Source organism: Rhizobium sp. WYCCWR 11152 (assembly GCF_013087615.1).
Taxonomy (GTDB): Bacteria; Pseudomonadota; Alphaproteobacteria; order Rhizobiales; family Rhizobiaceae; genus Rhizobium; species Rhizobium indicum.
In genome coordinates, this window is the sequence record NZ_JABFCP010000013.1 from 1 (window position 1) to 41,555 (window position 41,555).

54 protein-coding genes and 2 pseudogenes are annotated in these 41,555 nt (G+C 60.7%); 40 read left to right on the top strand and 16 right to left on the bottom strand.

Annotated elements, in window-relative coordinates; genetic code table 11:
- The 29 genes and pseudogenes from tuf to G9X67_RS26930 form a co-directional block, all read left to right on the top strand.
- Positions 1–333, top strand: a pseudogene (tuf, locus tag G9X67_RS26790) (elongation factor Tu); the annotation flags it as partial.
- A 154-nt stretch (positions 334–487) separates the two neighbouring features.
- Positions 488–796, top strand: coding sequence for a 30S ribosomal protein S10 (rpsJ, locus tag G9X67_RS26795; protein ID WP_003547547.1), 309 nt, complete (start codon positions 488–490; stop codon positions 794–796).
- A 39-nt stretch (positions 797–835) separates the two neighbouring features.
- On the top strand, positions 836–1,477 hold the full coding sequence (gene rplC / locus G9X67_RS26800; RefSeq protein ID WP_003547548.1) for a 50S ribosomal protein L3: 642 nt from the start codon (positions 836–838) through the stop codon (positions 1,475–1,477).
- A gap of 13 nt (positions 1,478–1,490) precedes the next feature.
- Positions 1,491–2,111 carry a 50S ribosomal protein L4 gene (gene rplD, locus G9X67_RS26805; RefSeq protein ID WP_003547549.1) on the top strand — a complete coding sequence of 207 codons (621 nt, stop codon included), beginning with the start codon at positions 1,491–1,493 and terminating at the stop codon, positions 2,109–2,111.
- Positions 2,108–2,401, top strand: a complete 294-nt coding sequence (locus G9X67_RS26810) for a 50S ribosomal protein L23 (RefSeq protein WP_003547550.1) — start codon at positions 2,108–2,110, stop codon at positions 2,399–2,401. Before rplD ends, G9X67_RS26810 begins: the two co-directional genes overlap by 4 nt.
- Positions 2,402–2,412: 11 nt before the next feature.
- Positions 2,413–3,249, top strand: coding sequence for a 50S ribosomal protein L2 (gene rplB, locus G9X67_RS26815; RefSeq protein ID WP_003547551.1), 837 nt, complete (start codon positions 2,413–2,415; stop codon positions 3,247–3,249).
- 15 nt (positions 3,250–3,264) lie between these two features.
- The gene (rpsS, locus tag G9X67_RS26820) at positions 3,265–3,543 is read left to right on the top strand and encodes a 30S ribosomal protein S19 (protein WP_003547552.1); all 279 of its coding nucleotides are present in this window, start codon (positions 3,265–3,267) and stop codon (positions 3,541–3,543) included.
- A 2-nt stretch (positions 3,544–3,545) separates the two neighbouring features.
- A complete protein-coding gene (gene rplV, locus G9X67_RS26825) occupies positions 3,546–3,935 on the top strand; it encodes a 50S ribosomal protein L22 (RefSeq protein ID WP_003547553.1) in 390 nt (129 codons plus the stop codon).
- Positions 3,935–4,666 carry a 30S ribosomal protein S3 gene (rpsC, locus tag G9X67_RS26830; protein WP_003547554.1) on the top strand — a complete coding sequence of 244 codons (732 nt, stop codon included), beginning with the start codon at positions 3,935–3,937 and terminating at the stop codon, positions 4,664–4,666. Before rplV ends, rpsC begins: the two co-directional genes overlap by 1 nt.
- A 36-nt stretch (positions 4,667–4,702) precedes the next feature.
- Positions 4,703–5,116, top strand: coding sequence for a 50S ribosomal protein L16 (gene rplP / locus G9X67_RS26835; protein ID WP_003547555.1), 414 nt, complete (start codon positions 4,703–4,705; stop codon positions 5,114–5,116).
- Between the two features lie 12 nt (positions 5,117–5,128).
- The gene (rpmC, locus tag G9X67_RS26840) at positions 5,129–5,329 is read left to right on the top strand and encodes a 50S ribosomal protein L29 (protein ID WP_003547556.1); all 201 of its coding nucleotides are present in this window, start codon (positions 5,129–5,131) and stop codon (positions 5,327–5,329) included.
- Positions 5,330–5,341: 12 nt separating this feature from the next.
- Complete coding sequence (gene rpsQ / locus G9X67_RS26845) at positions 5,342–5,581, top strand: 30S ribosomal protein S17 (RefSeq protein WP_003547557.1); 240 nt, start codon at positions 5,342–5,344, stop codon at positions 5,579–5,581.
- Positions 5,582–5,840: 259 nt separating this feature from the next.
- Positions 5,841–6,209 carry a 50S ribosomal protein L14 gene (rplN, locus tag G9X67_RS26850; RefSeq protein ID WP_003573790.1) on the top strand — a complete coding sequence of 123 codons (369 nt, stop codon included), beginning with the start codon at positions 5,841–5,843 and terminating at the stop codon, positions 6,207–6,209.
- A gap of 11 nt (positions 6,210–6,220) precedes the next feature.
- On the top strand, positions 6,221–6,529 hold the full coding sequence (gene rplX / locus G9X67_RS26855; RefSeq protein ID WP_003547559.1) for a 50S ribosomal protein L24: 309 nt from the start codon (positions 6,221–6,223) through the stop codon (positions 6,527–6,529).
- Entirely contained in the window at positions 6,522–7,079 is a 558-nt protein-coding gene (gene rplE, locus G9X67_RS26860; RefSeq protein WP_018067987.1) for a 50S ribosomal protein L5, read from the top strand. Before rplX ends, rplE begins: the two co-directional genes overlap by 8 nt.
- A 32-nt stretch (positions 7,080–7,111) precedes the next feature.
- Positions 7,112–7,417, top strand: coding sequence for a 30S ribosomal protein S14 (rpsN, locus tag G9X67_RS26865; protein WP_003547561.1), 306 nt, complete (start codon positions 7,112–7,114; stop codon positions 7,415–7,417).
- Positions 7,418–7,429: 12 nt separating this feature from the next.
- A complete protein-coding gene (gene rpsH, locus G9X67_RS26870) occupies positions 7,430–7,828 on the top strand; it encodes a 30S ribosomal protein S8 (protein WP_003547562.1) in 399 nt (132 codons plus the stop codon).
- 42 nt (positions 7,829–7,870) lie between these two features.
- Positions 7,871–8,404 (top strand): 50S ribosomal protein L6, encoded by a 534-nt coding sequence (rplF, locus tag G9X67_RS26875; RefSeq protein WP_003547563.1) that lies wholly within the window; start codon positions 7,871–7,873, stop codon positions 8,402–8,404.
- 12 nt (positions 8,405–8,416) lie between these two features.
- Positions 8,417–8,779: a 50S ribosomal protein L18 gene (rplR, locus tag G9X67_RS26880; protein ID WP_003547564.1), complete on the top strand. Its 363-nt coding sequence runs from the start codon at positions 8,417–8,419 to the stop codon at positions 8,777–8,779.
- A 131-nt stretch (positions 8,780–8,910) separates the two neighbouring features.
- On the top strand, positions 8,911–9,480 hold the full coding sequence (gene rpsE / locus G9X67_RS26885) for a 30S ribosomal protein S5 (RefSeq protein WP_017963908.1): 570 nt from the start codon (positions 8,911–8,913) through the stop codon (positions 9,478–9,480).
- A gap of 14 nt (positions 9,481–9,494) precedes the next feature.
- Positions 9,495–9,704 carry a 50S ribosomal protein L30 gene (rpmD, locus tag G9X67_RS26890; RefSeq protein ID WP_003547566.1) on the top strand — a complete coding sequence of 70 codons (210 nt, stop codon included), beginning with the start codon at positions 9,495–9,497 and terminating at the stop codon, positions 9,702–9,704.
- A gap of 16 nt (positions 9,705–9,720) precedes the next feature.
- Positions 9,721–10,197, top strand: a complete 477-nt coding sequence (gene rplO, locus G9X67_RS26895; protein ID WP_003547567.1) for a 50S ribosomal protein L15 — start codon at positions 9,721–9,723, stop codon at positions 10,195–10,197.
- A 234-nt stretch (positions 10,198–10,431) separates the two neighbouring features.
- Positions 10,432–11,772 carry a preprotein translocase subunit SecY gene (gene secY, locus G9X67_RS26900; protein ID WP_171600098.1) on the top strand — a complete coding sequence of 447 codons (1,341 nt, stop codon included), beginning with the start codon at positions 10,432–10,434 and terminating at the stop codon, positions 11,770–11,772.
- On the top strand, positions 11,769–12,419 hold the full coding sequence (locus G9X67_RS26905) for an adenylate kinase (protein ID WP_011651424.1): 651 nt from the start codon (positions 11,769–11,771) through the stop codon (positions 12,417–12,419). Before secY ends, G9X67_RS26905 begins: the two co-directional genes overlap by 4 nt.
- A gap of 222 nt (positions 12,420–12,641) precedes the next feature.
- On the top strand, positions 12,642–13,010 hold the full coding sequence (rpsM, locus tag G9X67_RS26910; RefSeq protein WP_003573772.1) for a 30S ribosomal protein S13: 369 nt from the start codon (positions 12,642–12,644) through the stop codon (positions 13,008–13,010).
- Positions 13,011–13,143: 133 nt separating this feature from the next.
- Positions 13,144–13,533 carry a 30S ribosomal protein S11 gene (gene rpsK / locus G9X67_RS26915; protein WP_003547577.1) on the top strand — a complete coding sequence of 130 codons (390 nt, stop codon included), beginning with the start codon at positions 13,144–13,146 and terminating at the stop codon, positions 13,531–13,533.
- A gap of 97 nt (positions 13,534–13,630) precedes the next feature.
- The gene (locus G9X67_RS26920; protein ID WP_003547579.1) at positions 13,631–14,641 is read left to right on the top strand and encodes a DNA-directed RNA polymerase subunit alpha; all 1,011 of its coding nucleotides are present in this window, start codon (positions 13,631–13,633) and stop codon (positions 14,639–14,641) included.
- Between the two features lie 123 nt (positions 14,642–14,764).
- Positions 14,765–15,187, top strand: a complete 423-nt coding sequence (gene rplQ, locus G9X67_RS26925) for a 50S ribosomal protein L17 (protein ID WP_003547581.1) — start codon at positions 14,765–14,767, stop codon at positions 15,185–15,187.
- Between the two features lie 83 nt (positions 15,188–15,270).
- Positions 15,271–15,690 (top strand): DUF2809 domain-containing protein, encoded by a 420-nt coding sequence (locus G9X67_RS26930; RefSeq protein WP_171600099.1) that lies wholly within the window; start codon positions 15,271–15,273, stop codon positions 15,688–15,690.
- A 10-nt stretch (positions 15,691–15,700) separates the two neighbouring features.
- Here G9X67_RS26930 and msrQ read toward each other — a convergent pair whose 3' ends face one another.
- Positions 15,701–16,357 carry a protein-methionine-sulfoxide reductase heme-binding subunit MsrQ gene (gene msrQ, locus G9X67_RS26935; protein ID WP_171600100.1) on the bottom strand — a complete coding sequence of 219 codons (657 nt, stop codon included), beginning with the start codon at positions 16,355–16,357 and terminating at the stop codon, positions 15,701–15,703.
- Positions 16,357–17,304, bottom strand: coding sequence for a protein-methionine-sulfoxide reductase catalytic subunit MsrP (gene msrP / locus G9X67_RS26940; protein WP_171600101.1), 948 nt, complete (start codon positions 17,302–17,304; stop codon positions 16,357–16,359). Before msrP ends, msrQ begins: the two co-directional genes overlap by 1 nt.
- A 335-nt stretch (positions 17,305–17,639) precedes the next feature.
- Between msrP and ilvD the strand changes: the two genes are divergently transcribed.
- Positions 17,640–19,478, top strand: coding sequence for a dihydroxy-acid dehydratase (ilvD, locus tag G9X67_RS26945; RefSeq protein WP_164045907.1), 1,839 nt, complete (start codon positions 17,640–17,642; stop codon positions 19,476–19,478).
- Between the two features lie 57 nt (positions 19,479–19,535).
- Here ilvD and G9X67_RS26950 read toward each other — a convergent pair whose 3' ends face one another.
- Entirely contained in the window at positions 19,536–19,889 is a 354-nt protein-coding gene (locus G9X67_RS26950) for a hypothetical protein (protein WP_138328190.1), read from the bottom strand.
- Between the two features lie 23 nt (positions 19,890–19,912).
- A complete protein-coding gene (locus tag G9X67_RS26955) occupies positions 19,913–20,293 on the bottom strand; it encodes a DUF1232 domain-containing protein (RefSeq protein ID WP_171600102.1) in 381 nt (126 codons plus the stop codon).
- Positions 20,294–20,550: 257 nt separating this feature from the next.
- Between G9X67_RS26955 and G9X67_RS26960 the strand changes: the two genes are divergently transcribed.
- A complete protein-coding gene (locus G9X67_RS26960; protein WP_171600103.1) occupies positions 20,551–21,954 on the top strand; it encodes a DegQ family serine endoprotease in 1,404 nt (467 codons plus the stop codon).
- A complete protein-coding gene (locus G9X67_RS26965; RefSeq protein WP_029872801.1) occupies positions 21,951–23,267 on the top strand; it encodes a replication-associated recombination protein A in 1,317 nt (438 codons plus the stop codon). Before G9X67_RS26960 ends, G9X67_RS26965 begins: the two co-directional genes overlap by 4 nt.
- A gap of 13 nt (positions 23,268–23,280) precedes the next feature.
- Here G9X67_RS26965 and G9X67_RS26970 read toward each other — a convergent pair whose 3' ends face one another.
- From G9X67_RS26970 to G9X67_RS26990, 5 genes and pseudogenes are all read right to left on the bottom strand, one after another.
- The gene (locus G9X67_RS26970) at positions 23,281–23,592 is read right to left on the bottom strand and encodes a DUF1883 domain-containing protein (RefSeq protein ID WP_003547605.1); all 312 of its coding nucleotides are present in this window, start codon (positions 23,590–23,592) and stop codon (positions 23,281–23,283) included.
- 132 nt (positions 23,593–23,724) lie between these two features.
- Entirely contained in the window at positions 23,725–23,988 is a 264-nt protein-coding gene (locus tag G9X67_RS26975) for a hypothetical protein (RefSeq protein WP_138328185.1), read from the bottom strand.
- A gap of 27 nt (positions 23,989–24,015) precedes the next feature.
- Complete coding sequence (locus G9X67_RS26980; protein ID WP_171600104.1) at positions 24,016–24,198, bottom strand: hypothetical protein; 183 nt, start codon at positions 24,196–24,198, stop codon at positions 24,016–24,018.
- Between the two features lie 121 nt (positions 24,199–24,319).
- Positions 24,320–25,239 (bottom strand): annotated as a pseudogene (gene dapA / locus G9X67_RS26985) (4-hydroxy-tetrahydrodipicolinate synthase).
- A 9-nt stretch (positions 25,240–25,248) separates the two neighbouring features.
- Positions 25,249–25,395 (bottom strand): hypothetical protein, encoded by a 147-nt coding sequence (locus G9X67_RS26990; RefSeq protein ID WP_171600105.1) that lies wholly within the window; start codon positions 25,393–25,395, stop codon positions 25,249–25,251.
- Between the two features lie 196 nt (positions 25,396–25,591).
- Between G9X67_RS26990 and G9X67_RS26995 the strand changes: the two genes are divergently transcribed.
- Positions 25,592–26,539 carry an alpha/beta fold hydrolase gene (locus G9X67_RS26995; protein WP_171600106.1) on the top strand — a complete coding sequence of 316 codons (948 nt, stop codon included), beginning with the start codon at positions 25,592–25,594 and terminating at the stop codon, positions 26,537–26,539.
- Positions 26,540–26,580: 41 nt separating this feature from the next.
- Here G9X67_RS26995 and G9X67_RS27000 read toward each other — a convergent pair whose 3' ends face one another.
- The gene (locus G9X67_RS27000; protein ID WP_171600107.1) at positions 26,581–27,585 is read right to left on the bottom strand and encodes a 2-dehydropantoate 2-reductase; all 1,005 of its coding nucleotides are present in this window, start codon (positions 27,583–27,585) and stop codon (positions 26,581–26,583) included.
- A gap of 105 nt (positions 27,586–27,690) precedes the next feature.
- Positions 27,691–28,539: an oxidoreductase gene (locus G9X67_RS27005; protein ID WP_138391173.1), complete on the bottom strand. Its 849-nt coding sequence runs from the start codon at positions 28,537–28,539 to the stop codon at positions 27,691–27,693.
- Positions 28,540–28,660: 121 nt separating this feature from the next.
- Between G9X67_RS27005 and G9X67_RS27010 the strand changes: the two genes are divergently transcribed.
- A complete protein-coding gene (locus G9X67_RS27010; RefSeq protein ID WP_171600108.1) occupies positions 28,661–29,548 on the top strand; it encodes a LysR family transcriptional regulator in 888 nt (295 codons plus the stop codon).
- A gap of 149 nt (positions 29,549–29,697) precedes the next feature.
- On the opposite strand, the gene G9X67_RS27015 is transcribed toward G9X67_RS27010, so the two are convergent.
- The gene (locus tag G9X67_RS27015; RefSeq protein WP_171600109.1) at positions 29,698–30,261 is read right to left on the bottom strand and encodes a nucleoside 2-deoxyribosyltransferase; all 564 of its coding nucleotides are present in this window, start codon (positions 30,259–30,261) and stop codon (positions 29,698–29,700) included.
- 431 nt (positions 30,262–30,692) lie between these two features.
- On the opposite strand from G9X67_RS27015, the gene G9X67_RS27020 reads away from it, so the two are divergent.
- Positions 30,693–31,667, top strand: a complete 975-nt coding sequence (locus G9X67_RS27020) for an alpha/beta hydrolase (protein WP_171600115.1) — start codon at positions 30,693–30,695, stop codon at positions 31,665–31,667.
- 40 nt (positions 31,668–31,707) lie between these two features.
- Here G9X67_RS27020 and G9X67_RS27025 read toward each other — a convergent pair whose 3' ends face one another.
- The 4 genes from G9X67_RS27025 to lepB all read right to left on the bottom strand — a co-directional run bounded on the left by G9X67_RS27025 (position 31,708) and on the right by lepB (position 35,468).
- Positions 31,708–32,331, bottom strand: a complete 624-nt coding sequence (locus G9X67_RS27025; protein ID WP_171600110.1) for a carboxymuconolactone decarboxylase family protein — start codon at positions 32,329–32,331, stop codon at positions 31,708–31,710.
- A 63-nt stretch (positions 32,332–32,394) separates the two neighbouring features.
- Positions 32,395–33,930, bottom strand: a complete 1,536-nt coding sequence (locus G9X67_RS27030) for a PAS-domain containing protein (protein ID WP_171600111.1) — start codon at positions 33,928–33,930, stop codon at positions 32,395–32,397.
- A gap of 369 nt (positions 33,931–34,299) precedes the next feature.
- Positions 34,300–34,476: a hypothetical protein gene (locus G9X67_RS35140; RefSeq protein ID WP_246413080.1), complete on the bottom strand. Its 177-nt coding sequence runs from the start codon at positions 34,474–34,476 to the stop codon at positions 34,300–34,302.
- 50 nt (positions 34,477–34,526) lie between these two features.
- Positions 34,527–35,468: a signal peptidase I gene (lepB, locus tag G9X67_RS27040; protein WP_246697237.1), complete on the bottom strand. Its 942-nt coding sequence runs from the start codon at positions 35,466–35,468 to the stop codon at positions 34,527–34,529.
- A gap of 345 nt (positions 35,469–35,813) precedes the next feature.
- Between lepB and G9X67_RS27045 the strand changes: the two genes are divergently transcribed.
- From G9X67_RS27045 to G9X67_RS27065, 5 genes are all read left to right on the top strand, one after another.
- A complete protein-coding gene (locus tag G9X67_RS27045) occupies positions 35,814–36,860 on the top strand; it encodes a LacI family DNA-binding transcriptional regulator (protein ID WP_171600112.1) in 1,047 nt (348 codons plus the stop codon).
- Positions 36,861–36,869: 9 nt separating this feature from the next.
- Complete coding sequence (locus G9X67_RS27050; RefSeq protein WP_171600113.1) at positions 36,870–38,483, top strand: acyl CoA:acetate/3-ketoacid CoA transferase; 1,614 nt, start codon at positions 36,870–36,872, stop codon at positions 38,481–38,483.
- Complete coding sequence (locus G9X67_RS27055) at positions 38,476–39,255, top strand: enoyl-CoA hydratase/isomerase family protein (RefSeq protein WP_138328173.1); 780 nt, start codon at positions 38,476–38,478, stop codon at positions 39,253–39,255. Before G9X67_RS27050 ends, G9X67_RS27055 begins: the two co-directional genes overlap by 8 nt.
- Complete coding sequence (locus G9X67_RS27060; RefSeq protein WP_138328172.1) at positions 39,255–40,775, top strand: aldehyde dehydrogenase family protein; 1,521 nt, start codon at positions 39,255–39,257, stop codon at positions 40,773–40,775. The genes G9X67_RS27055 and G9X67_RS27060 overlap by 1 nt, the downstream gene beginning before the upstream one ends.
- An 88-nt stretch (positions 40,776–40,863) precedes the next feature.
- A partial coding sequence (locus tag G9X67_RS27065; RefSeq protein ID WP_171600114.1) for an ABC transporter substrate-binding protein occupies positions 40,864–41,555 on the top strand: 692 nt, incomplete at its 3' end.

The window sequence follows — 41,555 nt, forward strand, 5'->3', positions numbered from 1 at the left end:
GACGGCGTTGAGCGTGGCCAGATTCTGTGCAAGCCGGGTTCGGTCAAGCCGCACAAGAAGTTCATGGCAGAAGCCTACATCCTGACGAAGGAAGAGGGTGGCCGTCATACGCCGTTCTTCACCAACTACCGTCCGCAGTTCTACTTCCGCACGACCGACGTGACCGGCATCGTAACGCTGCCTGAGGGCACCGAGATGGTCATGCCGGGCGACAACGTCACGGTATCGGTCGAGCTGATCGTTCCGATCGCGATGGAAGAAAAGCTGCGCTTCGCCATCCGCGAAGGCGGCCGCACCGTCGGCGCCGGTATCGTCGCGTCGATCGTCGAGTAATTAGCGGCTGGGCCACCTGGCCCAAGGAAAGGATAGGGACGCCGATCTCGGTGTCCCTCTCGATCTTTGAAACCGGTGGCCCGCTAACGTAACTGAAGGTAAGCCGTGTCCCTAAGTGGTGACACGCGGATAACAGACACAAGGATAAAGTCGAATGAACGGCCAGAATATCCGCATCCGCCTGAAGGCGTTCGATCACCGGATTCTCGATGCCTCCACGCGCGAGATCGTATCGACGGCTAAGCGCACCGGTGCAAGCGTCCGGGGCCCCGTTCCGCTTCCGACCCGCATCGAGAAGTTTACGGTCAACCGGTCCCCGCACATCGACAAGAAGAGCCGCGAACAGTTCGAGATGCGCACGCATAAGCGCCTTCTCGATATCGTTGACCCGACCCCGCAGACGGTAGACGCGCTGATGAAGCTCGATCTCGCCGCCGGTGTCGATGTTGAGATCAAGCTCTGAGACCTCGGGTCTTCGGGCTGAGTGAGAAGGATTGAACCGATGCGTTCAGGTGTGATTGCACAGAAGGTGGGAATGACCCGCGTCTATAACGACGCCGGCGAGCATGTCCCGGTAACGGTACTGCGTATGGAAGGCTGCCAGGTCGTAGCCACGCGCACTGTCGAAAAGAATGGCTATACCGCAGTTCAGCTCGGTGCCGGCCAGGCGAAGGTGAAGAACACGTCGAAGGCGATGCGCGGCAACTTTGCCATTGCCAATGTCGAGCCGAAGGCCAAGCTGACGGAATTCCGCGTGTCGGAAGATCAGCTGCTTGAGGTCGGCACTGAGATCAAGGCGGGTCACTTTGCAGCCGGTCAGCTCGTCGACGTGACGGGCACCACGATCGGTAAGGGTTTTGCCGGCGCCATGAAGCGCCACGGTTTCGGCGGTCTGCGTGCCACGCACGGTGTGTCGGTGTCTCACCGTTCGCACGGTTCGACCGGCTCGCGCCAGGATCCGGGCAAGGTTTTCAAGAACAAGAAGATGGCTGGTCACATGGGCCAGACGCGCGTCACGACGCAGAACCTGGAAGTGGTTTCGACCGACGAAGATCGTGGTCTGATCCTGATCAAGGGTGCTGTTCCTGGTTCCAAGGGTGCTTGGATCATCGTGCGCGACGCCGTCAAGTCGGCCGCGAAGTAAGGGAGCCAGATCAATGGAATTCAACGTCAAGACCCTCGAGGGAAAAGACGCCGGGAAGGTTTCCCTTTCGGACGCGATTTTCGGCCTCGAGCCCCGTGAAGACATTCTCGCCCGCGTCATTCGCTGGCAGCTTGCCAAGAAGCAGCAGGGCACGCACAAGGCTAAGGGCCGCGCGGAAGTTTCGCGCACCGGCGCCAAGATGTACAAGCAGAAGGGTACGGGCCGCGCCCGCCACCATTCGGCTCGCGCTCCGCAGTTCCGCGGCGGCGGTAAGGCTCACGGCCCGGTCGTCCGCAGCCACGAGCACGATCTTCCGAAGAAGGTTCGTGCACTCGGCCTTCGCCACGCCCTTTCGGCCAAGATCAAGGCCGATGACGTCATCGTCATCGACAACCTGGTTGCCGCTGAAGCCAAGACCAAGTCGCTCGCGTCTGTTTTCGAGACGCTCGGCCTGACCAACGCCCTCTTCATCGGCGGCGCAGAGCTTGACGGCAACTTCAAGCTCGCAGCTCAGAACATCCCGAACATCGATGTTCTGCCGATCCAGGGCATCAACGTTTACGACATCGTGCGCCGCGGCAAGCTCGTGCTTTCCAAGGCTGCGGTTGAAGCGCTAGAGGAGCGATTCAAGTGACCGATCTTCGCCACTACGATGTGATCGTCTCTCCGGCGATCACCGAAAAGTCCACGCTGGTATCCGAAAACAACCAGGTTGTTTTCAATGTCGCCAAGCAGGCGACGAAGCCGGAAATCAAGGCTGCGGTCGAGGCGCTGTTCGGCGTCAAGGTCACGGCTGTCAACACTCTGCTGCGCAAAGGCAAGACCAAGCGGTTCCGCGGTTTCGTCGGCAAGCAGAAGGACGTGAAGAAGGCTGTTGTGACGCTGGCTGAAGGCCAGACGATCGACGTCTCCACCGGTCTCTGAGGTATAAGAAAATGGCATTGAAAACTTTCAATCCGATCACCCCGAGCCAGCGCCAGCTGGTCATCGTCGACCGTTCGGCCCTCTACAAGGGCAAGCCGGTCAAGGCGCTGACGGAAGGTCTGACCAAGAGCGGCGGTCGTAACAACCTCGGCCGCATCACCGCCCGCTTCATCGGCGGCGGTCACAAGCGCACCTATCGTCTGATCGACTTCAAGCGTCGCAAGTTCGACGTCGAAGGCACGGTCGAGCGTATCGAATACGATCCGAACCGCACGGCTTTCATCGCGCTGGTGAACTATGCTGACGGCGAGAAGGCTTATATTCTCGCTCCTCAGCGTCTCGCTGCCGGTGACAAGGTCATCGCTTCCGAGAAGGCTGTCGACGTCAAGCCCGGCAACACCATGCCGCTGCAGTTCATCCCGGTCGGCTCCATCATCCACAATGTGGAAATGAAGCCGGGCAAGGGTGGTCAGATCGCTCGCTCCGCCGGTGGCTACGCACAGCTCGTCGGCCGCGACCAGGGCATGGCGATCCTTCGCTTGAACTCCGGTGAACAGCGTCTCGTTCATGGCTCCTGCCTTGCTTCGATCGGCGCGGTCTCCAACCCTGATCACGCCAACATCAACGACGGCAAGGCCGGTCGTACCGTTTGGCGCGGCAAGCGTCCGCATAACCGCGGTGTCGTCATGAACCCGGTCGACCATCCGCACGGCGGTGGTGAAGGCCGCACCTCCGGTGGTCGCCATCCGGTGACACCGTGGGGCAAGCCGACCAAGGGCAAGCGCACCCGGTCGAACAAGTCGACCGACAAGATGATCATGCGCTCGCGTCATCAGCGTAAGAAATAAGAGAGGAAGTCTCCAATGGCTCGTTCAGTATGGAAAGGTCCGTTCGTTGACGGCTATCTTCTCAAGAAGGCTGAGAAGGTTCGTGAAGGCGGTCGTAGTGAAGTGATCAAGATCTGGAGCCGTCGCTCCACGATCCTGCCGCAGTTCGTCGGTCTCACCTTCGGCGTCTACAACGGCAGCAAGCATATCCCGGTCAGCGTCAATGAAGACATGGTCGGCCACAAATTCGGTGAATTCTCTCCGACCCGCACCTACTACGGTCACGGCGCGGACAAGAAGGCGAAGAGGAAGTAACAATGGGCAAGGCAAAAGCCGAACGCCGGCTGAAGGACAACGAGGCGCAAGCAGTCGCCCGCACGCTCCGCGTCAGCCCCCAGAAGCTCAACCTGGTTGCTGCGGCTATCCGCGGCAAGAAGGTCGAGCGCGCACTCGCTGAGCTGGAGTTCTCCCGCAAGCGCATCGCAGGCGCCGTCAAGAAGACGCTCGAATCTGCGATCGCCAATGCCGAGAACAACCACGATCTCGACGTCGACTCGCTGGTTGTCGCCGAGGCCTATGTCGGCAAGTCGATCGTCATGAAGCGTTTCCACGCTCGTGGCCGCGGTCGCGCGTCGCGCATCGAAAAGCCCTTCGCGCACCTGACGATCGTCGTTCGTGAAGTGCAGGCAGCAGAGGAGGCCGCATAATGGGTCAGAAAATCAATCCAATCGGTTTCCGTCTCGGCATTAACCGTACCTGGGATAGCCGCTGGTTTGCGGACAATGCCGAGTACGGTCAGCTGCTGCACGAAGACCTGAAGATGCGTAAGTTCGTCATGAGCGAACTGAAGCAGGCCGGGATCTCCAAGGTGGTCATCGAGCGTCCGCACAAGAAGTGCCGCGTCACGATCCACTCGGCACGTCCGGGCCTGATCATCGGCCGCAAGGGCGCTGACATCGACAAGCTTCGCAAGAAGCTGTCGGAGATGACCAATTCGGAAACGCACCTCAACATCGTCGAAGTGCGCAAGCCCGAAGTCGATGCGACGCTGGTCGCTCAGTCGATCGCCCAGCAGCTCGAGCGTCGCGTGGCTTTCCGTCGCGCCATGAAGCGCGCCGTTCAGTCCGCGATGCGTCTTGGCGCCGAAGGCATCAAGATCACCTGCGCCGGCCGTCTCGGTGGCGCTGAAATCGCCCGTACGGAATGGTACCGCGAAGGTCGTGTGCCGTTGCACACGCTGCGCGCCGACATCGACTACGGCACGGCTGAAGCAGAAACCGCGTTCGGCATCTGCGGCATCAAGGTCTGGATCTTCAAGGGCGAAATCCTTGAGCATGATCCGATGGCTTCCGAGCGCCGCGCGATGGAAGGTGACGCCCAGGGTCCGGCAAGCCGTGATCGTGACCGCGACAGAGACCGTCGCCGCGACAACGCTTGATAGCGCGCGTGGCAGAGAAGTTCGGAGAATAAGAAAATGTTGCAGCCAAAGCGTACCAAGTACCGCAAGCAGTTCAAGGGCCGCATCAAGGGCGTCGCCAAGGGCGGTTCTGACCTGGCATTCGGCGAATTCGGCCTGAAGGCACAGGAACCCAACCGCGTCAACGCGCGCGAGATCGAAGCGGCCCGCCGCGCGATCACGCGTTATATGAAGCGCGCCGGCCGTGTATGGATCCGCGTGTTCCCGGACGTTCCGGTAACCAAAAAGCCGACCGAAGTCCGTATGGGTAAGGGTAAGGGCTCCGTTGAATACTGGGCATGCAAGGTCAAGCCTGGCCGTATGATGTTCGAGATCGACGGTGTCAGCGAAGAAATCGCCCGTGAGGCGCTTCGCCTCGGCTCTGCCAAGCTCTCGGTCAAGACGCGCTTCGTTCAGCGCATTGCAGAGTAAGGGATTGAGCTCATGAAAGCCTCAGACGTTCGCGGTTTCACCGCCGACCAACTCAAGGACGAGCTTGCCAAGCTGAAGAAGGAGCAGTTCAACCTGCGCTTCCAGAAGGCGACCGGCCAGCTCGAAAAGTCCTCGCGCATCAACGAAGTCCGCAAGGACATCGCCCGCGTGAAAACCATTGCCCGCCAGAAGGCGGCAGAAGTTAAGGCCTAAAGGAAGAAAAATATGCCGAAGCGCATCCTGCAGGGCGTCGTCGTTGGCGACAAGAACGAGAAGACGGTAGTGGTTCGTGTCGAGCGTCGTTTCGCTCACCCGCTGCTCCAGAAGACCGTTCGTCGTTCCAAGAAGTACAAGGCCCACGACGAGAACAATCAGTACAAGATTGGCGATACCGTATCCATCGAGGAATGCGCGCCGATCTCTAAGGACAAGCGCTGGACGGTGATTTCCGCCCAGGGCAAGTAACAGAATTTTGCGCGAGGCCTTGCGTCTCGCCGAAATATCTGTATGAAGCAGCGTCAGAACGCTCGAATGCCGGGCGTTCTTTTGCTTTGAGCGCACGGAAGGTCCCGTTCGGGAAACCACCCTGGCACGATCGATCCCGCGCTATTCAGCTATTGCCGCGTCTGTGCTGCCGTCATGGCAGCTCGGCCGGCGAAAATTTTCATAAGCCGGAGTAGGGGGCTAGCCCAACCATTCCGGTAAACCAAGAAGGCGACCTGATATGATTCAGATGCAAACAAACCTCGACGTCGCGGATAATTCCGGCGCACGTCGTGTCATGTGCATCAAGGTGCTGGGCGGCTCGAAGCGCAAGTATGCCTCGATCGGCGACGTCATCGTCGTTTCGATCAAGGAAGCGATCCCGCGCGGCCGTGTGAAGAAGGGTGACGTGATGAAGGCGGTTGTCGTTCGCACCGCTAAGGACATCCGTCGTCCGGATGGCTCCGTCATCCGCTTCGACACCAACGCAGCAGTCCTCATCGACAACAAGAAAGAGCCGATCGGCACCCGTATCTTCGGACCGGTTCCGCGCGAACTTCGCGCCAAGAACCACATGAAGATCATCTCGCTGGCTCCCGAAGTACTGTAAGGAGCGAAGCGATGCAGAAGATTCGTAAGGGCGACAAGGTCGTCATGCTCGCTGGCAAGGACAAGGGCCGTACCGGCGAAGTTGTCCAGGTCATGCCGAAGGAAGATCGTGCCGTTGTTCGTGGCGTCAACGTCGTCAAGCGCCACCAGCGCCAGACGCAGACCCAGGAAGCCGGCATCATCAACAAGGAAGCCCCGGTTCACCTGTCCAACGTTGCAATCATCGACAAGGACGGCAAGCCGACCCGCGTCGGTTTCAAGGTTGTTGACGGCAAGAAGGTCCGTGTGGCCAAGCGTTCTGGAGAAGTGATCGATGGCTGAGGCAAAATATGAGCCGCGGCTCAAGAAGGAATATGTCGAGCGCATCCGCAAGGCGATGCAGGAGCAGTTCTCCTACGCCAACGAGATGATGATCCCGAAGCTCGACAAGATCGTGATCAACATGGGTGTCGGCGAAGCGACCGCTGACTCGAAGAAGCCGACGGTAGCTGCCGCCGACCTCGCAGCGATCGCCGGCCAGAAGCCGGTCATCACCCGCGCACGTAACTCTATCGCAGGCTTCAAGGTCCGCGAACAGATGCCGATCGGCGCGAAGGTCACCCTGCGCGGCGCCCGCATGTACGAGTTCATGGACCGTCTCGTGAACATCGCGCTCCCGCGCGTTCGCGACTTCCGCGGCCTGAACCCGAAAAGCTTTGACGGCCGTGGCAACTTCGCCATGGGCATCAAGGAGCACATTGTGTTCCCTGAGATCAACTACGACAAGGTTGATCAGATGTGGGGCATGGACATCATCGTTTGCACGACGGCGACGACCGACGACGAAGCACGGGCTCTTCTGAAAGAGTTCAGCTTCCCGTTCCGTCAATAACCGTAACGACGAGCGTAGAAAAGGAACCTGACATGGCGAAGACAAGCGCAGTTGAAAAGAACAAGCGCCGCCGTACTACGGTCGCTAACCAGGCCGCTAAGCGGGCTGGGTTGAAGGCGATCATCATGAACCAGGCTCTTCCGATCGAAGAGCGGTTCAAGGCCTCGATCAAGCTGGCATCCCTGCCGCGTGATGGATCGAAGACCCGTATTCGCAACCGCTGCGAAGTTTCGGGGCGTCCGCGCGCATATTACCGCAAACTGCGCATGTCGCGTATTGCGCTGCGTGAACTCGGCAATCTCGGCAAGGTGCCGGGTATCGTCAAGTCGAGCTGGTAAGGAGCAGGTTACATGACAATGACTGATCCGTTGGGCGATATGCTCACTCGCATCCGTAACGGCGCTTCCCGCCGCAAGTCGTCGGTCTCGACGCCTGCTTCGAAGCTCCGTGCACGTGTTCTCGATGTTCTGCAGTCCGAAGGCTACATCCGTGGCTATTCCGTTGTCGATTTCGGCAATGGCAAGTCGGAACTCAGCATCGAGCTGAAATATTATGAAGGCGCATCGGTGATCCGTGAGATCGGCCGTGTGTCCAAGCCGGGCCGCCGGGTTTATGTCTCGGTCAAGTCCATTCCGCAGGTCGCGAACGGTCTCGGCATCACCATCCTTTCGACTCCGAAGGGTGTGATGGCCGATCACCAGGCTCGCGAACAGAACGTTGGTGGCGAGGTTCTTTGCTCGGTCTTCTAAGATCGGGCATGGATCTCCATAGCGAACAGACAGGATTGAAACATGTCTCGTATCGGTAAAAAGCCCGTTCAGGTGCCTGCTGGGATCACGGCTACGGTCGATGGCCAGAAGGTGACTGCAAAGGGCCCGAAGGGCGAGCTGTTTTTCGTTGCTAACGACGAAATCAGCCTCAAGCTTGAAAATAACGCCGTCGTCGTGACGCCGGTGAACCAGACCAAGGATGCGCGCTCAAAGTGGGGCATGTCCCGCACGATGATCGAAGGCATCTTCAAGGGCGTCAAGGACGGTTTCGAGCGCAAGCTTGAAATCAACGGCGTCGGTTACCGCGCCGCCATGCAGGGCAAGAACCTGCAGCTGGCCCTCGGTTTCAGCCATGACGTGATCTACGAGCCGCCGGTCGGTATCTCGATCGTTGTTCCGAAGCCGACGGAAATCGTCGTCAGCGGCATCAACAAGCAGCAGGTCGGTCAGGTTGCCGCCGAAATCCGCGAATATCGCGGTCCCGAGCCCTACAAGGGCAAGGGCGTCAAGTACGCTGACGAGCGGATCGTCCGCAAAGAAGGCAAGAAGAAGTAAGGATCACGCGAAATGGCTAGCAGGAAAGAAGCACTTGCACGTCGTGCCAACCGCGTGCGCCGTCATCTCAAGTCGGTGGCCAACGGCCGTCCGCGCCTGTCGGTTCATCGCTCCTCGAAGAACATCTACGCCCAGGTCATCGATGACGTGGCCGGCAAGACGCTTGCGTCTGCCTCCACCCTCGAGAAGGATCTGCGCGGTTCTCTGAAGACCGGTGCCGATACCGCCGCCGCTACCGTTGTGGGCAAGCTCCTCGCAGAGCGCGCCTCCAAGGCCGGTGTTACGGAAGTCGTGTTCGACCGTGGCGCCTTCATCTATCACGGCCGCATCAAGGCTCTCGCCGAAGCGGCCCGCGAAGGCGGTCTCACCTTCTGATCAGTTTCCGGCCGGACGCCTCAAGCGCCGGCCGGATTTTCGCCGGACCGCAGGCACTCTCCGAAAGGGGAGGCTGATGCGGTCCACATTTGTTTGCCGATTGCACCCGGAAAAGAAAAAGGAAGAGGACAATGGCACAGGAAAGAAGGCCGCAGCGGGACGACCGCCAGAGCCGTGAAGAGCGCGATAGCGAATTCGTCGACAAGCTTGTCGCGATCAACCGCGTCGCCAAGGTCGTCAAGGGCGGCCGTCGTTTCGGTTTCGCAGCACTCGTCGTCGTCGGCGACCAGAAGGGCCGCGTTGGCTTCGGCCATGGCAAGGCACGTGAAGTGCCGGAAGCCATCCGCAAGGCAACCGAAGCCGCCAAGCGCGAACTGATCTTCGTACCGCTGCGTGACGGCCGTACGCTGCATCACGACGTTCACGGCCGCCACGGCGCCGGCAAGGTTCTGCTGCGCTCGGCCAAGGTTGGTACCGGCATCATCGCCGGCGGCCCGATGCGCGCCGTATTCGAGACGCTCGGCATGCACGACGTCGTCGCCAAGTCGACCGGTTCGTCGAACCCCTACAACATGGTTCGCGCCACCTTCGACGCTCTGAAGCACCAGGTTCACCCGAAGGACATCGCAGCTCAGCGCGGCATCAAGTATGCAACGCTGCAGGCTCGTCGTGGCGCCTCCGGCAACGCCTCTGAAGAATAAGAGGAGTTTGACAGATGGCCAAGGCTACCAAGAAGGCTGAAGCGAAGACTGTCACGATCGAACAGATCGGCAGCCCGATTCGCCGTCCGGATGTCCAGCAGCGCACGCTGATCGGTCTCGGACTGAACAAGATGCACCGTCGCCGCACGCTGGAGGATACTCCTTCGGTTCGTGGCATGATCCGTGCTGTCCAGCATCTCGTTCGCGTCGTCGACGAGAAGTGAGACGGAGGAAACGCTCATGAAACTCAATGAAATCAAGGACAACGAAGGCTCGACCCACAGCCGCAAGCGCCTCGGCCGCGGTATCGGCTCGGGCTCGGGCAAAACAGGTGGTCGCGGCGTAAAGGGTCAGAAGTCCCGTTCGGGCGTTGCCATCAACGGCTTCGAAGGCGGCCAGATGCCGATCTATCGTCGCCTGCCGAAGCGCGGCTTCAACAACATTTTCGCTTCCGATTTTGTTGTCGTGTCGCTGGCCCGTATCCAGACGGCGATCGACGCCGGCAAGCTCGATGCCAAGACGACCGTTGACGCGGCTGCCCTCAAGGCAGCCGGTGTCATCCGCCGCGTCAAGGACGGCGTTCGCGTTCTCGCCGACGGCGAGATCAAGGCCAAGATCACCATCGTCGTTGCAGGCGCCTCCAAGCCTGCCGTCGAGAAGATCGAAAAGGCCGGCGGCACCGTGACGCTGCTTTCGGCTCCGGCTGCAGCCGAATAATAAACTGATGATATATCGCCCGGGGTGCTTCACACCGGGCGATTTTGCTCCCATATGTGGGCCTCACAAAAACTTGGCTGGCGCGCCCGCGTCATGCCGGTAAGACTCGAAAACAAGGGTGAGGCATGGGGTTGCGTTGCAATCCGTCCTGAGCCCGGTTTTGAATAATTTCATACTGATTCCGGGTCCGGCCTGTCCCCCAGAGACGCCGGAATTGGTAGCGCGGAGAAACGCATGGCTTCTGCAGCGGAACAATTGGCATCCAACCTCAATTTTTCGACCTTCGCCAAAGCCGAGGATTTGAAGAAGCGCTTGTGGTTCACACTGGCAGCTCTCCTCGTCTACCGACTCGCTACGCATATTCCGCTTCCGGGTCTCAATCCCGAAGCCTATGCCCAGGCTTTCCGCGGCCAGGCAGGCGGCATTCTCGGCCTTTTCAACATGTTTTCGGGCGGCGCCGTTGAGCGCATGGCAATCTTCGCGCTCGGCATCATGCCCTATATCTCTGCCTCGATCATCGTGCAGCTGATGACCTCGGTCGTGCCGGCGCTCGAAAACCTCAAGAAGGAAGGCGAGCAGGGCCGTAAGATCATCAATCAATATACCCGCTACGGTACCGTTATCCTCGGCGCGCTGCAGGCCTATGGCATTGCCGCCGGCCTTGAGAGCGGCCAGGGCTTGGTCGTCGATCCGGGCTGGTTCTTCCGCGTCTCCACCGTTCTGACGCTGCTCGGCGGCACGATGTTCCTGATGTGGCTCGGCGAGCAGATCACCTCCCGCGGCATCGGCAACGGCATCTCGCTGATCATCTTCGCCGGCATCGCCGCCGGCCTTCCCACAGCCCTTGCTGGAACGCTCGAACTCGGCCGCACCGGCGCGCTGTCGACCCCGCTGATTCTGCTCGTGATCATCGTCGCGATCGCCGTCATTGCCATCATCGTCTTTGTCGAGCGCGCCCAGCGCCGGCTGCTGATCCAGTATCCGAAGCGCCAGGTCGGCAACCGGATGTTCCAGGGCGATACGTCCCACCTGCCGTTGAAACTCAACACATCAGGTGTCATTCCGGCAATCTTCGCATCGTCGCTGCTGCTTCTACCGGCAACGATTGCGGGCTTTGCCAGCACCACGGCAATGCCCTCCTGGGCGACATCGATCGTCGCGGCCCTCGGTCATGGCCAGCCACTCTATATGGTGCTCTATGCGGCGCTGATCGCGTTCTTCGCCTTTTTCTATACGGCCATCGTCTTCAATCCGAAGGACACGGCTGACAATCTGAAGAAGCATGGTGGCTTCATTCCCGGCATCCGTCCGGGCGACCGCACCGCCGAATATATCGACTACGTGCTGACCCGAATCACGGTGATCGGCGCGCTCTATCTCGTCTTCGTCTGCATCCTTCCGGAGATATTGGTGTCGCAAACCGGCATTCCATTAGCCCTTGGTGGGACTTCGCTTTTGATCGTGGTTAGCGTAACTCTTGATACGGTTGCACAGATCCAGGGTCACCTGATCGCGCAGCAATACGAAGGCCTGATCAAGAAATCGAAGTTGCGTGGAGGAAAGAGGGGGCGATGAGACTTATCCTTTTGGGGCCGCCGGGCGCGGGTAAGGGAACCCAGGCCCAGCGGATCGTGGAAAAGCACGGCATTCCGCAGCTTTCCACGGGGGACATGCTGCGTGCAGCGGTTAACGCCGGCACCGATGTCGGCAAGCGCGCTAAGGCGGTCATGGACGCCGGCAAGCTCGTCTCGGATGAGATCGTTATCGCCATCGTTTCCGAGCGTATCGATCAACCCGATTGCGCCAACGGCTTCATCCTCGACGGCTTCCCCAGGACGCTCGTCCAGGCGGACGCCACCGAGGCGATGCTGAAGGCGAAGGGTCTCGACCTTTCGGTCGTCATCGAATTCCGTGTCAATGACGACGAGCTGGTTCGTCGCGTTGCCGGTCGCTACTCCTGTGCACAGTGCGGCAGCGTCTATCACGATACCGATAAGGTTCCGGCTGCCGAGGGTGTGTGCGACAAGTGCGGTTCCACCCACTTCAAGCGCCGTCCTGATGACACTCCGGAGACCATGACGGCTCGGCTGCAGGTTTACTACAAGGAGACCTCACCGCTGATCGGCTATTACCATGCCAAGGGCAAACTCAAGTCCGTGGACGGCATGGCAGAGATTGATCAGGTGACCGCCGAGGTCGAAAGCATTCTTTCCAAGCTTTAAGGCTTTGAAAATAAACTTGGCGGAACGGTTGCTTTTCAGCAGTGATTCCGCTAAACACCGCGCCAACTCGCGACATTCCATGCGATCGGCGCGGATTTCCCAGGGAAGTCCGGGTGCGGTCGTTTTGACATGTTACGGACGTAAATCTGAACGGGCGGTTCTCAAGAGCCGCATAACGAAGCCCACTTGCCGGATGGCAACTGGAATGCAAGGAGAACAGGCGTGGCACGTATCGCTGGCGTCAACATCCCGACTGCGAAGCGCGTTGTTATTGCGCTGACCTACATTCACGGGATCGGTCCGAAATTCGCACAGGAAATCGTCGAGAAGGTCGGTATCCCGGCTGAACGTCGTGTGCATCAGCTGACGGACGCAGAAGTCCTTCAGATCCGCGAAGCCATCGACCGCGACTATCAGGTCGAAGGCGATCTTCGTCGCGATACTGCGATGAACATCAAGCGCCTGATGGACCTCGGCTGCTATCGCGGCCTGCGTCATCGCCGCGGCCTTCCGGTCCGCGGTCAGCGCACGCATACCAATGCCCGCACCCGCAAGGGCCCGGCAAAGGCAATCGCTGGCAAGAAGAAGTAATTTCCGGGAAACCGGGGTGGGGAGGCTGGCGGTCTGCGCCGGCCTCTTTTGAGTTTGGAGCGGGACCATATAGGCGCCGTTCCGGTGTAGCCGCTGGCATTACGGCGGTGAAGAGATCAACGAAAGGAATACCATGGCTAAGGAAGCCGTCCGCGTTCGCCGTCGCGAGCGCAAGAACATCTCGTCGGGTGTCGCTCACGTCAACTCGACCTTCAACAACACGATGATCACCATCACCGATGCGCAGGGCAATGCGATCGCCTGGTCGTCGGCTGGCGCCAAGGGCTTCAAGGGCTCGCGCAAGTCGACCCCGTTTGCTGCCCAGATCGCTGCCGAAGACTGCGCCAAGAAGGCCCAGGAGCACGGCATGAAGTCGCTGGAAGTCGAAGTTTGCGGTCCGGGTTCGGGTCGTGAATCGGCTCTGCGCGCGCTCCAGGCTGCAGGTTTCATGATCACGTCCATCCGCGACGTGACCCCGATCCCGCACAATGGCTGCCGTCCGCGCAAGAAGCGCCGCGTCTGATCATCGCTCTCGTCACCGGTGAGCGCCTTCGCGCTCCCGGTGGTTTTCAAGCTCGGTTGCCACGATTGGATGGTGGCAACGAACGGAAGGCAAACTCATGATTCAGAAGAACTGGCAGGAACTGATCAAGCCGAACAAGGTGGAGTTCTCTTCGAGCTCGCGCACCAGGGCGACGCTTGTTGCCGAACCGCTGGAGCGCGGCTTCGGCCTCACTCTCGGCAACGCGCTTCGCCGCGTTCTGCTCTCCTCGCTGCGCGGTGCTGCCGTCACGGCGGTGCAGATCGATGGCGTGCTGCATGAATTCTCCTCGATTCCGGGCGTCCGCGAAGACGTGACGGACATCGTGCTCAACATCAAGGAAATCGCCATCAAGATGGATGGCGACGATGCGAAACGCATGGTCGTGCGGAAGCAGGGCCCTGGCGTTGTCACGGCTGGCGACATTCAGACGGTCGGCGATATCGAAATCCTCAACCCCGAGCATGTCATCTGCACGCTCGACGAGGGTGCCGAGATCCGCATGGAATTCACCGTCAACAACGGCAAGGGCTATGTTCCGGCCGAACGCAATCGTGCGGAAGATGCTCCGATCGGTCTCATCCCGGTCGACAGCCTCTATTCGCCGGTCAAGAAGGTGTCCTACAAGGTTGAAAATACCCGCGAAGGACAGGTTCTCGACTACGACAAGCTGAACATGACCATCGAAACCGATGGCTCGATCACCGGCGAAGACGCCGTCGCTTTTGCGGCGCGCATTCTCCAGGATCAGCTTGGCGTCTTCGTCAACTTCGACGAGCCGCAGAAGGAAACCGAAGAGGAAGCAGTCACCGAACTCGCTTTCAACCCGGCTCTCCTCAAGAAGGTGGACGAACTCGAACTGTCGGTCCGTTCGGCAAACTGCCTGAAGAACGACAACATCGTCTACATCGGCGACCTCATTCAGAAGACCGAAGCAGAAATGCTCCGCACACCGAATTTTGGTCGCAAGTCGCTGAACGAAATCAAGGAAGTTCTCGCTTCCATGGGCCTGCACCTCGGCATGGAAGTGCCGGCATGGCCGCCCGAGAACATCGAAGATCTCGCCAAGCGTTACGAAGATCAATACTGAAAAAACAAAAGGCAGGCTCTTTCGGCTGCCTTTCCCCGTCAAACAGCAGGCCGATCGCCTGCATGTGCCAGGAAACGGCAGGCCCACTTAGCGTAAGGGCACCTGCATTAAAGGAGAATAGCAATGCGCCATGGTAAAGCCGGCCGCAAGCTGAATAGAACTGCAAGCCACCGCAAGGCGATGTTCGCCAACATGGCGGCTTCGCTGATTACCCACGAGCAGATCGTCACGACCCTGCCGAAGGCCAAGGAAATCCGTCCGATCGTCGAGAAGCTCGTCACGCTCGGTAAGCGCGGCGACCTGCACGCTCGCCGTCAGGCGATCTCACAGATTCGCGATGCCGCTGTCGTCGCGAAGCTGTTCGACACGATCGCAACGCGTTACGCCACCCGCAACGGCGGCTACCTGCGCATCATGAAGGCCGGCTTCCGCCAGGGCGACAATGCCGCCATGGCTGTGATCGAATTCGTGGATCGCGATGCCTATGCCAAGGGCGCAGCCGACAAGGCCCGCGTCGCTGCAGAAGAGCAGGCCGTCGCCGCTTAAATCTTCCGCTCCGGCGGAAACAAAACAGCCGGGCTGCAAAGCCCGGCTGTTTTTGTTTGTGATATAGTGACGGGACCGGTCCATTGCGCAAAATCATTCAAGCTCGCTCTCCGCAGTTCCTTCGTCTCGCCGCCCTGTTTCTCGTCATCGTTCTCGGGCTGGCACTCCGCAGGTTTGGCTATGCGGCCGATCTGCCTTTCATCGTCGTCAAATATGGTGGATCGGCACTCTGGGGAGCGATGGTCTATCTGCTCGTGGCGCTCGTTGCCGCAAGGTCACGGCCAGCAGCAATTGCTGTCCCAGCGCTACTCATAGCGATTTCAGTGGAATTGTTCCGGCTCTATCACACGCCCTGGCTCGACGCGTTTCGGCTGACCACGGCAGGCGCCCTGCTGCTTGGCCGGATCTTTTCGCTTTGGAACATGCTGGCTTATGGAATCGGCATAGCCGCGGCCTGCGCCTTCGATCCGGCACTCTGGACTGCGCTGCGTCCTTGTCGCTAAACCTGCCGTCTCACGAGGCCGACGCCACCGCGCGATTGCGCGTCCGCCCTTTGCCCCTCTGCCTGTTGCGTGCGATCGGCCGGTAGGAGCGGTAGAGGATGAGCGCGATGATCAGCCCGACATAGATATATTGCTCGAGGTCGAGGATCTTGGTCGAGAGCGCGAAGTGCAGCGCCCCGCAGGCGGCGATGATATAGACGAGCCGATGCAGCCAGATCCAGTTCTTGCCGAGGCGGCGGATCGAGAGATTGTTGGATGTCAGCGCCAGCGGAATGAGCATTGCAAGGGCTGCCATGCCGAACATGATGAAGGGGCGCTTCAGCACGTCGTTGATGACGGCGGCAATATCCATCGCCTGGTCGAGCACCATGTAAACGGTGAAATGCATCAGCGCGTAATAAAAGGTCAGCAGGCCAAGCGCGCGCCGATAGCGCAGATAGTTCCAGCCGAAGAGCTCACGGGCAGGGGAAACGGCAAGTGTTGCGATCAGGAAACGGATCGTCCATATGCCGAGGAAAAGTTCGAAGGTCTTGACCGGATCGGCGCCGAGCTGATCGGTCGCGCCGAGATAGAAAGTCCAGGCTGCGGGCACGAGCCCGACGACATAAAGCAGCCAGACGGAGGCGGGCAGCCAGCGCTTCGGGATGGCGAGCGACAGTTCCGCCATCAGAAATTCGCCTTCAGATCCATGCCGGCATAAAGGCTTGCCACCTCGTCGGCATAACCGTTGAAGGGCAGGGTGGGATGGCGGCTCGCGCCGAAGAAGCCGCTTTCGCCGATGCGCCGTTCGGTCGCCTGGCTCCAGCGCGGATGGTCGACCGCTGGATTGACGTTGGCATAGAAGCCGTATTCCTGCGGATTGGTGACCTGCCAGGTATTCTTCGGTTGCTGGTCGGTGAGTGTGATCCTGACGATCGACTTGATACCCTTGAAACCGTATTTCCACGGCACGACGAGGCGGATCGGCGCGCCGTTCTGGTTCGGCAGCGTTTCGCCATAGAGCCCGACGGCCAGCAGCGTCAGCGGATGGCGCGCCTCGTCGAGGCGCAGACCCTCGACATAGGGCCAGTCAAGCGACTGGAAGAAGCCCTTCTGACCCGGCATCTCCTCCGGCCGCACGACGGTTTCGAAGGCGACGTACTTGGCGCTGCCGAGTGGCTCGACTTTGTCGAGCAGCGATGCCAGCGGAAAGCCGTCCCACGGGATGACCATCGACCACGCCTCGACGCAGCGCATCCGGTAGGTGCGCTCCTCGATCGGGAATTCCTTCATCAGCGCCTCGAGGTCGAAGGTGCCTGGCTTGTTGACCATGCCGTCGACCTTGATCGTCCAGGGCAGCGGCTTGAAATCGCCGGAAAGAGCTGCGGGATCGCCCTTGTCGAGGCCGAACTCATAGAAATTATTGTAGGTCGTGACGTCCTTGATCGGCGTCGCCTTCTCATCGACCTTGTATTTACTCTCAACGGCGGAGAGGGCCGCAGCGCTCGCCTTGCCGGCGCTGTAGAGCCCCATGGCGCCAAGCGCTGCCGCGCCGAGAAATTCACGACGGCGCACATAGATCTGGCGCGGCGTGATCTCCGATGACGCGATCTTCGGTGGGCGATAGGTTGGCATGTCGAAACCTCCTCGGCGGATATCCTGAAATATAGCCCTTAAACGAACCGCCGGCATGTCTAGATTAGTGTCTAAGCCTTGAATATTGCTGACGGGAAGCCAATTTTTTGTGTTCGGTCGTGATGGAATAGGCTGTAACAAAACGTCGCGTCGAAACGTATATGATCGATGGGTCTCATGGCGCTTCCGCCCGGCGTACCGGATTTGGGCTTCCCGGTAGTGACAGCCCCCGTCGATTGGATTAGGACAATTCCAAAAAGCAGCGTTTGCCCGACCCGCAGCCTCCATGCCGCCCGGCTTCGCCTGATAATTCCGACACGTTGAGGAAGACACCGATGCCAGTTTACCGTTCCAGAACCACGACCCATGGCCGCAACATGGCGGGCGCCCGCGGCCTTTGGCGCGCCACGGGCATGAAGGATTCGGATTTCGGCAAGCCGATCATCGCGGTGGTGAATTCCTTCACCCAGTTCGTGCCCGGCCATGTGCACCTGAAGGACCTTGGCCAGCTCGTTGCCCGCGAGATCGAGGCGGCCGGCGGTGTTGCAAAGGAATTCAACACGATCGCCGTCGATGACGGCATCGCCATGGGTCATGACGGCATGCTCTATTCGCTGCCCTCGCGGGAACTCATTGCCGACAGCGTCGAATACATGGTCAATGCCCATTGCGCCGACGCCATGGTCTGCATCTCCAACTGCGACAAGATCACTCCCGGAATGCTGATGGCGTCGCTGCGCCTCAATATCCCGACGGTCTTCGTCTCGGGCGGTCCGATGGAGGCCGGCAAGGTCGTGATGCACGGCAAGACGCATGCACTCGACCTCGTCGACGCCATGGTTGCCGCAGCCGATGACAAGATCAGCGACGAGGACGTCCAGACCATCGAACGCTCGGCCTGTCCGACCTGTGGTTCCTGCTCCGGCATGTTCACTGCCAATTCGATGAACTGCCTGACGGAAGCCCTCGGCCTGTCGCTGCCCGGCAACGGCTCGACGCTTGCCACCCATCTCGACCGCAAGCGCCTCTTCGTCGAGGCCGGCCATCTGATCGTCGATCTCGCCCGCCGTTATTACGAGCAGGATGACGTCAAGGCGCTGCCGCGCACCATTGCCTCCAAGCAGGCCTTCGAGAATGCTATGACGCTCGACATCGCCATGGGCGGTTCCACCAATACGGTCCTGCACATTCTTGCCGCCGCCCATGAAGGCGAGATCGATTTCACCATGGCCGATATCGACGCGCTGTCGCGCCGGGTGCCGTGCCTGTCGAAGGTCGCACCCGCCAAGAGCGATGTGCATATGGAAGACGTCCATCGCGCCGGCGGCATCATGTCGATCCTCGGCGAACTCGACAAGGGCGGTCTCTTGAACCGCGATTGCCCGACGGTCCATGCCGAGACGCTGGGCGATGCGATCGATCGCTGGGATATCACCCGCACCAACAGCGAAACCGTTCGCAACTTTTATCGTGCCGCTCCCGGTGGCATCCCGACCCAGGTCGCCTTCAGCCAGGAAGCCCGTTGGGACGATCTCGACACCGATCGTGAGAACGGCGTCATCCGCTCGGTCGAGCATCCCTTCTCCAAGGATGGCGGCCTTGCCGTGCTCAAGGGCAACCTTGCGATCGACGGCTGCATCGTCAAGACCGCCGGCGTCGATGAATCGATCCTGAAATTCTCCGGCCCCGCCCGCGTCTTCGAAAGTCAGGATGCGTCGGTCAAGGCGATCCTTGCCAACGAGGTCAAGGCCGGCGACGTCGTCGTCATCCGCTACGAAGGCCCGAAGGGCGGCCCGGGCATGCAGGAAATGCTGTATCCGACGAGCTATCTGAAGTCGAAGGGCCTCGGCAAGGCCTGCGCGCTGATCACCGACGGCCGCTTCTCCGGCGGCACCTCCGGCCTCTCGATCGGCCATGCCTCGCCGGAAGCGGCAAATGGCGGCACGATCGGCCTGGTGCGCGAAGGCGACATGATCGACATCGACATCCCCAACCGCACCATCAGCCTGCGTGTCAGCGAGACCGAACTTGCCGCCCGCCGCGCCGAACAGGACGCCAAGGGCTGGTATCCCACAGAAGTCCGCAAGCGCAACGTCACGACCGCGCTGAAGGCCTACGCGGCCTTCGCAACGAGCGCCGATCGAGGCGCCGTGCGGGATCTGAACGCGCGGTAGGTCATCGCACCTCCGACCCGCTGATTAGGAGTCAGCTGCTCTACCGACCGGTCGCTTTCAAAGCGGCCGGTTGATGTTTTTATAGGTCTCGCCGAACTGCTTCAGCCGCTCGTCATAGGCAGCCTTGATACACGCCGCATCCGCTCCGCATTCCTGCCGCTTTTTCAGCCAGGCTGTCTGTTCGTCCTGCAATGTTCCGCGCGAACCCATCGCCAGAAGGCCCGAGAGCAAATCGAAAGTCGTCACCATCTTCACGTCGGCATCGTTGAGTGCTCGGTTGTCGCAGATCGCTTTTTCATCCGGTTTCAATTCTTTCGCATCGCAATCGAAGCTTGCTGCCTGTGCCAGGTTCGATCCAATGAGCAGGATCGCAAAGCCGAGGGCCGCTGTCGTCGTTCTTGTCGTGATCATTCATATGTTCCTATCGCTGCCGGTCAGGCTAGCTTCCGCAGTGCCAGAGCCAGGAAGATGATGCAGATGAGCCAGACGGCAAGGATGAAGATCAGTCCGACCCGGCTGGAGGGACGCTCGATGCGCCCTGTCGCCTCCGTACGAAGCTCGTTCATCACCTCCACTGGCACAAGCCGGATCGCCAGCATGATACCGAGCGGCACGATGAGAAGATCGTCGAGATAGCCGAGGATGGGGATGAAATCGGGGATGAGATCGATGGGCGATAGTGCGTATGCCGCAACGGCGCCGGCCACCGCTTTGGCAGGCCACGGTACGCGGCGATCGCGGGCGGCAAGCCAGAGGGCCACGATGTCACGCTTCAGTGACTTCGCCCAGTTTTTGGCTTTTGATATCAGTTGCATGGCCAATCTTCCTGAATCAAATTCACAATGACTTCAACCGGTTTCCAAGACGCCCTCTCGCCTTGTTCTTCCATGCTTCCGCCCTCTTTCCTTTCTAGCGTCGGGCCGTAGAACAGGATGATTTTAGGCCGGTTCGGCCTAAAATCTGAATCCTGTTCGCAATTAAATAGTTAGAGCATGATGTCGTCCGAAAACCGCTCACACTTTTCGGCATCATGCTCTAAAACGTTCCTCAAGAGGATTCAAAAGGGATACCCATGCAAGGCCTGTTCAAGCGCGCCTCCGTCTCGCTATTCGCTCTCATGCTCGTTCTGCCGCTTGCTGCCCATGCGCAGACGGCAAAGACCGTACCCGAGAGCCAGATGCAGATGCAGCTCTCCTTCGCGCCGCTCGTCAAACAGACGTCAGGCGCCGTCGTCAACGTTTATGCGGAAAAGACCGTCCAGCGGCAGTCGCCCTTTGCCGGCGACCCTTTCTTCGAGCAATTTTTCGGCCAGCAGATGCCAAACCGTTCGGAGAAGCAGTCTTCGCTCGGCTCCGGCGTCATCGTTGAGGCGAACGGCACTGTCGTGACCAACAATCACGTCATCGAGGGCGCCGACGATATAAAGGTGGCGCTCTCGGACGGCCGCGAATTCCCCTGCAAGGTGGTGCTGCGCGACGACCGTGTCGATCTTGCCGTGCTGAAGATCGACACCAAGGAAAGCTTTCCGACATTGCCGATCGGCAATTCCGATACGGTCGAGGTCGGTGATCTCGTGCTGGCGATCGGCAATCCCTTCGGTGTCGGCCAGACAGTGACCAGCGGTATCGTCTCGGCGCTTGCTCGCAACCAGGTGATCAAGAACGAGTTCGGCTTTTTCATCCAGACCGATGCCTCGATCAATCCCGGTAATTCCGGCGGCGCCTTGATGAACATGAAGGGCGAGCTGATCGGCATCAACACGGCGATCTTCTCGCGCGGCGGCGGCTCGAACGGCATTGGCTTCGCTATCCCCGCCAATCTGGTCAAGGTCTTCCTCGCGTCGGCCGATGCCGGTGTCAAATCCTTCGAACGGCCCTATGTCGGCGCGAGCTTCGATGCTGTGACCTCGGAAGTGGCCGAGGCGCTGGGGCTTAACAAGGCCCGCGGCGCGCTCGTCGTCAAGGTTTCGGAAGGTGGGCCGGCGGCCAAGGCTGGGCTGAAGGCCGGCGAAATCGTCACCGCCGTCGATGGAATTTCCGTCGAGCACCCGGATGCGCTGCTCTACCGGCTGACCACGGCCGGTCTCGGCAATTCGGTCAAGCTCACCGTCATCGAGAACGGCCGCGAGGAGCAACTGCCGCTGACGCTCGCCCGCGCCCCGGAAACCTCGCCGCGCGACCAGCGCATCATTGGCGGACGCACGCCGTTTAGCGGTGCCGTCGTCGAGAACCTGTCGCCGCGGGTCGCTGACGAGCTGCGCATGCCGCCGGAATCGGCGGGCGTCGTCGTCTCCGAGGTGAAGGAGGATTCGCCTGCCGCCCGTCTCGGTTTCGAACCGAAGGATATCATCGTCTCGATCAACGGCACCGATGTGAAGTCGACCAGCGAACTGTCCGAGATCGCCGATAGCGACCCCGGCTTCTGGCGGGTCGAGATCGAGCGCGACGGCCAGCGCATCCGGCAATTCTTCCGATGAGCAACGATCTCTTCGCGCCGCGCGTTCCGGAGGAGGTCGCCGCCAGGCGGCCGCTTGCCGACCGGCTGCGGCCGAAGACGCTTGCCGATGTCACCGGTCAGGAACACCTGACCGGTGAGGATGGCGTGCTGAAAAGGATGATCGAAAGCGGCTCGCTTGGCTCGATGATCTTCTGGGGGCCGCCCGGCACCGGCAAGACGACGGTGGCACGGCTGCTCTCGGGCGAGGCGGGACTGGCCTTCGAGCAGATATCGGCGATCTTTTCCGGCGTCGCCGATCTGAAGAAGGTGTTCGAGACAGCCCGCCTGCGGCGTATGGACGGCCGTCAGACGCTGCTCTTCGTCGATGAGATCCATCGTTTCAACCGCGCCCAGCAGGACAGTTTCCTGCCGGTCATGGAGGATGGCACCGTCATCCTCGTCGGCGCCACCACCGAGAACCCTTCCTTCGAACTCAACGCCGCTCTGCTGTCTCGGGCCCGTGTGCTCACCTTCAAGTCGCATGACGAGGAGAGCCTCGAAGAACTGTTGAAGCGTGCCGAGGCGATCGAGCAGAAGCCGCTGCCGCTGACGGAGGATGCCCGTGCCAGCTTGGTGCGCATGGCCGACGGCGATGGCCGCGCGGTGCTGACGCTCGCCGAAGAAGTCTGGCGCGCGGCGCGCGAAGGCGAGAGCTTCGATACCGAAGGCCTGACGCGCATCGTCCAGCGCCGTGCCCCGGTCTATGACAAGGCGCAGGATGGCCACTACAATCTGATCTCGGCACTGCATAAATCCGTACGCGGCTCGGATCCCGATGCCGCGCTCTATTATCTCGCCCGCATGTTCGATGCCGGTGAAGATCCTCTCTATCTCGGCCGGCGGCTGGTGCGCATGGCGGTGGAGGATATCGGTCTTGCCGATCCGCAGGCGCTGGTGATCTGCAATGCCGCCAAGGATGCCTATGAGTATCTCGGTTCGCCGGAAGGCGAACTGGCGCTGGCGCAGGCCTGCGTCTATCTCGCCACCGCCCCGAAATCGAATGCCGTCTACACCGCCTTCAAGGCGGCAAGCCAGGCGGCAAAGCAGAACGGCTCGTTGCTGCCGCCGAAGCATATCCTCAATGCGCCGACCAAGCTGATGAAGGGCGAGGGTTACGGCGACGGCTACCGCTACGACCACGACGAGCCGGATGCCTTTTCCGGCCAGGACTATTTCCCGGAGAAGATGGGACGCCAGATCTTCTACGATCCACCGGAGCGCGGCTTCGAGCGTGATATCCGCAAGCGGCTGGAATGGTGGGCAAAACTTCGCAAGGAGCGCAATCCGCGCTGAAACCTGGCGAACCTCAGGAGGCGCGCGGCGTCTTCTGATTTGCCGGCGCGGCAATCACCTTGACGGAAGATTCCGCAAGCCCGTGATGGCCTTCCATATCGACGATGACATGCCAGTGACCGCTTTCCGGAACGGCGATCTTGATCGGCGATTTGCGTGCCACGCCGCCGATATATTTGAAGTCGAGAACCTCGGTGAACCGCTGGAAATTCGGGGCCGTCATCAGGCGGACATTGTTCACCGCATTCAACGACACCTCGATGATCGTTCCGGCGCGTTGTTCCTTGAGATCGTAATGGGTGAAGCGGAAATTCGGTTTCGGCATCGGTCTCGTGGCGTCTGAAGTCTCTGCGCCAGGATTTTACCAGAATGTGGGTTAAGGAAAAGTTGGAAACCGGGCCTTCAGCTTATGTCTTCGTACTCCCGCTGCATGAAAACAGCGGGAGTACGGCAAGTTTTAGTGGATTTTCGCAGTGCCGCGCGCAAAGGGCGCGAATTCAAGCACCATGCCTGCGGCCGCCCTATGGATATCGGCGGAGGGGCAGTTGCATTCCCCTGCGGCGAAGTGGAGGGCGGCCGCCTCATTGATGAAGAGCCCGCCGACGAGGCCTTCGCGGTCGTGGACGATCCAGCGGCCGCTTCTGTCGCGGCCGACGGTGAAGCGGGCAGAAGGCGAGGGCGCTGCAGAAGGCAGGCTGCGGCGTTGCTGTGCGTTTGCCATTGTGATGATCCTTGGGGTCCTGATGCTTCAGCGGGAGATGAGGTTGAAGGTCATCTGCACCAGCCCGGCAAAAGCCATCGCTGCCGCAAGGCGGGGCGCAATGGCGGCAAAGCCGGAGAGCATCGGATGGGAGGGATTGGCGGCGAGTGCTCTGATGGGACTGCGTTGCAGCGGGTCGCTCTCGGCACTCGGTTCAGTCAGGCGTGACATCGTTTGTCCTTTCGAAATCTCACTCAACCGCCGCTTGACGATGCGGCGGTGTCACGCCTTGGAAGATAGGCGCCTGCGGATAGGGTTTCCATTTGGCGCCAAAGAGGAAAATATAAAAATCTCATAGGGATAGCGCCTTCCTCGCGCTGCTTTCGTCAAGGAAAGGCGCAAGCGCTTCGCCGATGGCCGAACACAGTTCCGGCTCGACGGCGACAAGCGGCAGGCGAAGCTCACCTCCAGCCCGCGCATCAGCCGCGGTGCGTGCTTGATCCTCGCCGGATCGCCCTCCGGCCCGAGCGCTGATATCAGCGGCAGCAACCGATCCTGCAGCGAATGCGCGGCCAAAAGGTTCCCGGCCCGGGCCGCCTGCTGCATCGAGGTTAAGAGCCGCGGCACCACATTGGCGCCCGACGAGATCATGCCGTCGCCGCCGGCGATGGTGAAGGCGAGCGCGGAAGGATCATGCCCGGAAAAGAAGCGGAAGCGCTGCCGCAGGAACGGCGAGAGCCCGGTAAAGCGGGCGATATCGCCCGTGGCGTCGCGCATGCCAAAAATCCCTGGTATGGCCGCCAGCCTGCCGAGCGTTTCCGTCGAAAGATCGCTCGCCGTCTGCGCCGGCGCATGGTTGACGATGACAGGCAGTCCGCCGGCTGCCGCCACCTGCTCGAAGTGGTGGACGATGCCTTTCTGCCCGGGCTTGGAATAATAGGGCACGGTGACGAGTGCTGCAGCGGCGCCCAGCGCTTCCGCCTCACGGGTGAGCGCGATCGTGCTGTCGGTGGAGTTGGTGCCGGTGGCGGCGATGACCGGCACGCGGCCGGCCGCAGACCGAATGACGAGATCGATCACTTCGGCGCGCTCCTGCGGCGAAAGCGTCGAGCCTTCACCCGTCGTCGAGCAGACGGTCAGCCCGTCGACGCCGCTGAGAATCTGCCATTCCGCAAGTGCGCGAAGCGCAGGCCTGTCGAGACCGTCATGACGAAACGGCGTAACGAGGGCGGTGATCGCGCCGCCAAGGCGCGGCATTCCCGCCGTTTCCACGGGCCAGCCTCAGAGCCAGCCGAAAATGACGTAGAGCTCGACGCAGGCGAGCACCACGCCGAAGACAATCAGCGCCTGGGCGGCGCGTTTCTCGCGCATCTGCCGGCTGCCGCGCGTGATCCTGTGCGGGCGAAGGGGCTGGAAACCGGAAGACATGACATCTCGCATGGCATTTGACCTTTGCAGTGATGACGAAAGGCTACTGCCGCTTGCGATAGGAAATCCATTCGGAGCGAGGCGCGAAAATATAGGGATGACATAAAGACCAATGCGAGAAATTTCGAAGCATAGTGTCGGAAAGACATGAGCGCCACCGTCCTTGCGGTATCGACGCAAACATGGGAGCAAGGACATGTCGAAGATGACGCTGATTTCGATGATCGCAACGGCTGCCGCATTCCTGGCGGCGCCCGATATATCAGGCGCCGACAGCAGCACGCCTGTTATCGAGGAGAAGAAGGCTGCAGCGCCGATTGTCAGGAAGGGAAGTCTGCCGGTCAACGGCATCGATTATTATTACGAGATTCGCGGCGAGGGCGAGCCGCTGCTGCTCCTTCACGGCGGCCTCGGGCAGATCGAGATGTTCGCGCCGGTCATGCCTGTTTTCACCGACCACCGGCAGGTGATCGCCGTCGATCTGCAGGGCCATGGCCGCACGCCCCTCGGCAAGCGGCCGATCGAGCTTCCGGCCATCGGCGCCGATCTCGCAATCCTGATGAAGCAGCTCGGTTACGACAAGCTCGATGTCTTCGGCTATTCCTTCGGCGGCGGGGTGGCGTTGAACATGGCGGCGAACGCGCCAGACCAGGTGCGCCGGCTGGTGATCCTCTCGGCACCCTATGCGCAGAACGGCTTCTTCCCGGAGATGCTGCCGCAGCAGGCGGCCGTCGGCGCCGGTATGGCCGACATGATGAAGGACACGCCGATGTTCCTCTCCTACAAGGCGGTGGCGCCTGACGTTTCGGAATTTCCGAAGCTGCTCGACGCCATGGGCGCGCTGATGCGCGAACCCATCGACTATAGCGATGCCGTCGCCCAGCTCACCATGCCGGTCATGCTGATCTATGGCGATGCCGACATGATCCGGCCCGAGCATATGATCGACTTCTACCACAAGCTCGGCGGCGGTCTGCGCGATGCCGGATGGATGCGGGAAAACATGTCGAAGAACCGGCTGGCGATCCTGCCCGATCTCACCCACTACGAGACCTTCGCTTCGCCCCTGATGGCGAATATGGCGATGACCTTCCTCGATGGCGGCGGCAAGGCGCCGAACTGGGCCGAGCAGGTTGGAAAGTAAGCGAAGACGGCCGGGTTTTCCCGGCCGCCCTTCCTCCGCAATCAGCCGCCGCGCTGGTTTTCCCGATCCAACTGCGTCACCAGCGCCAGGATCGTTTCCGAAACCGGCGTCGGCACGGCGCTCAGGCGTCCGAGCGCCACCACCATGCCGACCAGCGGCGTTATTTCGAGCGCCTTGCCGCCGATCAGATCCTGCAGCATCGATGTGCGCACGCCGCCGATATGGCGCGATTGTTCCAACCGCTGCTCGACGGTCATGCTGAACCGCGCACCCAAGGCCTCGCCGACGGCGCGGACCTCACTCATCACCCTACCGACCGTAGCCGAAAGGGCGGGATCCGCCATGATGTCGGTCATCAGCGCTCTGGTCAGCGCGCTGATCGGGTTGAAAGCGGCGTTGCCCATCAACTTGCTCCAGATCTCGCCGCGGATATCAGCTGTCGTCGTAATGCTGAGGCCGGCGCCGGTCAGCACCGCGGCGATCGCCTCGAGATCGGGCGAGATGTCGCCGGAGGGCTCGCCGAGCACGAAGCGGCCGTTGTGGGAAAGCTGGATCTCGCCGGGGTTGATCACCTCGGCACCCTGATAGGCGACGCAGCCGATGACGCGTTCCGGCCCGATCAGCCGCCACAGCCTGCCGCCGGGATCGAGCTCGTCGAACTGCAGCTCGGCATGCCGGCTCTGGGTATCGCGGTGAAAATACCACCACGGAATGCCGTTGAGGATCATGACGACGCGGGTGCCCTCCTTGAGGAGGCCTGCAATGCCTTCGGCGGCGGGCGCCAGCTGATGCCCCTTGAGGCCGGTGATGACGAGATCCTGCGGCGGCAATGTCCTGGGATCGTCGGTCGCGGTAAGGCGGACATTGAGTGGCCTATCCGCATCGGCTTCGCGCAGGCTGAGACCGTTGTCGCGGATGGCGTGGAGATGCGCGCCACGCGCGATAACGGAGATGGCGGCGTCGTTTCCGGCTTGGCTTGCAAGCTTGGCGGCGATAGCGCCGCCGAGCGCCCCGGCGCCATAGATGCAGATGGACTTGATGGACATGCTCGCCTCTTCATGGTGGTGATCGAAACTAGATCTAGGCCATGAGAGGCTCAAGGCGAACGTCAATTTGCCGCATGCTGCACTTTCCTGCACCCACCCTGGTCTTCAGGCAGCCGTTGCTTCGCTTGGAAAATCCGTGGACAAAGCGAGCTGGCGCCAGACGGCAAGTTCCTTTTCGACGCTGGCATGCTGCTCCTCGATCACGGCTACCGTATCGCTGCCGAACGGCATGCGCAGCGGCGGATTGGGCGAATTGGCGAGCGTCATGATGCCGGCGGCAAGTTTGGCGGGATTGCCGGGCTGGGCATGGTTTGCGTCGGCAGCGAAACTACGCATGTTGCCGGCCGGCGTACCCTCGTAGTCCGCGATGGAGGCCGGGCTGATCGCCAGCGAGGTGTCGGCGAGGAAGTCGGTGCGGAAGAAGCCCGGCTCGACGATCGTCACCTTGATGCCGAAGGGTTCGAGTTCGGCGGCCATCGATTCGGACAGGCCTTCGACGGCGAACTTCGTCGAGCCGTAGACGCCCCAGCCGGGATAGCCGAAATAACCGCCGATCGATGAGAAGTTCAGGATGTGGCCGGAGCGCTGGCGGCGCATATAGGGCAGCACGGCTCGTGTCACCTTCAGCAGGCCGAAGACGTTCGTGGCATAGAGCTTTTCGATCTCTTCGGCCGTGGCTTCCTCGACAGCGCCGAGCAGGCCGTAGCCGGCATTGTTGGCGAGGACGTCGATGCGGCCGAAGCGGGCGATGCCGGCAGCCGCTGCCTCCTTGGCCTGCGCCTCGTTGGTGACGTCGAGGGCGACGGCAAGCAGGTTCGGATGGTCGCCGAACTGCTCGATCACGGTCTTCGGGTTGCGGGCGGTGGCGATGACGGCATCGCCTGACGCAAGGGCTTCTTTGGTCATCAGCGCGCCGAAGCCGCGGGATGCACCAGTAATGAACCAGACTTTCATAACGAATTCCTTTCGAACTGTTCGGTTGCGGCATCTCTGTGCCGACGAGGTGAATTTGACCGAAAATCCATTGCTGTATAAGATTTGTTATTTTTGAAACTATGATGAGTTTGATTCAGTAATGCGCGCTACCGAACTGTCCGAACTCGCGGCCTTTGCCGCCGTCGCGCGGCATAAGAGCTTTCGCAAGGCCGGCGAGGAGAGGGGTGTCACCGCCTCTGCGGTGAGCCATGCCGTGCTCAATCTCGAAGACCGGATCGGCATCCGCCTGCTTAACCGCACGACGCGCAGCGTCTCGCTGACGGAGGCCGGCGAACTGCTGATCTCGCATCTCGACCCGGCCTTCGGCGAGATGGCGGCAGCACTCGATGCGCTGAACCGCTATCGCGACACGCCGTTCGGCAAGGTGAGGATCAACGTGCCGAATTCGATCGGCCCCTTCGTCATCGGTCGCATCATCGGTCCGTTGCTGAAAAAGAACCCCAACTTGCAGCTGGAGATCAACGCGACCGACAGGCTGGTCGATATCGTCGAGGAGGGTTTCGATGCCGGCATCCGCTTCGGCGAGCGCGTCACCGAGGGCATGATCGCGCTGCGCATAAAACCGCGCATCCGCCTGGTCGTCGTCGGTTCGCCTGCCTATTTCGAGACCCGGCCGAAGCCGGCGACACCGCACGAGCTCAAGCGCCATCTCTGCATTCAGAACATGTTTCCGTCAGGCGCGCGTTATGCCTGGGAGTTCGAGAAGGACGGCCAGGCGGTGAGCTTTCAGCCGACCGGACCGCTGTCGCTCGACGATCACGAGCTAATGATGCAGGCAGCGCTCGGCGGCGTCGGCCTTGCCTATATCTGGGAGCCCCGCGTGGAAAAGGCGGTCGCCGGCGGCGAGCTGATCCAGGTGCTGGACGACTGGTGCCAGCCGGAGGAACCGCTCTATCTCTACTATCCGAGCCGCCGCCATATGTCGGCGGGCTTCAGGGCGGTCATCGACGCGATGAAGGCGGAGTAAAAGAGGCCAGGATGCCTGCCCGCCGCCGGCGGTCACCCAGCACAGCTGGGATCAGCCGGTGGCGGACCAAGGCTCCGATATCAGCGAGAAAAGCGCCGACGGGTAAGAAATTGGCGTCGCTGGCGCGATCCATGTCAAGTCGGCGGCCATCAAGCCCGCGTGCCGGCAATCGTCTGAAGCGCCGCAAAATAAACCGCTAGGTCGCGGGCAGGATCTGCCGGGAGCGTCGTTGCACGGAACACCTTGCCTCCCGTCGCCTCGATCCCTCCGTCGATCATCAGGTTGTCGGCCATGCCGTGATTTTCGATCGCGATGCCATCCGGTCCGCGGGGGCGTCCGCTCGTCTCGTCGATATCGAGCCCCGCATACCAGATCGAGCGAACGCGCAGGCCATAGTCGTCGGGGTGATTGATATAGGCGAAGACCGCTTTTCCCAGCGCAATCATAAAGCCGATCTCGTAGACCGTACCCGGATCGGCGCTGACGCCTCGAAAAGGAGTGATGTTGGCAAGGCAGATTTCGGCTCGACGCATGGCGTCGTCGTTGCGTGCATAGATCTCTGCGGCCGTCCGCTTCACCGGCGTCTGGTTTTCGTCGCTGCCGGGACCGGTCGACTCGAAGCCGAACTGGCGCGCCAATCGGCGTTTTTCGGCCATGATGGGCATGGCATCCGGAAGAAAGACTTCCGGGCCGGCAAGGTAAATGGTGGTCATCGGTATCCTTCACTCACAAGACGAGGCGCCGGGGTGGGACAGCCAGGCACGCCGTCTTTTTCCGACGGAAGCGCGGCAAATGGCAAGCCGTACCGGCAGGCATTGTCCAATTTTTTTACTAGCAGCCTGATGCGGCGGCAGTGGACGGGCAACGGTCGACTTCATTCCCGACACAGCGGAGGGACGTCCGGAGGAGCTGCGCTATCTCCATCATCGAGTCGCCGCCTGAGATCGGCGGGTTTCAGGCGGCGAGGCGATGCAGGCGGAATAAAAAGCTTGAGGTTCGCGCCTGTCACCCTTTTGACTCCGGTGGACGAACCGGCCAAAGATGCCGCCTTGGCCAACATCGTCGGGAGAGGTTGATGAACGGTCGGATTTTGCCAGCTGGTATTCGAAGAGCCCCAAAGCGGCTCAAATGTCTGTTCCCCGCTTTGGCTGCGCTGATGCTGCTCGCCTCGGCAGCGGTCGGGCGGGACATTGGGCCGCAAAGCCCGGCCTCGCGCGAACAGGTCGAAAAACTCGTCGGCCTCTGGAAAGATCACTTTGCCGGCGCCGATAGCCTGCAGCAGCGGCGAACGGCCTTCAGGACGCTGATGGAGACGACGCCGGGGCCGACGCGCATCCAGGTGCGGCAGGTCGATGCCGACGGCGTCGACGCCGAGCTGATGTGGCCTGCCCGTCTTCATCACCCGATCGGCCAAAGGGTAATCCTCTATATTCATGGCGGCGGCTTTTCCAGCGGCTCCATTCGCACACATAGCCTGCTTGCCGGCTCGCTCGCCAAGGCCGCATCCAGCGACATTCTTCTCATTGATTATCGGCTGATGCCCGAATATGGCTACCCCGCGCAGATCAACGACGCGCTGACCGCCTATCGCTGGCTTCTCGACAACGGCTATCGGAGCGAGAATGTGATCGTGGCCGGAGACGGCGCCGGCGGCAATATCGCGATCGAGACGGTGCTGAGGCAGATGCAGGCGGCAAAGCCGTTGCCGGCGGCTGTGATTGCGCTCAGCCCCATCACCGATCTTGCCGCGACAGGCGGATCTATGACATCAAACGCCGGAAGCGATCCGCTGGTCGGCAAGGACTGGATCGAGACCTTGCGCAAGACCTATCTCCGCAGCCGGTCTCCGACCGATCCCCAGGCATCGCCGCTTTATGCTGACATGACCGGCTTTCCGCCGCTGTTGCTGCAGGTCGGCTCCGGCGAAGTCCTGCTGGACGATACGCTGCGGCTCGCCGACAAGGCGCGCGTGGCGGGAGTGGACGTCACTACCGAGGTCTGGCCGGGCATGCCGCATCAGTGGCAGCTGTTTCCCTCTCTGCTCGACGATGCCGATCGGTCGAGCCAGAATATCGCTGAGTTTGCGATCCGGCATTTTGCGGACAAACCGCAAGAGTAGGGGTCGCAAGAGCAGATGCCGGACGCCCTCCGTCATTGCATCATTGCGATGTGCCGCGGGACGGTGAGGGCGCCAGAGGCCGCTCGACCTCTCGGCCGACGCTGAGCGTCTTTCGCACATTCGGCTCCAGCCGCTCGATATAGGCGTGGTCGGGTGCAGCGCCCAGCGCATCCAGCATTTTCGAGAAGAAACACCGGGCCGCTGCCGCAGCCGTGACGTCGAAGACATCGGCGTCGCTCAGCCCGTGTTTCTTCAGTCCGTCGATATCCTGCTGCGTCACCGACGTCGCATCGCGCGCCACCTTGGCGGCAAAAGCCATGATCGCGCGTTCGCCGGCATCGATCGGCGCCTTCTCCGTCTCGTTGACAACAGCCGTCAGCCCGTCGCTGGTGAAACCCTCGCGCAGCAGCACCGAGCCGTGCGCCAGCATGCAATAGGAGGATTTGAGCTCCTTGGCCGCCGCCAGCGTCACCAGTTCGTAGCGCCGCAAGCTCATATGGCCGCGAATGCTCGAAAGCAGCGCCGCCCAGCTCTCCATCACCTCCGGCCGATGGCCGAAGGCCCGATACATGTTCGGCAGATAACCATAATTCGCCTCGGCCGACGCATACATCGACGTCGTCTTCTCGCTGGCGGATGCGTTGGGGGTGTGAATGAAAGTCATGGCATGATCCTCCTCTATTGGGAGAAGGATAGGGTAGATAAGCAGGACAGCAATCCTGAAACGTCAGGCAGCATCACTGCTCGCAGAAGCGTTACCACTTCTCTTGATTGGAAGCGTTACGGTGAATGTCGATCCGCACCCTCTTGCACTTCGAACCTCTATCGAGCCGTCGTGCAGTTCGATGATCTGCTTCACCAGATTGAGGCCGATACCCGTTCCGGCAATCCCGGTCGACGTCCGGGCCCGAAAATAGCGCTGGAACAGCCGGGGCACGTCTTCGGCATCGATCCCCACGCCATCGTCGCTGATCGAAACTTTGACGTTTCCCGTCTCCGCCCATGCGGTGACGCGAATTTCTGAGGTTCCGGGCGCGTACTTGACGGCATTGGAAAGCAGGTTGGTAAAGACCTGTGCCAAAGTGCGGGGATCGGCATCTATGAACTCTGGCAGCCGATCGATATCCAACACAAAGCTGTGCGATTTTGAGATCGTCGACTGCCGCTCGCAACAGGTTTTTATCAATGATCTCAATGCGCAGGCGTCGTAGTTGATATCGATCTTGCCGGTGTCGAGGCGTCCGGCTGACAGGATGCTCTCCATGAGATCGACAATCCGGGTCACCGATGCGCGGATTTGATCGACCTTGTCGCTGAGAAATTCGGGCTCGACCGCCCCCTTTTTTCGCAGCAGCCGCTGGGCAGCAGCGTCGATGATTGCCAGCGGGGTCCTGAATTCATGGGATGCCATCGCCACGAATTGCCGTTGCAATTCGTTGATGTTCCTCTCCTGCGCCAGCATTCGCTCGAGTTCCCGCGCCTGCCGCTCGACTTCTGCCGTGCGGCTCTTAACCGTCGCTTCGAGCTGATCGTGATGCCGGCGCAGCTCTTCCGCCAACCGGACGGTCTTGGTGACATCCTCATGGGTGGCCACGTATCCACCGTTTTGCATCGGATTGTGGGTGATCTTGATAACGCGCCCATCGGCCAGGACGATGTTTTGGCTGGCCGGCGCACCGCGGGTTGTTGCTTCGAAGACCACATCAAAATAGGTCGTGGTATCGGCCGGGCCATTTCCCTCCCGGCTGCGATAGGCCAGGATATCCACAAGTGGTGTCCCCGGTTGCGTTAGCAGGTCCGGCAGATTGTACATCCGCGCGTAGGAGGCGTTGCACAATATCAGGTTCTTTGTCGAATCGAACATGCACAGCCCATGCGGCATGTTGCTGAGCGCTGCGTCGAACCGGCGATGTTGTTCGGTCAGGCTGTCTTCGACGCGAATGAGAGTCGAGATGTCTTCGTAACTGAGGATCCAGCCTCCATCCCGTGATGGGGCGCAGGTCAATGAGACCATCCCTCCGTCGGAAAGGGCAAACTGAGACGTGGGCGCTCCACCGGCCATCGACCGCCGGGATGCCACTGCACGGCAGTTTGCGGTGCCCGGCAATCCGTCGATATTCATGCCTTTGCGGATGGCGCCTTGCGGAAGGCCGAGAATATCAAGCGTGCGTGAATTGAAAGCCGTCACCGTACCGGCAGGATCGAGCAGAACAATGCCCTGAGGCAGGCTCTCCAGGATAGATTCAAACGAGTGTGGCATCATCCGGCCCTGCTTCAGATCTGGCGCGTTGCACGTATCCGTAGCATTCGTCACAAACGATAAAGTTTCGCTAATGCCTCTGGGCGGGCGTTCCTTGAGAGCAATTCCAGCAAAACTGCGCCGCGATTCTGCGTCACTTAGCCGAGTTGGGCCAGTTGCTCGTCCAGAAAATCAAGGATGTCCTCGCCCACCTCGTTGACGTCACCCGGCATGGGTTCGCCGGTCTCCTGATAAACAAGCCAAGCAACGTACATGAGTGCCGTCGTGAGCGCATTCCAGGCGCCTTCGCTGGACTTCCCGGCCGCCTCGGAGAGTCGGCGAAGCGTCCCCGCTCCTCGTCGCTATAGACGAGATCGGAGACGTATCGGCCGGTCAGTCCTGCAGTCCTGCGCCATCACCCCAGGTGCGGATTGCCGCCAAGGCGGCCTCGGCCTCCGGCGCGTGGGGTTCGGTACGCTTGATTTGGAGGACCAGAGAAGCGGCGACGGCTGCCAAGCGCCGTGCTTGCTGGCGTGGCGGCAGAGCAATCAGTTCAGCGCGCAGTTTCATCTGTTCATGTTCTTTATCGGGCTGGTCGCAAAATTTTCTGCCTCTCGAGGTTATTGGATCCACGACATCTGCCGCGATCCATTCTGGGAATTGAAAAGCACTATGGCTGCCTTCGCATATATGTTGCCATCTGGGATAAATCCCATGTCGAAGCGGCTATCCAGGCTGTTGTCACGATTGTCGCCCAGCACGAAGTAATGCCCGTTGGGGACAACGAATTCCCTGGTATTGTCGCCACGGGCGTTGTCCACTTGCTCAACGATCGTATAGCTGCGGCCGGATGGCAGCGTCTCCTTAAACGCCTGCACTGTTACTGATTGATAGGTCAATTCACCCGCCGGTTCGCGCTCAACGGCGGTACCATTCAGGTAAAGAATACCGGATTTCATCTGAATGCGGTCACCCGGCAGGCCGACGACGCGTTTCACGTAATCGACCCTCGGGTCCATTGGCGTCCGGAACATGACGACGTCTCCTCGCTCCGGTCCATGTCCAAATATACGACGCTCCGGTCCAAGCCCGTACGGGAGCGAATAGCGGCTGTACCCGTAGGCGTATTTTTGCGCGAACATGTAGTCGCCGCTCTGCAAATTGGGCAGCATCGAGCTCGACGGTATCGTGAATGGTTGAAAGGCGAAACTTCGAACCAGCATCGCCAAGGCGAACGGTGCAATCAAAAAGATCAGAGCAAGACTATACCACCGCGAGTACCACGGAAACACGGTGTCTGCTGGCACCTTCTTTGCTGCACGATAGCCATGCAATAGGCCGATCAGACGCCAGGCCAAGATCAGGAAATATCCAAAAACAGCGGCTGAAGGAACGCCAAACAACCAGAGTTGCGCGATCGAGATGACGATGCCACCCGTAAAGTAAGCAGTCGCTTTCCAGCCGCGCCCGAGATAGGCCATTACGACATCTGGACCGAATAGAAATCCCAGCGTGGCTGCACAAATGGGGCGGCGAGCGCGAAAAGCTTTAAAAATTTGCATAAAAAATCTCAGTAGGTTTGACGAATATACTCAGGTCACAATCGCTCTTTGGCAGCGCCTCATTTCGACTTGTAGTCGAAGTCTTGAAAAATGCCACCCCCCGATTGGCCGCGTGCTATCGCAGAAAAACGTAGCTTTCTCGTGCCCGAGAATATTGGCGGCGTTTTCCTGCTTGCGGCCCAAATTTAGAACGTTCCAATTTTCCGAGTGCTGACCGCCCCTTTGAGGCGCCAGGAATTTGCGTAAAACGTCAGCGTGAACTGAATCGGCGCGAATTTTCACTTGACAGAATTGGAACGTTCCAAATATCTATCGATCAGTCGACGTTGGTGTCGGGGAGGGGAAATGACAAAGGCGCGGGTAACCGTCATTGACATTGCGAAGGCCGCAGGCGTCTCGAAATCGACGGTTTCGCTGGTGCTTCAGGGCTCCTCCCTGGTCAATGAGGGGACGCGTTCCAAGGTCAATGCGGTGATGCGCGAGCTGGGCTACGTCTACAATCGCGGCGCAGCCAATCTTCGGCAGGCCAGTGCCAAATCGAGGATCATCGGCGTCGTCGTGAACGACCTGACGAACAGCTTCTTCGCGGAACTGGCGGTCGGTGTCGATATGGTCGTTCAGTCGGCCGGGTTCGTGCAATTCCTGTCGAACACCAGCGAGAGCATCGACAGGCAGCGCGAGGTTGTCGCATCGATGCGGGAACATGGCATTTCGGGGCTCATCGTGTCGCCGGCGCGCGCCACCGATGCCGCAGACTTCAAGCCACTCGTCGCCGCAGGGATTCCGGTGGTGGTCGTCGTCAGAAACCTGCCTGGCGCCAAAGTCTCGTCCGTCGTCTCCGACAACCAGGCTGGCATGATGTCTGCGGTCAAGCACCTGGCGGAGCTTGGTCACAAGCGCATCGCTTTTCTCGGCGGCTTTCCCGACACCGCTGTCTTCGACGACCGCCTTACCGGTTACCGAAGCGGCATAGAGGCAGCCGGGCTCGACTATCACCAAGAACTTGTCATCTCGTCGGCGCCTTCGCGAGCCGGCGGGGTAGAGGCGATCGGAAAGGCAATCGTTCTTGCCGACAAACCCACGGCAGCCGTCTGCTTCAACGATGCCGTCGCCTTCGGTGTTTGTGACGGGTTACGTGCCCGCCGTCTGGAGCCCGGCTCCGACTTCGCGGTCGTGGGTTTCGACGACGTCATCGAGGCTCAGGCGGCGGTTCCCGCGCTCACGACGATCTCGGTCGATCCGCAGGGCATTGGCCGCCGCGGCGCGCAGCTGCTTCTGAAGCAGATCAATGCGGGCAAGGCCGAGGCGGAGACGGTGACAACAGCGGTTCGGCTGGTCGTTCGCGAGAGCTGCGGAGCCCGCAAGAGCGTAAAAATCGAAACAGGACTCTGAGTAAGGCCTATGAAGAAGCATCTCACCCCGACCGAAGCAGCCGCACTGATCCCGGATGGCGCTGTTGTAACGGTGTCTTCCTCAAGCGGTCTCGGTTGCCCGGACCTCATGCTGAAGGCGATTGGCGAACGTTTCGATGCGATCGGCCATCCCCGGGATATTACGACCCTTCATCCTATCGCCGCCGGCGACATGAGCGGTATCAAGGGCGTCGACCATATCGCCAAGAAGGGGCTGCTCAAGCGCATCATCGGTGGCTCCTATCCGTCCGGTCCATCGTCGTCTGAGCCGCCGCTGATCTGGCAAATGATCACCAACAACGAAATCCCGGCCTACAACATTCCCTCGGGTATCCTCTTCGATATTCATCGCGAGGCCGCCGCGAAGCGGCCGGGTGTTCTGACCAAGATCGGCATCGATACATTCGTCGATCCCGAGCGGCAGGGTTGCGCGATGAACGGCCTGGCTTCGGAGCATCCGGTGGTCAAGCGCGTGCGCTTCGAGGGCGACGACTGGTTGTTCTTTCCCTCGATCGTCCCTGAGATCGCCATCATCCGCGCCACCACCGCCGACGAGCGCGGCAACCTGACATACGAGCATGAAGGCGCCTATCTCGGCGGCCTCGATCAGGCGCTGGCCGCACGCAACAACGGCGGCATCGTCATCGCCCAGGTCAAGCGGATCACCAAGGAAGGCTCGCTGAAGCCTCATGACGTCCGCGTGCCTGGAATGCTGGTCGATTATGTGGTCGTCGATCCGGAACAGAAGCAGACGACGCAGACGCAATACGATCCGGCAATTTCCGGGGAGATCTTCCGCCCGCTCGATAGTTTCAGCGTTCCGGAGTTCAATGTTCAGAAAGTTATCGCGCGCCGTGTCGCGCAGGAACTTCAGGCGGGAAGCTGCGTCAATCTCGGCTTCGGCATATCGGCCAACGTGCCGCGCATCCTGCTGGAGGAGGGGCTCCATGGCGCGGTCACTTGGGTCATCGAGCAAGGCGCGGTCGGTGGGGTACCGCTGCTCGACTTCGCCTTTGGCTGCGCCTCCAACGCCGACGCCTACATGCCGTCTCCCTATCAGTTCACCTATTTCCAGGGGGCAGGCTTCGATGCATCGCTGCTGTCCTTCCTCGAGATCGGCAAAGACGGTTCGGTCAACGTCTCCAAGCTTTCCTTCCGGCCGCATGTGACGGCTGGCGCCGGAGGCTTCGTCGACATCACGGCCCGGGCTAAGAAGATCGTATTCTCAGGCATGTTCAACGCCGGAGCGAAGCTTTCGATCGCCGATGGAGCTCTTTTCATCGAGAAGGAAGGCAAGCTGAAGAAGCTCGTGAACGAGGTCGAACATGTCACCTTCAGCGGCAGGCGCGCGATCGAGCAGGGCCAGGACATCACCTATGTCACTGAGCGGTGCGTGATGAAGCTGACGCCCGACGGCGTCGTCCTCACCGAGATTGCCCCAGGCGTCGATCTCCAGTCCCACATCCTCGATCAGTCGGAGTTTCCGCTGATCGTGGCGCCGGACCTGAAGGTCATGGACGCCGCGCTCTTCGGGGAGGCAAACATCGGCCTGTCGCTTTCGGAAAAAACGGCACGGACACTGGAGGGCAGCTTCCATGGCTAGCGGAACAGTCAGAATTGACGTCGATGGACATGTTGCGACGCTGACGATTTCTCGTCCGGAGAAGCTGAACGCACTCGACCTGGATATGCTCAAGGCGTTGGCGGACGCAGCCGACGAGGTGGAGGCGAACGCCAATGTGCGCGCTGCCATTCTCACGGGTGAAGGAAAGGGCTTTTCCGCTGGAGGCGATATCAAGGCCTGGGGCGGAATGTTACCTCAGGAGTTCGGTCATCTCTGGGTTCGGCATGGCCACCGTATCTTCGAAAGACTGGCGACGCTCAGGGTGCCGCTGATCGCGGCTCTGAATGGCCATGCCCTCGGGGGAGGGCTTGAACTTGCAGGGGTTGCGGACATTCGCTTCGCAGAGGAGCAGATCAAGATCGGCCTGCCCGAGACCGGCCTTGGAATGGTGCCGGGCTGGTCTGGGACCCAGCGTCTTGTGCGCCGGTTCGGGGCGCAAGCCGTCCGGCGCATGGCCTTGGGCGGCGAGATATTCACCGCCGAGGAGGCACGCCTGCTCGGGATCGTAGACGCGGTCGTTCCCACAGGAAACGCGCTCGTCGCCGCCAGGGAATATGCTGGGCGGATTGCCGCAAGGGCGCCGGCTGCGACCGAGATCGCGAAGTTGATGATCGCATCGGCAAACGGCGAAGACAACGGAACCGCGGTTGAAGCCCTGGGCTCGATCCTCGCTGCGAAGACCGGCGATCTGAAGGAGGGCGTCGCATCATTCAGCGAGAAGCGCCCGGCAACGTTCAAGGGAGAATGGTAATGACGGTTCTCGTCAACCCCACCGCGCTCAGAGACCACAAAGCGCGTGATTTCAAGATGCTCATCGATGGCAAATGGGAGGCAGGCAGCTCCGATCCGATCGAGCGTGTCGCTCCAAGCCATGGTGTCGTGGTCAGCCGGTTTCCGACCGGCAGCAAGAGGGACGCCGAGCATGCTATCGCTTCGGCACGCAAGGCGTTCGACCTCGGGCCGTGGCCCCGAATGACCGCTTCCGAACGTTCCGCCATCCTGCTCAAGGCTGCTGATTTGATCGCGGCGCGTGCAGAGGAGCTAGCATTTCTCGATGCGATCGAGGCGGGAAAACCGATCACCCAGGTGCGGGGAGAAATTGCCGGCTCCGTTGACATATGGCGCTATGCGGCAGCTCTTGCCCGCGATCTCCACGGAGAGAGCTATAACACGCTCGGCGATGGCACGCTCGGCGTCGTCTTGCGCGAAGCGATCGGCGTGGTGTCGATCATCACGCCTTGGAACTTTCCGTTCCTGATCGTTGGCCAGAAGCTGCCATTCGCCTTGGCCGCTGGCTGCACCACCGTCGTCAAGCCCTCGGAACTGACCTCAGGATCGACGCTGGTGCTGGGAGAGATCCTGCAGGAAGCAGGCGTGCCGGATGGCGTCGTCAACATTGTCACCGGTACGGGACCAGAGGTCGGTGCGGTCATGACGTCGCATCCCGACGTCGACATGGTGTCCTTCACCGGCTCGACCGGTGTCGGAAAGCTGACCATGTCGAAAGCCGCACAGACGCTGAAGAAGGTCTCGCTGGAACTGGGCGGGAAGAACCCGCAGATCGTGTTCCCGGATGCCGATCTCGATGCCTTTATCGATGCCGCGGTCTTCGGCGCATACTTCAATGCCGGCGAGTGCTGCAATGCCGGCTCGCGGCTGATCCTTCACAAATCAATCGCTTCCGATGTCGTCAAGCGGATTGCTGAGCTGTCGAAGGCGGTGAAGGTCGGCGACCCGCTCGATCCTTCGACGCAGGTCGGCGCCATCATCACGCCGCAACACCTGGAGAAGATATCAGGATACGTCGCCGCCGCGAGGAGCAGCGGTGCCCGGGTCGCGCATGGCGGCGAGACGCTCGACCTCGGCATGGGGCAGTTCATGTCGCCGACGATCCTCGAAGAGGTCACCCCCGATATGGCCGTGGCGCGCGAGGAAGTCTTTGGTCCGGTGCTTTCGGTCCTGACATTCGAGACATCGGCCGAAGCCATCAGGATTGCGAATTCCATCGACTATGGCCTGTCGGCCGGTGTCTGGAGCCGCGATTTCGACACGTGCCTGACGATCGGCCGGTCGGTGCGGGCGGGGACGGTCTGGATGAACACCTTCATGGACGGCGCCTCGGAACTTCCCTTCGGCGGTTACAAGCAAAGCGGCCTTGGTCGCGAACTCGGTCGCCATGCGGTCGAAGATTACACCGAGACCAAGACGCTGAACATGCATATCGGCAAGCGCACCAGCTGGTGGATGCCGCAGACGGAAAAGCCGGCCTAGCCGGCGGCCGAACTACGCTCGAGGAGGGCGGGTGATTGGTGCGGGAATGGGTCCCGCATCTTCCAAACTGGAACTGGGAGGTTCTTCGATGAACAAGTTTTTGACCACGACCGCAATGGTCGCATTGGCTCTGGCCGGCGCTCATGTGTCCGCCCACGCCGCTGACGTCAAGGAAGTGCAGATGCTGCACTGGTGGACGTCAGGTGGCGAGGCAGCGGCGCTGAACGTCTTGAAGCAGGATCTTTCGAAGGAAGGTTTTGCCTGGAAGGACGTGCCGGTGGCCGGCGGTGGCGGCGATGCGGCGATGACGGCGCTGAAGGCGATGGTTGCGGCCGGCACCTATCCGACAGCCTCGCAGATGCTGGGTTATACCGTGCTCGATTATGCCCAGGCCGGCGTCATGGGCGATCTGACCGAGACGGCGAAGAAGGAAGGCTGGGACAAGTCGGTTCCGGCAGCCCTGCAGAAGTTCTCGGTCTATGACGGCAAGTGGGTTGCTGCCCCCGTCAACGTGCACTCGGTCAACTGGCTGTGGATCAACAAGGCTGTGATGGACAAGATCGGCGGCACCCAGCCGAAGACCTTCGACGAGCTGATCGCCCTGCTCGACAAGGCCAAGGCAGCCGGCGTGATCCCGCTCGCCCTTGGCGGCCAGAACTGGCAGGAAGCGACGATGTTCGATTCCATCGTGCTGTCGACCGGCGGTCCGGAATTCTACAAGAAGGCCTTCAACGACCTCGACGATGAATCGCTGAAGTCCGACACGATGAAGAAGTCCTT

What these genes read in the sequence shown, in the direction of transcription:
- rplF (WP_003547563.1), top strand. Translation starts at nt 7,871, where the DNA reads ATGTCTCGTATCGGTAAAAAGCCCGTTCAGGTGCCTGCTGGGATCACG.
- rplP (WP_003547555.1), top strand. Translation starts at nt 4,703, where the DNA reads ATGTTGCAGCCAAAGCGTACCAAGTACCGCAAGCAGTTCAAGGGCCGC.
- G9X67_RS27055 (WP_138328173.1), top strand. Translation starts at nt 38,476, where the DNA reads ATGGCTAGCGGAACAGTCAGAATTGACGTCGATGGACATGTTGCGACG.
- rplC (WP_003547548.1), top strand. Translation starts at nt 836, where the DNA reads ATGCGTTCAGGTGTGATTGCACAGAAGGTGGGAATGACCCGCGTCTAT.
- rplB (WP_003547551.1), top strand. Translation starts at nt 2,413, where the DNA reads ATGGCATTGAAAACTTTCAATCCGATCACCCCGAGCCAGCGCCAGCTG.
- rplE (WP_018067987.1), top strand. Translation starts at nt 6,522, where the DNA reads ATGGCTGAGGCAAAATATGAGCCGCGGCTCAAGAAGGAATATGTCGAG.
- rplO (WP_003547567.1), top strand. Translation starts at nt 9,721, where the DNA reads ATGAAACTCAATGAAATCAAGGACAACGAAGGCTCGACCCACAGCCGC.
- G9X67_RS27005 (WP_138391173.1), bottom strand. Translation starts at nt 28,539, where the DNA reads ATGAAAGTCTGGTTCATTACTGGTGCATCCCGCGGCTTCGGCGCGCTG.
- rplQ (WP_003547581.1), top strand. Translation starts at nt 14,765, where the DNA reads ATGCGCCATGGTAAAGCCGGCCGCAAGCTGAATAGAACTGCAAGCCAC.
- rpsJ (WP_003547547.1), top strand. Translation starts at nt 488, where the DNA reads ATGAACGGCCAGAATATCCGCATCCGCCTGAAGGCGTTCGATCACCGG.
- G9X67_RS26955 (WP_171600102.1), bottom strand. Translation starts at nt 20,293, where the DNA reads ATGCAACTGATATCAAAAGCCAAAAACTGGGCGAAGTCACTGAAGCGT.
- G9X67_RS26980 (WP_171600104.1), bottom strand. Translation starts at nt 24,198, where the DNA reads ATGTCACGCCTGACTGAACCGAGTGCCGAGAGCGACCCGCTGCAACGC.
- G9X67_RS27050 (WP_171600113.1), top strand. Translation starts at nt 36,870, where the DNA reads ATGAAGAAGCATCTCACCCCGACCGAAGCAGCCGCACTGATCCCGGAT.
- G9X67_RS27025 (WP_171600110.1), bottom strand. Translation starts at nt 32,331, where the DNA reads ATGACTTTCATTCACACCCCCAACGCATCCGCCAGCGAGAAGACGACG.
- G9X67_RS26965 (WP_029872801.1), top strand. Translation starts at nt 21,951, where the DNA reads ATGAGCAACGATCTCTTCGCGCCGCGCGTTCCGGAGGAGGTCGCCGCC.
- rplD (WP_003547549.1), top strand. Translation starts at nt 1,491, where the DNA reads ATGGAATTCAACGTCAAGACCCTCGAGGGAAAAGACGCCGGGAAGGTT.
- ilvD (WP_164045907.1), top strand. Translation starts at nt 17,640, where the DNA reads ATGCCAGTTTACCGTTCCAGAACCACGACCCATGGCCGCAACATGGCG.
- G9X67_RS26905 (WP_011651424.1), top strand. Translation starts at nt 11,769, where the DNA reads ATGAGACTTATCCTTTTGGGGCCGCCGGGCGCGGGTAAGGGAACCCAG.
- rpmC (WP_003547556.1), top strand. Translation starts at nt 5,129, where the DNA reads ATGAAAGCCTCAGACGTTCGCGGTTTCACCGCCGACCAACTCAAGGAC.
- rplR (WP_003547564.1), top strand. Translation starts at nt 8,417, where the DNA reads ATGGCTAGCAGGAAAGAAGCACTTGCACGTCGTGCCAACCGCGTGCGC.
- rpsH (WP_003547562.1), top strand. Translation starts at nt 7,430, where the DNA reads ATGACAATGACTGATCCGTTGGGCGATATGCTCACTCGCATCCGTAAC.
- G9X67_RS26950 (WP_138328190.1), bottom strand. Translation starts at nt 19,889, where the DNA reads ATGATCACGACAAGAACGACGACAGCGGCCCTCGGCTTTGCGATCCTG.
- G9X67_RS35140 (WP_246413080.1), bottom strand. Translation starts at nt 34,476, where the DNA reads ATGAAACTGCGCGCTGAACTGATTGCTCTGCCGCCACGCCAGCAAGCA.
- G9X67_RS27000 (WP_171600107.1), bottom strand. Translation starts at nt 27,585, where the DNA reads ATGTCCATCAAGTCCATCTGCATCTATGGCGCCGGGGCGCTCGGCGGC.
- rplX (WP_003547559.1), top strand. Translation starts at nt 6,221, where the DNA reads ATGCAGAAGATTCGTAAGGGCGACAAGGTCGTCATGCTCGCTGGCAAG.
- rpmD (WP_003547566.1), top strand. Translation starts at nt 9,495, where the DNA reads ATGGCCAAGGCTACCAAGAAGGCTGAAGCGAAGACTGTCACGATCGAA.
- rplV (WP_003547553.1), top strand. Translation starts at nt 3,546, where the DNA reads ATGGGCAAGGCAAAAGCCGAACGCCGGCTGAAGGACAACGAGGCGCAA.
- lepB (WP_246697237.1), bottom strand. Translation starts at nt 35,468, where the DNA reads ATGCAAATTTTTAAAGCTTTTCGCGCTCGCCGCCCCATTTGTGCAGCC.
- G9X67_RS26960 (WP_171600103.1), top strand. Translation starts at nt 20,551, where the DNA reads ATGCAAGGCCTGTTCAAGCGCGCCTCCGTCTCGCTATTCGCTCTCATG.
- G9X67_RS26975 (WP_138328185.1), bottom strand. Translation starts at nt 23,988, where the DNA reads ATGGCAAACGCACAGCAACGCCGCAGCCTGCCTTCTGCAGCGCCCTCG.
- rpsN (WP_003547561.1), top strand. Translation starts at nt 7,112, where the DNA reads ATGGCGAAGACAAGCGCAGTTGAAAAGAACAAGCGCCGCCGTACTACG.
- G9X67_RS26970 (WP_003547605.1), bottom strand. Translation starts at nt 23,592, where the DNA reads ATGCCGAAACCGAATTTCCGCTTCACCCATTACGATCTCAAGGAACAA.
- msrQ (WP_171600100.1), bottom strand. Translation starts at nt 16,357, where the DNA reads ATGGCGGAACTGTCGCTCGCCATCCCGAAGCGCTGGCTGCCCGCCTCC.
- rpsC (WP_003547554.1), top strand. Translation starts at nt 3,935, where the DNA reads ATGGGTCAGAAAATCAATCCAATCGGTTTCCGTCTCGGCATTAACCGT.
- G9X67_RS26920 (WP_003547579.1), top strand. Translation starts at nt 13,631, where the DNA reads ATGATTCAGAAGAACTGGCAGGAACTGATCAAGCCGAACAAGGTGGAG.
- rpsS (WP_003547552.1), top strand. Translation starts at nt 3,265, where the DNA reads ATGGCTCGTTCAGTATGGAAAGGTCCGTTCGTTGACGGCTATCTTCTC.
- G9X67_RS27045 (WP_171600112.1), top strand. Translation starts at nt 35,814, where the DNA reads ATGACAAAGGCGCGGGTAACCGTCATTGACATTGCGAAGGCCGCAGGC.
- G9X67_RS27060 (WP_138328172.1), top strand. Translation starts at nt 39,255, where the DNA reads ATGACGGTTCTCGTCAACCCCACCGCGCTCAGAGACCACAAAGCGCGT.
- G9X67_RS27010 (WP_171600108.1), top strand. Translation starts at nt 28,661, where the DNA reads ATGCGCGCTACCGAACTGTCCGAACTCGCGGCCTTTGCCGCCGTCGCG.
- rpsQ (WP_003547557.1), top strand. Translation starts at nt 5,342, where the DNA reads ATGCCGAAGCGCATCCTGCAGGGCGTCGTCGTTGGCGACAAGAACGAG.
- rpsE (WP_017963908.1), top strand. Translation starts at nt 8,911, where the DNA reads ATGGCACAGGAAAGAAGGCCGCAGCGGGACGACCGCCAGAGCCGTGAA.
- rplN (WP_003573790.1), top strand. Translation starts at nt 5,841, where the DNA reads ATGATTCAGATGCAAACAAACCTCGACGTCGCGGATAATTCCGGCGCA.
- secY (WP_171600098.1), top strand. Translation starts at nt 10,432, where the DNA reads ATGGCTTCTGCAGCGGAACAATTGGCATCCAACCTCAATTTTTCGACC.
- G9X67_RS27015 (WP_171600109.1), bottom strand. Translation starts at nt 30,261, where the DNA reads ATGACCACCATTTACCTTGCCGGCCCGGAAGTCTTTCTTCCGGATGCC.
- msrP (WP_171600101.1), bottom strand. Translation starts at nt 17,304, where the DNA reads ATGCCAACCTATCGCCCACCGAAGATCGCGTCATCGGAGATCACGCCG.
- G9X67_RS27030 (WP_171600111.1), bottom strand. Translation starts at nt 33,930, where the DNA reads ATGATGCCACACTCGTTTGAATCTATCCTGGAGAGCCTGCCTCAGGGC.
- rpsK (WP_003547577.1), top strand. Translation starts at nt 13,144, where the DNA reads ATGGCTAAGGAAGCCGTCCGCGTTCGCCGTCGCGAGCGCAAGAACATC.
- G9X67_RS26995 (WP_171600106.1), top strand. Translation starts at nt 25,592, where the DNA reads ATGTCGAAGATGACGCTGATTTCGATGATCGCAACGGCTGCCGCATTC.
- G9X67_RS26990 (WP_171600105.1), bottom strand. Translation starts at nt 25,395, where the DNA reads ATGTCTTCCGGTTTCCAGCCCCTTCGCCCGCACAGGATCACGCGCGGC.